We start from the raw sequence: 41620 nt of genomic DNA, 5'->3' as shown, positions 1-41620 counted from the left end.
CTGAACAGCGTCAGCGCGAACTCGACGAACAGCGTCAGCGCGAACTCGATGAACAACGTCAACGCGAACTCGACGAACAGCGTCAGCGCGAACTCGACGAACAACGTCAACGCGAACTCACTGAACAGCGTCAGCGCGAACTCGACGAACAGCGTCAGCGCGAACTCGATGAACAGCATCAACGTGAACTCGACGAGCAAGCCAATAACCAAAATTTGTCTTCGGAAACTCCTGGTAACTTACCAGGTATTCCTAATACTCAAGATTCTTCCTTGCAAACTTCTAATGCAGATGCTGGAAGCCTTTTAGCAAGTTTAGTAGGAGAACCTCAACAGCTAGAAAGAGATAGACATAATCACCCAGCTAAAATCAAACCAAGCAACCAGCCATTTCCCAAAGGTCTCGAATATGTGAAGTATATCGAAAAGAAACCTGGTCAGCCTTTAGAACTCACGGTGATATTAACAATTTCAGAGAAGGGTGAACTTGAAAAGGTTGCGATTGAAGACGAAGCAATACCAGTAGATCAAAGAAGCTATTATCAAGATTTTATTACCAATCAAGTTTTTCAAAACTGGGAGTTTGAACCTGCATACGACAACGATCCAAACGATCCAAAGCCAAGTGACCTGATGGTACGTATCCAAATCCAGCCTCTTCCATGAGGGCTAAATTTTTTAATTTTAGCTAAAGCTATGTTATGCTTATAAAGTTGGAAATTTGCGGGCGTAGTTTAGTGGTAAAACTATAGCCTTCCAAGCTATTAATGCGGGTTCGATTCCCGCCGCCCGCTTGAAAAGCGATATAGTTGTTTGTAAGCGTATTGTAGTGTAAATCCCACTCCTAAACGTAGTTGTGCTAGCACAGCTTTAGCTAAGCACGAGGTCATTGCAAATTGCTCATCTAGAGACGCTTCATAGCGCGTCTCCCAAAGGGTTCGTCAACATAAAACCTTCATTTTAAATCTAATAAACCTTCTTCTTTGAGTTTAGGATTAAAACGAATTTGCATTTGTAAACCACGTGCTGCTAATTCTGCTAAAACTTCTGCTTCTACACGCCGCGCTACATTTTTAATAATTTTCATTTGTGCTAATTCATCATTAGTAGGGTTTTGATAGCTTGTTTGTTCTGCCGCCGTCATCATTGCTTTCACATCAATGGGGTTAGTCCATTTTTGTTTATCATCTCCATTTCCCAATGGCACGACGCCATTTTCATGAATCCAAGCTTTTTCAATACTTTCTAAAATCTTACGGCTGGGAAGTTCAATAGTTTGAACCTTTACCCAATAACATTGTTGTGGCTGACGTACCAAATGCTGCTTCAGACTAAGATAAACATCACGTGAGTAACCAACAAATTGCAGTACCTGTTCTTGGTTGAAAATAGCATACACCCCTATTTTCCCTTGCAATTGTTCAGATAATTCACCTTGATTGTCAATGTAAGCAATATACTCCAAGTCTATCAAAGCAGGAATATTAGTTTCCGTAGTCATAAATAAAATTGAAATTGACTAATTGTTTTAATGCTTATATAAATCTCTGAATCTTGTTATTAAAAATACCTGTTAAACACAAAGCCGCACTAAACTTTTTTACTTCTTCTTGCTTGGCGTCCTTGATATCTAACCTGTGGTAAGCCGCTACCCTGTGCGAACAACTTCGTCGAATGCGTCTAAGGCGTTTCGTTTCTCATATAGTTTTGATATCTTCATCCAGAATTAGTACAACCAATTTTCCGATAAATTGCACAAAGGCGACTGGGGCTAAAAATCTTAGCACTAAACATAAAATTCGGTGGTACATTGATAATAGCGTATTCATCAGATTCATAATATTTTTCCAATATAGCTGGCATCCCTTTAGGAGTTGCCAAGCTATAAGGAACTGGTTGAAAAAGTAATTCAGTAAATTCTACTTTTTCGCACTGCAAATGTTGACAAATCTGCTTGACAAAAGTCTCACTCTTCAATAACTGAAATAAAGTTTCTTGAGCTTGCGGTTCAAGAGTGAAATTACCATCAAAGTTTTGAACGATTTTTAAGGGCATTTTGTGTGAAGGTGATTGTATAGCGATCGCAAATTAGTTATAAAAATCAGCCTATGAGATTATGGGACTTCTGTCAGCCCTATGCATAGGCGCAAAAGATTAAGAATCATAAAGTTTGTTGAATGAACCAAAAGAAAAAGGCGAAAGAAACTCTTCTTTCACCTTTTAAACTTTTATCTTGAGGTTTTACTCATCATCAAAATCGTCGTCGTCGTCTTCCTCAAAATCGTCTTCTTCTTCCTCGTCCACAATTTCATCGGCGATTAATTCATCATCATCATCTAGAATTGACCTTTCTATGCGTCTGTTGCCAAATCCAGATTCTGCCAGGGAAGGAGAATCTAAATTATAGGCCCGGGCTGTGCGGTCATCTAGTACCATATCCAACGGGTCATCGACTTCATCCAAAACGCTGCTACTTTCAAGCGCCGCATAATCATCGATTGCACCCGGTTCTTCATAGGTATTGTAACCAGTACCCGCCGGAATTAATCGCCCGATAATCACGTTTTCTTTTAAACCCCGCAGCCAGTCGGATTTACCTTCAATCGCGGCTTCGGTTAGTACCCGTGTTGTTTCTTGGAAGGATGCAGCAGAAATAAAGCTGTCAGTGTTCAACGATGCTTTGGTGATACCCAACAGTACTGGGGTATACTGTGCCCTAGCACCGCCAGTAATTGCCATTGCTTCGTTGACTTGCTCAACTTGGCGCAATTCTACCAATTCGCCGGGGAGCATGGTGGTGTCTCCACCATCATCAATCCGTACTTTGTTGGTCATCTGGCGCACAATTACTTCAATGTGCTTATCGGCAATATCAATACCTTGGGATTGATATACCATCTGTACTTCATTTACCAAAAATGTTTGCACCTTTTGTAAGGCGTGGCTAGCACAAGCATAAACGCCGTCTTCTGAACCCAAGCTGAAGAAGATTTCCAGGATCTCGTGGGGGTTGGATGGGCCATCAGTTAATGGCTGTCCAGCTAAGATATGTGCCCCATCTGGGATAATCAAATTTTGTCCTGGCCCCAATGGGTAATCGGTGACTACACCATTTGATTCTACAACTTTGATGGCGATCGCTTCATCACCATCACCATAAACAACTTTGACTTCTCCTGCGCGTCGTGCTAAAATGCAAGCCTCTTTTGGCTTCCGAGCTTCTAGAAGTTCCTCAATCCGTGGTAAACCTTGGATGATGTCTCCAGTTTTTGCCCGTTCAAATACCAACAGCACCAAGTTATCACCGCGCTGTACCAAATCACCATCTTCTACCTGCAACACAGCACCAGGGCTAACTCGGTAGGGACGACCGACACGAATAGTAATTGAGTAGTTTTTAGTACTTAGTGCTGATTCATCAGTAGTTGTAGCGGCAGTATTTTTTACAAAATCTACTACTTGCCCAGATTCTTCAGCAAAGATGCCAGCAGCAACTTCTGCACCTTCTACAAGCAAATCGCCAACCTTGACTTTCGGCTGGGTGCTAGTGTTGGTTACTATCATGTCAGTTTGCCGTAATACCAAACAGCGGCGTACAGTTTCTGTGCCTTTTTGCACACCCCGCACAATCCCACCTTCTTTACACAAGATTTGGGTACGTGCAACCACAGATCCAGGTGCAATAGTTAGTCCATCTTGGACTTCTAGACTTGTCTGGGTACTACCTTGAGTAGCATCAGCGGCAATGTCTCGACGCACCACCAAGGATTCCAAAATCACCAACTGCAAGCGCTGCACTTCTGGATCTTGCTCATCCTCCACCAATTCAATATCTGCTGCTAGGGGAGAGGCATTGTGGTCTTGTTCGCCTTCTTGTTCAATTTCCAGTACTAGCTGGGTTCGTAGCAACTCCACACCTTCAACGGACTTGACGCGTTCTGAATCTTTGTAAGGTAGTCGTTGCACTGCCCGCAACTGAATCGAACGTCCTGTCTGTTGACTCACCGATGTGGTTGATGGCACATCTGGATTATTCGGTACAGGGAATTCCACTACCGGACGACTCAACAATGCTGGGCCTTCTGGAGACTCGACATACTGGATGTAGCGTAATTCTGTAGCAACGCTGCCTTGGAATTCTTCACCAGGTTGGACAAAGGTGTTATCTCGCCCGCTCACTGCTTCTGGATCATCCACCATCAGCAGTTCGCCTGGTTTAATTACCACTTCTCGCAGAATGTCGTTTTTCTGGGTAACTTCTACTACACCACTGGTTTGACAGAAGATATCTTTGACTACCTCTGTACCAGCTTCGACAAACTGACCGTCTTCCACCAATAGCAAAGAAATATCTTTATTGACTTCGTGGGTTTCTTCGGGAATCCACAGCAGTGTACCTCCCTCTACCACTTCGTAACCCAGCTTGGCTTTGCCTTTCTTCTGGACTTCTACACCCGCGAATTTCAGGAAACCACCTGTGGTTGTGCGATAGCGATCGTCAATCAATTCAGCAACTACTTGACCATTTTGCACTTTTGTGCCTGGTGTAGCCCGGAGGTTGAATACTTGGTTATTGCCAGTAGAGACTAAGTAGTTGTTACGACCTTGGGAACTTTGGACTGTGACTGTTGCTTGGTCTAAAACCACAGAGGCTGTGATAATTTCAATCTCTCTAGTACTCTTGCCGGGAGTAGCTTCGGGTAAGCGCACCACACCACCGTGCAAAGTAGTCAATTTGGTTTCTGCTAAAACGCCATTAGAGGCGATCGCATCACCATTCTTCACCACTAATTCTGCACCTGGCGGTAAGTTATAAACTTCCCCAGACAAAATCCAAATCAAGCCACCTCTAGCAGCGGTGGTTGTGGTGTTACCTTGACGGTCGGTTTTTTGTTCTGGGACAACTTCGGCAAATTGAACTTCCCCTGCCAAGTCTGAGGCGACATCTTTGACCGCTTTCTCCGTATTAGTACGGGTTGTGCGTCCACCTAGGGCAACTTCTGCCAGCAACTGACCAATTTTTACTTGTTGTCCATCAACTATATATAGTGTTGAAGCTTGGGTGACATGAATTTCTTGGTTAGCTGGGGTCTCAGAGCCTTCTTTTTTTGGCTCTAAAATTAAGATGCCATTGGCTTCAACATACAAAGCATCTTCACCATGACGGGTACGATAGGGTCTTGTCCGCAACTTGCGAGGAATTTTGATTGTACCGTCAGTTTTCGAGCGTACTTGTTGCGCTACTTCCCCAGTAAACACACCGCCTGTGTGGAATGTCCGCATGGTTAGCTGGGTTCCAGGTTCACCAATACTTTGAGCGGCAATAATCCCCACAGCTTCGCCTAAGTCTACCATTTTCGCATGAGCTAGACTCCAGCCATAGCAGTGTTGGCACACAGAACGCGCCGCCTCACAAGTTAGAGGCGATCGCACCACAACTTCCGCAACCCCAGCTTTTTGAATTTTGATCGCCAAGTCATCGGAAACTGGGGTATTGCGGGGTGCGATTACTTCTTTTGTAGTTGGATGTATTACATCTTCGCCAATTACGCGTCCCATCAAGCGGGTTGCCAGAGGGATCAAAGTTTTTGCACCCTCCGTCATCGGACGTATGGGAATTCCCCTGGTGGTACCGCAGTCAAATTCCCGAATGATCACATCCTGGGATACGTCTACTAGACGGCGGGTGAGATAACCAGAGTCGGCGGTACGTAAGGCTGTGTCTACCAATCCTTTTCTCGCGCCGTAAGACGAGATAATATACTCTGTGACGGTGAGACCTTCCCGGAAGTTGGTTTTAATTGGTAAGTCGATAATTTCTCCTTGGGGATCTGCCATCAGTCCCCGCATCCCTACCAATTGCCGCACCTGGGAGATGTTACCCCGTGCCCCAGAAAACGCCATCATGTATACGGAGTTGAGGGGGTTGGTTTTCTTAAAGTGGACAACTACTTCATCTTTGAGGGCTTCACTAGTACCATTCCAAGTGTCGATTACTTTTTGGAAGCGTTCAACTTCGGTGATTTCTCCCCGTTGGTAACGGGCTTCAGTCGCGCGAATTTCTTCTTCAGCCGCTTCGAGGAGCGATCGCTTACTAGGTGGCACCATTAAGTCATCTACACTAATGGAAACCCCTGCTTTAGTAGCGTAGCGAAAACCCAAATCTTTTAACTTGTCCGCCATCACAGCGGTTCGCGCTGTCCCATAATGCGTAAAGGCCCAAGAAATCAAATTTCTTAATTGACCTTTATCAACCACGCGATTGCGGAAAATCATTTTTTCGTTAGTCATTAGTCATTAGTCCTGAGTCTTGGGGGATTGGGTACTGGGTACTGGGTACTGGGTACTGGGTATTTTTCCAGTCCCCAATCACCAGTCCCTAGTCCCTAACTAGCAAGTGCTTCTTGAATGGCTTTGTTGTAAATCACGCGACCTGGTGTTGTACGTACATACTGAGAAACTACATTTCCCTCACTGTCTTCTCTGACTCGACGGAACTTGTACAACAATGTCCGGCTACCATCGGTGTTGTCTGTAACTTCCAAAGGTTCCAAATCTGGTTGGTCTGATTCTACTTCACCGTCAAATCGCACATAGATGTAAGCGTGCAAGTCTATTTGCTCTTGCTGAAAAGCCATAATTACATCATCTAGCGAAGCAAAATATCGCCCTGCCCCTTTTGTTGCACCGGGATTTTCTGCTGTTAAATAGTATGCTCCCAGCACCATGTCTTGGCTAGGCGTGATAATCGGCTTCCCTGTGGCTGGTGACAAAATATTGTTAGAAGCCAACATCAACAACCGCGCCTCAGCTTGACTTTCTAAGGACAATGGAACGTGTACCGCCATTTGGTCGCCGTCAAAGTCAGCGTTAAAAGCTGGACATACCAGAGGATGCAGTTGAATTGCCCTTCCTTCCACCAAAATCGGCTCAAAAGACTGAATCCCCAAACGGTGCAGTGTCGGTGCGCGGTTGAGTAATACTGGGTGTCCTTCGATTACCTCTTCTAAGACATCCCAAACACTGGGATCAGACCGAGATATCAGCTTTTTCGCAGCTTTGATGTTATTTACCATCCCCGTGCGAATCAGGCGATTAATTACAAACGGTTGAAACAGCTCAATTGCCATTTCCCTTGGCAAACCACACTGGTGAATCTTCAACTTCGGCCCCACCACAATTACAGAACGACCGGAGTAGTCAACCCGTTTACCCAGCAAGTTCTGCCGAAAACGCCCTTGCTTACCTTCAATAATGTCTGATAAAGATTTCAACGGACGGTTATTTGCCCCAACAACGGTGCGTCCCCGCCGACCGTTATCAATCAAAGCGTCTACTGCTTCTTGCAACATCCGCTTCTCGTTCCGCACAATAATCTCTGGTGCTAAAATTTCTTGCAGCCGTGCCAAACGATTATTGCGATTAATCACCCGCCGATACAAATCATTTAAGTCACTGGTGGCGAACCGTCCACCATCTAGCTGCACCATTGGCCGCAAGTCTGGTGGAATCACGGGGATCACAGTCATTACCATCCACTCTGGCTTAGAACCAGTGGCGATAAAGTTGTCAATCACCCGCAGGCGCTTAATTAATTTCGCCCGCTTTTGTCCTTTAGCGTTACCAATTTCCTCTCGTAAGGTTTCAGCTTCTTGCTCTAAATTGATATCAGCCAACAAGCGCAACAGTGCCTCAGCACCAATACCTACCTCTACACCTTGCAACTGAGAATCTTCGCTATAAATTTGGTCTTCAATTTCCAGCCATTGATCTTCACTCAATAGCTGTTTATAGCTTAAGGTTTCAGCATTACCTGGACTGAGGACAACATAAGAGTTGAAATAGACAATCTGCTCAACATCCCGCAAAGGCATATCCAGCAGGATAGAAATATAGCTGGGAATCCCTTTGAGATACCAAACGTGAGCCACTGGTGCAGCGAGCTTAATATACCCCATCCGGTGGCGTCGTACCCGCGACTCGGTGACTTCTACCCCACAACGCTCACAGACAATTCCACGGTGACGTACTCTCTTGTACTTACCACAGTGGCATTCCCAATCTTTCGCAGGGCCAAAAATCCGTTCACAGAACAAGCCATCCATTTCTGGCTTGAGTGTCCGGTAATTAATCGTCTCTGGCTTGGTGACTTCACCTACCACCTGACCATTGGGTAAAGTGCGCTCACCCCATTGCCGAATGCGTTCTGGTGATGCCAAGCCGATTTTTACGTAGTCAAACTGATTAGTTTGGGCGGGTCTCATTTTTCTAATTCGTAATTCGTAATTCGTGAGGGAGTCGGAGTCTTGGCGGTTCCCGTCGAGTCCGTTAGCGCTAGCGTCAAGCCTGCGGCATAGCTTCGCTTAGAGCGACGTTCGCGTCAGCGTCTCCCCTTGGGAGAAGGAGCGTCACTCCCGAACCCGAAGGGTAATTCGTAATTAACAATTTTTAATTCGTAATTCGTAATCAATTCTTCAATTACGAATTACGAATTATCAATTACGAATTACTCGTCTTCTTCCAACGATTCGCGGGAGAGAGATTCATAGGTTGGTCGAGGCGGTGTACGACGGGCTGATTGGTCTGCCATCAAATCGACTTCTACATCTAAAGAACTACCGTCTGCTTGGGTTTCTACTTTGTGTACGGCAATATCTAACCCCAATGATTGCAGTTCTCGCATCAGTACTTTAAAGGATTCTGGTGTCCCTGGTCGAGGAATTGCCTTACCTTTAACGATCGCATTGAGCGCTTCATTTCTACCCTGCATATCATCAGACTTGACTGTCAGCAATTCCTGCAAGGTGTAAGCGGCACCGAAGGCTTCTAGTGCCCACACTTCCATTTCCCCAAATCGCTGACCACCTTGCTGTGCTTTACCACCCAAGGGTTGCTGAGTCACTAGCGAGTACGGGCCTGTGGAACGGGCGTGAATCTTATCATCCACCAAATGCACTAGCTTCAGCATGTAGGCTACACCCACAGTTACTGGTCGGTCAAAGGGTTCGCCAGTCCGACCGTCATAAACTATGATTTTGCCGGGATCATCCGGGTTATATACCCAAGTTTTGCTGGTTTCATCCCGTGCTTCTTGCAATTTGCCATGCACAATCCTCCGGGATGACTCTTCACCATACATTTCGTCAAAGGGAGTAATCTTAAACCGCACTCCCAAATTATGACCAGCCCAACCCAACAAACACTCAAATACCTGTCCGACGTTCATCCGGCTGGGTACGCCCAAGGGGTTGAGGACGATATCTACTGGTGAACCATCGGGTAAATATGGCATGTCTTCCGCTGGTAAGATGCGGGAAATAATTCCCTTATTACCGTGGCGTCCCGCCATTTTATCCCCAACTTGGATTTTCCGTTTCTGGGCGACATACACCCGAACTACCATATTGGCCCCTGGTGGCAGTTCATCGCCTTGTTCACGGGTAAACAGACGGACATCAACAACGCGTCCCTTCTCGCCGTTGGGTACGCGCAGTGAGTTATCCCGTACATCCCGCGCCTTTTCACCGAAAATCGCCCGCAAGAGCTTTTCTTCTGGAGGTTGGTCGGATTCCCCTTTGGGGGTCACTTTTCCTACCAAAATATCCCCAGCCTCTACCCAAGCCCCAATGCGAATGATCCCCTGTTCATCTAATTGGCGCAGAGCGTCTTCCCCGACGTTGGGAATTTCTCTGGTGATTTCTTCTGGCCCCAGTTTTGTTTGTCTAGCCTCAATCTCATATTTCTCAATGTGAATTGAGGTGTAAATATCATCTTGTACTAGCCGCTCTGAAATCAAAATCGCGTCTTCGTAGTTGTATCCTTCCCAAGGCATGTAGGCAACAACAATATTTTGTCCTAGTGCCAGTTCCCCACCTTCGGTGGAGGAGCCATCAGCTAGCACTTGTCCTGCTACAACGCGCTCACCAATGCGGACGAGGGGTTTTTGATTTAAACAAGTGTCCTGGTTGGAACGTTGATACTTGGAGAGGTAATACTTAATTTCGGAAGTATTGGGTTTAGGGCGCACACGAATTTCTGTAGCATCCACGTAGGTGACATCGCCATCGGTGCGGGAGACAATTACCATCCCAGAGTCTCTAGCACCTTGCGCTTCCAAACCTGTGCCTACTAAAGGACGCTCTGGTTTGAGCAAAGGTACAGCTTGCCGTTGCATGTTCGACCCCATCAACGCCCGGTTGGCGTCATCATGTTCCAAGAAGGGAATCATGCTAGTAGCTACGGACACAATCTGTACAGGTGACACAGCTACGTAGTCTACTTGCTCAGGTGTTGTTGTAGCCCAATCTTGGCGATAGCGTACTGGTACTTGCGGCCCCTTGATGTAGCCGTTTTCATCTAAGGGAATATCCCCGGTGGCAGTCCGCAAATCGTCTTCTTCGTCGGCTGTCATGTAAACTGGGGTGATATCAAACCGCACCCGACCATTTTCTACAGGCCTAAATGGTGTTTCCAAGAAGCCGTACTGATTTACCCGTGCATGGGTTGCCAAAGAACCAATCAAACCCGCGTTGGGGCCTTCTGGCGTCTCAATCGGGCAAATACGTCCGTAGTGGGAGGGGTGAATATCCCGGACAGCAAACCCAGCACGTTCGCGGGTTAAACCACCAGGGCCAAGGGCGCTGAGACGGCGTTTGTGTGTCAGTTCTGCTAAGGGATTGGTTTGATCCATGAACTGACTTAATTGGCTTGAGCCAAAGAATTCTTTAATTGCCGCTACCAATGGTTTGGGGTTGACTAAGGAAGCAGGAGTTAATACCTCGGCATCGGATACAGTCATCCTTTCCCGAATAATCCGCTCTAAACGGTTTAAGCCTACCCTGACTTGGTTTTGCAGCAATTCGCCCACACTTCTGACTCGGCGATTACCCAAGTGGTCAATGTCATCAATATTACCAATATCATACTCAAGATTGATTAGGTAATCCACGGCTGCCAGGATATCACTGGAAGTCAGCACGCGCATCGTGTCAGGAACGGAAAGCCGGAGTTTTTTATTAAGTTTGTATCTTCCGACACGACCTAAATCGTAACGTTTCGGATCAAAGAAGCGGGAATCTAAGAGTTGCTGACCACCTAAAACTGTAGGTGGTTCGCCAGGACGTAACTTGCGATACAACTCCATCAGGGCTTCTTCTTCGGAAAACTGCCCTTCTTTCTCAATGGTTTTTTGAAAATATTCTGGGTGGCGGAGGGCGTCAAAGATTTCGTTATCTGATAATCCTAAAGCCTTTAATAGTACTTGCGCTGAGAGTTTCCGGGTTTTGTCGATGCGTACCCATACTAAATCGTTACGGTCTGTTTCAAACTTCAGCCATGCTCCCCGGTTAGGAATTAAGCTCGCAGAATAAGTCCGTCGCCCATTTTTATCGATTTCTGATTTGTAATATACACCTGGCGATCGCACAATCTGATTGACAATTACCCGCTCAGCCCCGTTAATAATGAACGTACCGCGATCGGTCATCAAAGGCAGATCACCAATGAATACCTCCTGCTCTTTAATTTCCCCGGTTTCCTTATTAATTAGACGTGTGGGAACATACATTTGTACGGCATAGGTGCTATCCCGCCGCTTGGCTTCTTCGACGCTGTACTTTGGCTCTTTGAGTTTGTAGTTTTGACCCAAAAAGTGTAGCTCTAGCTTGCCAGTGTAATCTGTGATTGGACTAAAGGAGTTAAGTTCCTCTATCAGCCCTTCTTCCAAAAACCAGCGGAAGCTTGAACGCTGGATTTCAATCAAGTCGGGCAACAAAAAGGCGGGTTCCAAATATTTGTCGTCGTCGTAATTCATGCCTCTACCTTTCTCAACCTGGTTTTACTTTCCCTTGGACACTGCTGTCTAACGGTTCCCGATCCTAGCTAGTGTCCGTCATCGCTGTTTGGGAACTGCTCCTGACATCGCCTGCTGTTTACAGGTATGGGCAAACGCAGCAATTAAAGCCGGAATTGGCAATTCTGACAAGGGGGTAATTCCCCTAATGCTCGTACAGAAATGCGAAAATCCAGCTGTAAGTTTGATTCCAAAATATGTAGATAGTCGAGATTTTCCTGAATTTGATATGGTTTCCTCAACTTCCCCTCCGAAAAAGCGCGTTAGTTAACCTACGCATCTATGATGATTTCGTGTATAATATTAATACACCCCATTTCTACTACTCTCAGTGATATTTTCAAGCTGAGGTAACGCTTCATGTGTGTTTGGATTTGCATCGGAATGGCTTTACTTGGCTGGACTATACTCACAAGGCAATTTTGTTTAAAGATTTTCTATAGGTTAAATACACAGAGGGCGATGTTGTGCAAAAGTTTAGCTCAACCTGAGTTGACACGGTTAATCGTGTATTGAGAGCATCCACTTGTAGAGGTGTGAGGATGGACAAGTCGATGAGAGTGTGAAGCTCAAGCCAAGAAGCTCTAGGTTCCTTCCTTTACCATTATGGCGCAACATAAATGTTTTGGAGGGATTAATCTTAGCATATTTTTGTCCTCCTAGAGTTTTATTTTTTTCACAACGGGATCATCAAGAGGAGAGCGCACCTGATTTATATCGACAAACCAAACAATTTACAGGCGTTTTGGGTGGTTTGATCAGCGATCGCCTCTACTGTTTCCTGGCGTAATTTGGCGACTTGTTCCGCTACATAACGGACATAGGCCGGTTCATTACGTCGTTCGCCCCGTTTGGGAACTGGAGCTAAAAAAGGGCAATCTGTTTCGATCAATAGGCGATCGCTGCTCACCATTGCCGCTGAGGCTTGAATAGCTTTGGCATTCTTGAATGTCACTGTGCCGCTAAAGCTGATGTAGAAACCTAAATCCAGAAACCATTGAGTTTCTTCTGGCGTTCCACCCCAGCAATGCATGACACCCCGTATTCTTTCTCCTTGAATATTTTGCCATTTTTGTAACACTTCTCTGACCTCAATAGCAGCATCACGACAGTGAATAATTACTGGTAAATTGAGTTCAGAGGCGATCGCTAATTGGGCTTCAAACACCATGTGCTGCTGCTCATAGTTGTCTGCTTTGTAAAAATCTAGCCCCATTTCCCCAATTGCCACCACTTGAGAATCTGAGCCAGCCAAAAAAGTAATTTTTTCGGCTGTTCCAGCATTCCATTTTTGGGCATCTAGAGGATGCAATCCTACAGCAAAACTGAGTTCAGGAAACTCATGTGCTATGGCTTGGATACTAGAAAACTCTGAAGGTTCAACACAGGAATGTACTAAACGTACAACACCTGCCTCTTGCCATCGCGATCGCACTGCGGCTAAATCTGACTGAAACAGATCAAAGTTGAGGTGGACGTGGGTGTCTATTAGGTGCATTTTTTAGCTGTTTGTCCTTACTTACGTAAATTAATGACAAAGGACAAATGACTAATGACTACTGTGCCTTTTGTGTCAATGGTTTTAGCTTGCGAGCTAATCTTGATTTTTTCCTGGCTCCATTGTTTGGGTGAAGAACACCTCGTTTGACAGCTTTATCTATTTTGCTGTAAGTCTCAGATAATCGAGACAGAGCTTCTTGCTCTAATTCTGGAGTCGGATTAGCTGCATAAACATCAGCAGCACTCAGGTATTTTTTCATCAGCGTCTTTACTGCTGATTTGTAAGCTTTGTTACGCAGTCGATTGCGTTCTGCAATTTGGGCGCGCTTAAGAGCAGACTTTGTATTCGCCACAGTCAGTTCCAAAAAAACTAATAATATTATGTACACACACTACTAGACTTACTAATATAGCATTCATACTTGCTAATGTAAGAGTTTCCTCAAAAAATCTCGAAATGGGGATAGGGTGTAATGGGGGCTGAAAGGAAGCAGAAAGAGAAATTAAGCCGTTAAGCATTAATTTGCACGTTGAGAACGCAGGGTGCAGAGGGTTTTAGGCTTTTATTCACAAGACTTCTTGCATAAATACTTTAATGTTGTTGAATAATACTGTGAAAAGCTCACGCAGAGGCAAGGCAGCGCGGTCTTGGGGTCTCCCCCATGAGCGACTGCCGCGCAGAGGCGCAGAGAAGAGAACGCAAAGAGGGACTTTTGCAAGAGAATCACAATACAAATAGTACAATCTGTAAGCATGACAACTTAGCAAACACCAATTCCCCACATCACCAATAAAGGAAATGCGTTAAAATTAGGTACTTCAATGAATAGTGACCTTATAAAGGTAGAGACTCGACATATCGTGTCTGTACAGGTGCTAGCTACTAAAGTAAAAAAATAAGCATAAATTATACTCAGAACTATACACTATTGAAATTTGGGGAAGTGGATGTGCAAAAACATCATCTCCACTGCTGCAAGAAATCAGGTGTAGGGTCAAGGGTAGCGGGAAGTGGGCATACTCGCTCCCTGCCGAGAAGCTCAACAGGCGAATCGGACTGAGCATTTAAGTTGCCTTCTCAAGCAAACCAGTGCTGCCGGTCTTGGGAGTATCAAAAAAATCCAGGTTAAGCTAGAGAAGAGAATTAGAGTGCAGCTCTTGACTCAAGTGGGTTAAGAGCAAGACTAAATTTTCAAGCGAGAATATTCTAACATTTTGGCATTGTGCTTACTCCATGCTGCGAATCATTACTCAGCAGGCAGACGTCAGAGCAGAACTACAACGGATCTGCGATCGCACCCATGACGAACAGGTGCTTCACAAAGAAGCAACGGTGCGAGAAGTGTTGCAAGCAGTAAAACGCCAAGGCGATAAAGCTGTATTGCATTATACTGCCGAATTTGACCACCAAACCCTCAAGCCTGAAGAACTACGCGTTACAGGCTCAGAACTAGATGCAGCCTATCAACAGGTGTCGAAGGAGCTGCTGGCGGCAATTCGGTTAGCTAGCCGCCAAATTGAAGCGTTTCATCGTCAGCGTGTCCCCAAAAGCTGGGTACACTTTGGCGATGATGAAATTGTGTTAGGCAAACGCTATACCCCCGTTGATCGAGCAGGGTTGTACGTGCCTGGTGGCCGCGCCGCCTATCCTAGTACGGTGCTGATGAATGCAGTACCGGCAGGGGTAGCTGGTGTACCTCGTGTAGTCATGGTAACGCCACCCGGAGTGGGAGGAGCGATTAACCCAGCAGTTTTGGTGGCTGCCCAAGAAGCAGGGGTGCAAGAAATTTACCGGATTGGAGGCGCACAAGCAATCGCCGCTTTAGCCTATGGCACAGAAACCATCCCCAAGGTGGATGTAATTACTGGCCCTGGTAATATTTATGTCACCTTAGCGAAAAAACTTGTCTACGGCACTGTTGGTATTGATTCTTTGGCCGGGCCAAGTGAGGTGCTGATCATCGCCGACGAAAGTGCCAATCCGGTGCATGTCGCCGCTGATTTGCTAGCTCAAGCCGAACATGATCCAATGGCAGCAGCAATTTTGCTAACGACAGATACTAGTTTGGCAAAAAATGTGCAAGTAGCTGTGGAAAGACAACTAGTAGACCACCCACGGCGACTAGATACAGAAAAAGCGATCGCTCACTATGGCTTAATTGTCGTTGTGGAATCTCTAGAAGCAGCAGCAGAACTCTCGAATGAATTCGCCCCTGAACACCTAGAGTTAGAAATCAAGGATCCTTGGGCACTAATTCCCCAGATTCGCCACGCTGGAGCCATCTTTTTAGGTTACTCAACACCAGAGGCTGTAGGAGACTATCTCGCAGGGCCTAACCATACCTTGCCCACTTCCGGCGCAGCTCGCTATGCTTCAGCATTGGGAGTAGAAACTTTCCTTAAACACTCTAGTATAATTCAATACTCTCAAACTGCATTAGAAAAAGTGGCTAGTGCAATTGACGTGCTAGCAACAGCTGAAGGCTTACCTTCCCATGCCGATTCAGTCCGACGCCGAATTCAGCAAGAAGAGTAATTTGAATGCTTAATTTTTTCTTACGCTGTTGCGAAAATTCATTGGGTGGCTTCAAACTAAAAGTCTGGATGGCTTACGTCTCAAGGGAGGAGCCACTTGTGTGAACTATCTAATCACACTAGTTGCCAAAATTCAGTGAACAGTTATCAAGATGGAACGAGTCACTTGATATCCTTTGATAACTGATAACTGATTTTTGCTTGAAAAAACAGTAGTTGCTACAACTCATCACGAGTCAAGCACTGCTTAAAAAAAAACTCCATACGGCGTAGCCTCGCAATATACAAACTTAATTAAGTTACTACTGATAAATTGGTTGGTGTAGCTACCAATAATCTATATTAAGTACTTAATGGTAAGGGGTCTACTCTTTAGGAGACGAGAGCGGTGCTAAAAAATATCTTGGTAGCTCTGGACGGTACGGAAATTGGAGAACGAGTAACTCAAACTTTGAGTGATTTAGTATTGTCACCAGATAGCAAAATTGTTTTCTGTCATGTGTTTCCTCACCCAGAGTCAGAGATGGAGCTACCCGTTGATCGTCCTCACCCAGAGTCACCAACGCTTTCTTATTTCCAAATTGAAAAACAACTGCAATCTTATCAAGAAGAGTTATCAGTTGAGAGTGAATTAGAGCTAGTCACTGGTGATCCGGCTGACGAGATTATTCGCCTTGCCAATATCTACAAGGCTGATTTAATTGTCATTGGCAGTCGTGGTTTGACAGGAATAAAGCGAATTGTTCAAGGTTCTGTTAGTAGTCAAGTGGTAGAAGAGGCCAATTGTTCTGTTTTGGTGGTAAAGCCGAATTAGAATTAGGTAAAACAACGCCATGACCTTTGCTATGAGCGATTCATCGCTCACTACGAACCATAATTTTATTATTACGTTTAATTAATTTCAGCGGTTTGACTTGTCAAAAACTGACGCAAGCTCAACAAACTTAAAGTTTGTCCTAAATTCAGGGGCAGAATTGATACTCCTTCTAAACGAGACTGTACCCAACCATCTCCCCAATACCATTCGTGAAATCCATCAATACCGCCGCTAAGCAGTAAGCGCAGACAATTAGGTTTGACAACATCGACTCGATGATGAATCGCAACTGGCCCAGTCCAGGTTGTAAACTGGAATCCTGAATGTAGTTCTTCTGGCATTCCTGAAGCAAAGCGTTGTCCTAAGAGCCATTTTTCCAGCTGCTGAGGATGCAGCAGACTGTCATGAATTGTAGTTGCTGATGCTGCGATTTCTATCCGGAGTTGGCTTTGTTGAAAAGTACCTAGCATTTTTTGAGAGACTCTGAGTGAGTTAAAGATACTACGAAATATGTTTGAGAAAAACAATCAAATTTGGTAGAAAGCGGTATGACAACCACAACTGTTTTGGCATATCTTTTAATCGCTTGCTACTTGGTGATGGAGCGTTTGTTAAGGAAGGGTGAGCAAGCGCTTAGTCTTCAACCGGGTTTATCTGACCAAGGTAGTTCCCGCTTAATGTGGGTTAGCGGTTTATTCACTCTCTCTATTGTATTACTTGCGCCTGTCTTCAACATTTATCAAATTGGGTACTGGCATCAAATTTATATCGGTTATGTTGGACTGCTGTTGATGTTTATTGGATTGACGATACGCTATTGGGCAGCCAAAACGCTTGGTGAGTTTTACACTCGTACACTACGAATTCTTGATGGTCATCAAATCGTTAATCAAGGGATTTATCGTGTCGTTCGACACCCTGGCTATCTGGGTACATTCCTCATGGATATCGGTGCAGGACTAGCTGTAACCAATTGGATTATACTTTTGGTGATTGCGGTGACAGGTATTGTATCGCGTGCTTATCGCATTCGCAAGGAAGAACAGATGCTAGAAACTGCATTTGGAGAGCAATACAAGACGTACTCAGATAAAACTTGGGGCTTTGTTCCGTTAATCTATTGATTTTTGTAGTTACAGCTAGCATTGCGATCGCCAACCAAGGAGGTAGCAGATTGTGACTCAAGCTTTACGAAAACTAGTTAAATTTGATGAGTTTGTTGCTAAATATCCAGATAACACAGGTAAACATTACGAGTTGCACGATGGAGTAGTAATTGAAATGCCCCAACCGTCGGGTGATCATGAACAGGTAGTTGGGTTTTTAGCCTTTGAGCTGACTAGAGAATGTATACGTTTGAGCCTTCCATACTTCATACCCAAAACAGCATTAGTTAAGCCACCTGAAAATGAATCAGCTTACTCGCCAGATGTGCTGTTATTGAATCACCCCAATCTAATAAATGAATTTCTGTGGAAGAAAGAGTCTACTGTTAGCCTTGCAGGATCTATCCCACTAGTAATTGAGGTGGTAAGTACGGCAGTTGCTACAACGGGGGGAACCCCCGCAACGCACTGCCTCACCAACTGGAGAGATGACTATTTTACAAAACTAGGTCAATACGAATCTATTGGTATTCCAGAATACTGGATTGTGGATTATGCTGCTTTGGGAGGACGACGGTTTATTGGTAACCCAAAACAGCCTACAGTATCAATTTATTCACTAGTTGAGGGCGAATACCAAACTAACCAGTTTCGCGGCAGCGATCGCATCTTATCACCCACTTTCCCAGAATTGAATTTAACCACTGAACAAATTTTTCAAGCTGGAGGGTAAATTTGTTCAATAGTCCCCTAAGTGTAGAGAGAAAGCTGAGCGCCTGATTGAGCAATTCACACTTACTGATAGTTGTCGTGTTTTAGATCTAGGTTGCGGTGAGGGAGAATTTTTAATTCGTATTGCAGAACGGTTTTATCTATGTCGTAGCAGTGAGGATGAGCGGGATGATTTTGAGAGTAGACACGCCCATCAGCGCTATCTTGCCGCCATGCAAAAGAATGACGAAATAGCGCTCAAACGGGTACGCGACTGGCAGCGTGGCTATTTAAAATGGGGATACAAGACTATGGGTTTTGGTTTCTTTTTGCTTCAGAAAACTAACCAAGTAATTTAATCAAGTAAAGAATACAACATAGTAATGCTAATGAATGACTGATCACCAATAACTGACAAACGAGAACTTAGAATAGAAAAAGTGACGTTGTTAAGAAATGTAAGGTTTTTCATGGCAGATCAGTTAATTCGTGCCACGGCAGCCGAAGGTGGGATTCGTGCAGTAGGCGTAATCACCACGCGTTTAACAGAAGAAGCACGACAGCGCCACAAGCTTTCCTATGTGGCGACAGCAGCTCTGGGTCGAACTATGGCAGCGGGCTTATTGATGGCTTCTAGCATGAAGCGGATTGGATCTAGAGTTAACGTCCGTGTGAAGGGCGATGGGCCTTTAAGTGGTATATTGGTAGATGCCGGGTTAGATGGCACTGTCCGCGGCTATGTAGGAAACCCTTCTGTGGAACTACCTCCCAATCCTAAAGGTAAGTTAGATGTTGGTGGTGCAGTGGGTAGCGGCTACCTTTACGTAGTACGAGATATTGGTTACGGCTATCCTTACTCTAGTACAGTTGAACTAGTTTCAGGAGAGATTGGCGATGATGTGGCTCATTATCTGGTGAATTCTGAACAAACACCTTCAGCTGTGGTTTTAGGGGTGTTTGTCGGAGCAAACGGAGTAACTGCTGCGGGGGGATTACTAGTACAGGTATTACCTAAAGCTGCTAGGGATGACGCCTTAGTGGCAACTTTAGACTCAAGGGTGGCAGCTCTATCAGGTTTTACACCTTTGTTGCAAACAGGGAAAACTTTGAATGAAATCTTCCAAGATCTGTTGGGAGATATGGGGTTAAATATCTTTCCTGAAAGTCAAATCCTACGCTTCCACTGTGGTTGTTCCTTTGACCGCGTATTGGGGGCACTGAAAATTTTAGGAGAGACCGAACTACAGGACATGATTGCTAAAGACGATGGTGCTGAAGCAACTTGTGACTTTTGTGGCAGGGTATACCAAGCAAGCAGCGAACAGCTAGCGCAGCTAATCGTTGATTTACAAACAGAATCTCAAGTTTCGGGATAAGTATAAAAGAACACTAAACATTGACATCTTTAATGGTATCTGTGGACAGAGAGCATAAAAAAGTAGCTTTTTAATGATGAGAAAGTTACTATGTCAACAATGGAATTATCAATTTAAAACAGATCGCTGTTCAATTATTTTGGTGTGAGAGATGACAGAGCGGGATATTCCAGACAGTTGGCCCACGGCCAGAGCTAAAGAGTCAGATAAAAAATCCAGATTATCCCGAAAGCAAAAATTCGGTGAAACAAAAGCATTTGGTGTCTCAGCTACTGGTTCTACATCGAAATCAGTGAAGCAGCCAAAAGAATACAATTCTCAAGGATTACCAACAGATAGCGATGTGGAACCGACTTTTCCACCAAGTAAAAAAACTGGAAAATTGCCGCGCTGGCTGAAAAGCTGGGTATTGTGGTCGGTATTGCTAACTTTAGTTCCTGGTAGCATAGCATTTCTGGCAATGGCAATGCTGTTGAAACTGCCATCGGCACCAAATTGCCCATCGATTTTTTGGCCCTTGGCTAGTGCTTCGGTACGGCTACACTGCGCTCAATTGGCAGCTTCTAAGCAAAAAGTGAACGACTTGTTACAAGCGATCGCTTTAGTTAAACAACTGCCGGATACTCACCCGATGCGCCAAGAAATTGATCGGTTTATTGAAGAATGGTCGCGGGATATTTTGCGGCTAGCCGATCAAAGTTTCCAAGCCGGAAATATAGAAGAAGCGATCGCTACAGCTCGCAAACTTCCCGAAGACCTAGCAGCTTATAAATTAGTAGATGAGCAAATTGCCAAATGGCAATCTATATGGTCGAAAGCAGAAGGCATCTACAATAAAGCAGAAGCAGAAGTGCGAGAAAGACGCTGGCAATCGGCGTTTATGCTGTCGTCTAAATTATTGCGTGTAGATAATAAATATTGGGCAAGTGCGAAGTACGACCAACTAAACCGCATTATTACCTCAGCGCGAGAAGATGGCGAGAAGTTAGCCAAGGCTGAAGGTTTAGCTAACAGCAAAGTCGTAGATAAGTTACTGCAAGCCATCAAACTAGCTGAATCCATTGGACAAGATAGCTACCTTTACGAAAAATCTCAAGAGTTAATTCCTGCCTTTGGCCGGAAAATGCTGGAATTGGCCCAGTCCAAGATGGATAGCAAAAATGCGGATGATGCCTTAGAAATTGTTAGACAGATTCCCTCAAGTGCTAAACTCCAAACAGAAATCGAAGACTTTATCGCCTTGGGTGAAGCCCAAAGGAATGCATGGCTAGGTAATGTTCCTGGCTTGGAGGCAGCGATCGCTCAGGCTCAGCAAATTGATCCGACTAGGGCAAATTATGATCAAGCACAGCAACTAATCGCGCGTTGGCAGTTAGAAATCGAAGATGTCGCCCGCTTAGAAAGAGCTAGAACCTTTGCTAGTCAAGGAACAGTTAATGATTTAACAGCTGCGATCGCCGAAGCCGAACTCATCCCTTCCAATAACCCCCGCGCCTCAGAAGCTAAACAAGAAGTGGGACGCTGGCGTAGCCAAGTTGAGACCATCGAAGACCAACCCTTTTTAGAACGTGCTGAACAAATAGCAGTATTTGAAGATGTTAACTCTCTGCAAGCGGCGATCATTGAGGCAAGCCAAATTCGCAGGGGTCGGGCATTATATCCAGAAGCAAGGAAAAAAATTCGCAATTGGTCAGCAAAGATTCAGCGGATTCAAGACCAACCCTTGTTAGATCAGGCGCGAGATTTGGCTCAAAGCGGAAATCTGCAAGCAGCCATTAGTGCAGCTCAACAAATTGCCTCGTCAGGAAGAGCGCTTTCTGGTGAAGCACAAGCGGCTATAGATGAGTGGGAAGGGCAAATTCGTGCTAAACAAAACTGGCAAAGGGCGCAAGAAGTAGCAGCAGCAGGGACGACAGAAGCCTTAGTTGAGGCTATCCGGCTAGCTAATCGGGTGTCAGACAGTAGCATCTTGCGGATGGATGCCAATCTCGCTATTGACCAATGGAGTCAACAATTGCTTGACATGGCACGCTCTCAAGGTCAGGCTGATATTAATAAAGGTATTGAAATTGCCAAGTTGATTCCTCGCGGGAGTTCTGCTTACAGTGCAGCGCAAGAGCAAATTAAGACCTGGCAACAATTTCTCAATCCTGAACCGCAGCAGCAGTTTGAGCCGTCAGGGGTTACTAATGGACAGTAATTTGTTATCTCCCTTGAAGTTGTATAATCCTTTGCTTGAGAAAGACGCGGAGACGCGGGGATGGGGGGATGGGGGGATGGGGGGATGCTATGTGAATGAATATTAGCTTATCTAACTGGATGTACAGGTGGAGACATTAATTATTCACGACCAATAATTTTGAATTTTGAATTTTTAAGGCTGTCTCTGTGGTCTTATCTGTTAATTAGTTGGTCTTAAATTCGTGACACTGTCTGTGTCATCTTTTTCAAAGATAATATTTGTATTCACTGCTTGAGCCAAGAATTCTAGTTCTGATGTGGGGAAAAATTGTTTTCCCGTTCTAGGTAGTCAGCGTTTTCCGATTCTACTTTAGCGCTTCAATCTGTCTAACTACTGTTAGTGCTGAGTAACTAACTCCTGCTGTACCTTCGCCGGGGTGGGTGGAATCTCCCACTAACCACAAATGATTGATGGGTGTACGATTAGCGAAACCAAAGGGGCCAAAAGTAGGTATTCTTTGACCGATACCGCCAACTATACCGCGATCGCGTGCTGTGTAATGGGCAAAGCTGCGGGGTGTGGCGGCTTCTTGATAAATGATGGTTTCTGGTTTGAGATAAAAATATTGGGCAAGTCGAGCGATCGCCTCTTCTGTATACTTTTGTTTTAAGGCTTGATAGTTGTGGATTTGCCACCACTGTGTCGGTTCGACGAATGATGAAGCGATAATTGTGGCTTTGCCATCCGGGGCGCGACCGTCTCCAGGATGACTGACGGAAACAAATAGGGAATTATTTTCGCCAATCGGGCCGTTGGCGTCGTACATAAATTGCAGGTGGGGAGGACACGCGTAAGGAATAGCACTGGCGTCTACTCCTAAATACACTACAAACGCCCCTGATGCTGGTGGTAGTTTTGCTACCCGCTGTTTGTAGCCGGATGGGGCTTTTTCTCCCAATAATTGCACCAGGTTTTGTACGGTAACGTTGGCGACTATATGGTCGGCGGTTTCTGTCCAAACTTCGCCAGTTTTCTGATTTTTAATGACGACAGCGGTAGCTTTGCCGTTCTCTACTTTGATTTGTTCGACGCTGTGACGCATCAATAGTTTACCACCGTCTCTTTCTAAGGCTTCTACTAGGCGATCGCTCAGTACCTGCATACTACCCTGGAGGTGAAATAATCCTTGGGGTAGTTGGGATACACTCAATGCGGTGGCGGCGTAGAGTAAGGCTGTTTCTTCGGCATTGACTTGAGAATACAATTTTAGTTGTAAGTCTAGAAATGTTCTCAGTCGGCGATCGTTTCCTAACCCAAATAATCTTAAAGCATCTCCGACTGTAAATAAGGTGAAGGGTAAGGTAGTTAATGTGCTGGGGCGTACTGCCTGAGTTAGCTGCCACAAATCCCACAAGTTTCGGGGTGGTAATACTGGGTTGCGTCCTTGAAATTCCCAACTGGCGTTAAATAAGTTTGCCATTAATTGCCAAAAAGGTTCGCTTCCAGGAAATTGCTGTTGTCGTTCTGTTTGCCATTTCTGTTGGTCGCGCCAAACGTTGATTGGTGTACTTTCCCCAGGTAAATAGACTGCACAAGCGGGGTCGCAAGGTGTGGCTGGTGGTAAATCTATTTCTAGTTCTGAGAAAATGCGGTGGTGAATACCTCCCGGTTCTAACCCTGCTACTTGAGTTGCCCCAACATCAAAGATAAATCCCTGGCGTTTAAATGTGGAAGCACAACCTCCTGGTGCGATCGCTTGGTCTAAGATTAAGACGCTGTAACCTCTGCGGGCTAATAGTGCCCCGGCTGTGAGTCCACCAATTCCTGCACCAATAACAATGACGCGGGATTTACTTTTGTCAATAGAGGTGTTAGGCATTGATACTTATATTTACAATTTTTAATATTTCTATTCATAATTTTATATCGTTGTGAGTGATTTTTAGGCATTGGACTTGTTGCATAAATCTTTTTTTTTCACGCAGAGACGCGGAGACGCAGAGAAGAATGAGAATTTCTTATCTATTGTCCCATTTCCCGTTGGCTGAGCGAAGTCGAAGCCATCCCCCATTGATCTAAGTTTGCTACCAATTACTCATTAGGGATAATAGAGGCTTTGCTTGATTGGCGAAGTCAAATTCTTCTGTGAAGCAAGTTATGGCGTTTTGGGAGTAGAAGCTGTAATTATCTAATATTGTTTTTAGAGCTGATTGAATTTCTATGGAATCGGTAGGATCGTTGATGACGACTCCTATCTGATATTTTTGCACAAGTGCAGATAATGATTCTAGGTTGTTTACTAGTACTGGTTTGCCATGTTTTAAGTAAAAGGATAGTTTTCCTGATGCTTTGGCAATTTGAGCGTAGTTATCGTTGATTTGTTTGTAAAATGCTAAACCAATGGTGGCTGAAGCAAATACTTTATCTATTTCTTCGTATGGTAGAGGGTTGAGGGAAAGAAAAAGATTGGTTGAGTTAATTTCTTGTAATAACTGTATATATGGGTTTTGAATATCTGTTTTGTGGCTTGAATGAAAAATTAAAGCACATCCATTGTCAATAGATTTAAAAGCATAAGCTAGTTCTTCGGAATACACATCGTTGCATATCATGCCTGCTTGAAGAACTAGAGATGGAAACTTTTCTTTACTTAAATTAAGCATCTTCCTAATGTAATTATTTTCATCATGGATATTTAAATAGTTGTTGTCAAGTGAACTTGTGGAATTTGCTAGATAAAAAACATTTGGATGCTGGAAGTTGTTGTAACTACAAAGGCTTTTAAATCTCTCTTCATCTTGAATGATGACGGTTTCTGCTTTTTGATATGCTATGCACTCAAGATATTTGACAACTTTGGATAACTGCCCAAAATATGATAATGAAGTAATTTCTAAGGAAAGATATGCAAATTTTTTCCTAAATATCCAAAAATTAATCAAAGATAAGATTGAGCCGTTTGTGTCAACACCTATACTAATATTTTGATGAGGAGAGACAAATTGATAATTTTTTAAGGTATATAAAAAAGCTTGAAAAACAAATAAAATTAGCTCTATCAAAGGTATTATACTAATAAATTTTTTGATTTTAAAATTTAGAAAATTGTAAAAACTATTAATTAGCGGTATGTCATAGCCTTTCAAAAAGTATACAACAGCTATTTTTTCATTTGGGGGATTGAAAATTGGATAATTGGTTTTAGTAGCATAAATAATTACTCTGTCTTCTTGTTCGCTGAGTGATTTGGCTAAGTTAATCACTGTTGGCGCAATGCTGATATATCCTTCGTAAAAAAATATGCAGTAAGTTTTATTCATTATATTATCTCAGTTATTATTTACAGTTACAAAGTAAACTCCCCAAGTATCAAATCCTGGTTCTTGGTTGGTTATCCACTCTCGATATGCGATCGCTTCCATTTGAAATTGCTTTAAAATTAATTCTATTTCTGGTTTAAATAGATAACGCATTCGATGGGTTTCTTGTAGTTCTTCAACAGCTTTGCTGTTTTTATCTTTGATTAAAACTTGATAATTAACATCTACTAAATTCTCGTTAGGGTAGATTACAGGTTCAGCAATTCTGGTAATTTTGACTTCTTCATCCTCTAATCTTTTAATACGCACAGTTGGACGATCGCTCAATACAGCGGGGCCATACCAACAATCAAAAATGAAAATTCCACCGAGCTTAAGATGAGCTTTGGCTGTGGCAAAAGTCTTCTCAAGTGCCTCGTTTGTGGTTTGATAACTAACTACATGAAATAGGGAAATTACCGCGTCAAATTGCTGGTTAACACGGAACTCTTGAATATCCCCTTGAGAGAATTTCAGCTTTGCAGCGATATCAGGCGAAAGTTGTGTCAAACGCGATCGCGATCGTTCTAACATCTGGGCACTTATATCCACACCATGAATTTGATAACCTTCTTGTGCTAATAGTGCAGCATGGATACCTGTGCCGCATCCTAACTCTAAGATAGAAACTGTGTTAGGTGCATGAGTTAGTAGTAATTGATGAATAAATTGACTTTCTTTTGCATAATCTTTGTCAAGATATAGTAAGTCATAATAACATGCATAATTGTCAAATATGCTCATATAATTTACTCTCTTAATTTAAAATACATTCCATGATAGAAAGGCACTGAATTTTCTGGATAAAAGGGAATCATACAGCTACCTAATCTATCTTGCCAAATATCAATTAATTCATAGCCAATTTCATTAAAGCTCTCAATAAAATCGCTTCTATTAAACACATACTGAGGATAGAAAACCTTACCGCCATTCTGCAAAGTAACAAATTGTTTACCATCATATATGGGTAAACGATTAACTAGAATGTGTACTGGTTTAACAAGTAACTTTTCTATCTGTTGAGAAAAATGGTTGACGTACTGCACAGAACCTGATGCAAGTAAGATATTTTTATTATTCGCTTCTGCAAAAGATGTGGTAAAAAATAAATCTTTTTGCTGACGTTTTTCAGCTATTTTTTTACCTACTTTAATGATTTCTGATAAATCACAAATAGTCCATGTGATTTCTTGACAATTGAGGTGTTTCTTATAAGCGTAGAAATGAATACCTACATTTCCACCCAAGTCGAAAATATGATTTACAAGATTTGTAGTAAAGATAGAATTTAACCAAAATAAAACAGGATAATCATAAGAATTGATTAGGTGTTGGCTCTGTTCCCAATTTTCCGACTCCAACATTTCTTGATATTCTTGAGCCAGGTCATTATTGTCATAACCAATGGTCTTAGTTTTAGGTGCTGATTGAATAGCTTGCTCAAATGTGTTAAAAACTCCTCGAAAACAACCGTAGCATTCTCCTGCAAATCGGCGTTCATATTTTGATTCTTGAAAAGACTGATACGTCTTTTTGACAAAAGGCAACGATTTGATAATTCTCTTCATTTAATTACCTCTGCAACGACTTGTGTGACTCGACAGATTTGCTCATCTGTTAGTGCCATTCCACTAGGAATGTAGAAACCACGACGAGCAATTCTTTCGGCAACAGGACAGCACACTCTAGCAAATAAGCCCATTTTCTGGAATACAGGTTGTTCATGCATGGGCCAAAAAAAGGGACGAGTCCCGATTTGATATTGAGCTAAACGCTGCATTGCTTCTTGGGCATCAAAAGGAACTTCATCTTTTAAAACTAGACCATAGACCCAATAAATATTGTCAGCATAGTCTAATCGCGGTAGCGGTAGTTGTAGTCCGGGGATGTCTGACAATAGCTCTGTGTAGCGTTGCCCGATACGTCGTTTACGAGCGACAAATTCGTCTAATCGCTCTAGTTGAGCCACCCCAAGAGCTGCTTGCAAGTTGGACATCCGTAGATTCCAGCCCAATTCTTCGTGTACGAAACGTTTATGAGGTTGGAAGCATAAATTGCGTAATGAACGACAATGTTCTGCTATTTGCTCATCATCGGTGAGTACTATCCCTCCCTCGCCAGTTGTGATATGTTTGTTGGGGTAGAAACTGAAGGTACTAATAGTACCAAAGCTACCGCATGGGCGGTCTTTATAAGTTTGACCGTGCATCTCTGCGGCATCTTCAATGATATGCAACCCATATTTATCAGCTAAGGCTAGAACAGGTTCCATATCCACTGGTAATCCGTAGATATGGACAACCATAATTGCTTTGGTTCTGGGTGTAATTTTCTCCTCAATTTGGTTGATATCCATATTCCAGGTGTGGCGATCGCATTCCACTACTACTGGTACAGCACCGCTACGAACAATGGCAGCAGCACAAGAAATAATCGTGAATGTCGGTAAAATAACTTCATCCCCTGATGTAATTCCTAGTGCTACAACCGCAGCATCAAGGGCAGCAGAACCATTACTAACAGCTATGCCATATTTACGTCCCATTCGAGCGGCAAACTGTTCTTCAAGTTTTTTAACAAATAATCCTTCAGAAGAAATCCATCCGCTATCGATGCACTCAAGTAAGTATTTTTTTTCATTACCATCTAGTAGTGGTTGGTTAACTGGAATTGAGTTCATGGCTTACCTACCTCACAACTATCTTGGCTTGTGCTGCGGTAATCCCAGTAAACCGAGTTTTGTCTTGTTCCCCGACATAAGGGCCTTGCTTAACTTCAACCATTTGAACCTCTTCTAGTACCTCGAAACCATGACCACCGGTAACTAAAAGTATGATATCGCCAGACTCTAAGATGCGGCTTTCTAAATATTGTTGCTGATTGTTGTAAAAATCAACACGCAACTTGCCTTTTTTAATCACTAAAACTTCTTGGGTGTATTGCACTTCACGACGCACAGCATTATGCACATGGGGTGGGATGACTTTGCCTACGGGATGATGCATATATGCCAACTGCTGAGACAGTTCGTTTGGCGTGAAAAAGTGAATACCCGACTCGTTAAAATGCCGAGACACGATTATAGCTAAGAGTTGATGCTCATAGGTAATATGTTCAATCATTTCTATGGTAATTTGGTTACAGTAATCTAATCTATCTAGATAGCATTTTGGGCAAAGTGCTGCTCTAGAAATCAAAGAGCTTGTCTAGTAAAAGTGTTAATTTGCTATTTATACGATGATATTCTACTAATAGTTTTAAACTTCCTATTCAATCTTCTCTCTAAAGGACTAAAAGCTTTGTGTGTTGAATCTTGACTGAAAAATTATTATCCAGTTTGAATGCACCCAATATTTTCACCAAAGGAGATCAAGTTGCCAGTCACTGCATTTGGTGCTGACTCTACTTGTAACTTTTGCATAATTTCTTAATATCTTTGGTTATTCAGATATGAGAAATAAGCGCTTTGGCAAGCTATCTAAAATTCATAAATTGGATATATGGTATACAAATTTTAGACGGTAGTTATGTGTATTTTAACCGAATTAAGCATTAACAACATTTCAGTGACCCTCAAGAATTTAAAGATTCAATAAAGTAAAAGTAAAAAATAGAGTTAAAAACTCTAGATATATTGATAGAGTAAAGTTTTCACAACAAAGTATGGACGTGAATAAAGTTAAAAGTTTTGTTACGTTAATCTATAACCAATCCTCCGTCTAAAAACAAACATAGTATGATATTTATGTATATATAGTTATGTTTATTTATGTCCATATAGTTGTTAATTAATGATTAGGGTGGATAGGAACGGCTGATAAAGAGATATTTGGTTGATGCATACTAACTGGTTATACTCACCTGTACAAATGCGCGTTATTAATTTCTGTCTAACGTAGTTAACATAACTGGTGTAGAATTCTCAGCCATTTTTATGCTAATTGCTTAAAATTAGGCGATCGCACTGCTAGTTTGAAGTCATAGATAAGATAAAAGAGTAACGATCTCTCACTTACTACTACCAATGACCACAACTTTATTACAGTTACCTCGTCTGAATGCTCCAAAGCTACATCAATTGCCCAATGGTTTAACCATAGTAGCAGAGCAGGTGCCAGTTGCAGCCGTTAATTTAAGTTTGTGGCTCAAAGTTGGTTCAGCAGTGGAATCGGATGCCATTAACGGTATGGCTCACTTTTTAGAGCATATGATTTTTAAGGGAACCGAAAGATTGGCTAGTGGTGAGTTTGAGCGTCGTATTGAAGAACGGGGTGCTGTCACTAACGCAGCTACCAGCCAAGATTATACTCATTACTACATAACTACTGCTCCCAAGGATTTTGCTGAGCTTGTGCCACTGCAAATAGACGTAGTGTGTAACGCTAGTATTCCTGATGATGCTTTTGAACGCGAACGATTAGTAGTTTTAGAAGAGATTAGACGTTCAGAAGATAATAAGCGCCGTCGCACGTTTCGGCGGGCAATGGAAACAGCGTTTGAGGTGCTACCTTATCACCGTCCAGTATTAGGGCCGGAATCGGTAATTTCTCAGCTGAAACCTCAGCAAATGCGCGATTTTCACAATAATTGGTATCAACCCCAGTCAATGACTGCTGTTGCTGTGGGTAATTTGCCCACAGAAGAATTAATCGAAATTGTTACAAAAGGATTTACACAAGCTAATCACACTCACCACTCACTACTCCCTACTCCCCACTCCCCTATTCATCCCGAATCTGCGTTTACAGAAGTTGTACATCGGGAGTTTATTGATGCGAGTCTCCAACAAGCACGCTTAGTAATGGTTTGGCGGGTTCCGGGATTAACTCAGCTAGATCAGACTTATGCATTGGATATTTTAGCAGGAATTTTAGGACATGGAAGGACATCAAGACTTGTCAGAGATTTGCGGGAAGAACGGGAATTAGTTTCCTCCATTTCTGTGAGCAATATGAGCAATCAACTGCAAGGGACATTTTACATTTCAGCTAAATGTGCAGTCGAAAATTTACCAGTTGTCGAAGATGCGATCGCTCAACATATCCGTACCTTACAAACAGAGTTGGTAACAGAATCGGAAATTGCCCGCGTACAGCGACGAGTAGCTAACAGATTTATTTTTGGCAACGAAACCCCAAGCGATCGCGCTGGATTATACGGTTATTATCAATCATTGATAGGAGATTTAGAACCAGCACTTAACTATCCAAGTTACATTCAAGCCTTACAAGTCAGCGATTTACTTTTAGCCGCCAATCAATACCTTTGTCCAGAGGCATATGGTGTAGTTGTCATTAAACCGTTTTAGAGGTTATTTCTTTGGAAGAAAAGTTGATAATAATGCTATCAAAGCTCTTATATTCAGCTTTTTTTTCTTGATTATTTGCCAAAAATGATAACGTGCTGCTTTTGTCTGTCCAGCTTGCAATAAGCTCATTCCTAAAGCATAAGTAGATTCCAACAATCTCCGCCGAAAATATGGTTGTAACTCCTCTAACTGAGCATCTTCCATAAATCGCTCATAGCAAAATATATGATTTTGCGCTTTGCGAATACCAATCTGTGGATTGCTGTTTAATGTATCAGTTTGCTCATGTTGGCGATATCGAGTCAGTTTTTCTGGATAATAATAAGCCCCAAGACCAGAACGAGAACAGAGATAGTTAATGTACAAATCGTAGCAACCGCCTACCTGAACTGGTATTAAATCCCAATCCACGACTTCCTTGCGAATAACGGCAGCGTTAGCGCTTGCTATAGACATATTTACTATTCCAAGTTCATAAAAAGGTTGGTAAATTCCTTCTTTCAAATCAAACCGTTTCCATGTTTTGGAACACTCTTGTGTGAGAAAAACATCTATCTTAGCGTTAGCATCAATTACATAATGATCGCAAAAAGCCAATGCTAAATTTGGGTTAGCCTCTAGAAGAGGAACGAGTTTTTGTAAAAAGGTTTTTTCCCATATGTCATCATCATGTAAACAAGCAATGTATTTTCCCCGTGCCATTTTAAACCCATTAATAATATTAGTTACCATACCGAGATTATGAGAATTTCGTACAAATCGAATTCGAGGATCTCGGAAATAATCAACTATTGATTGAGGGCTAATATCGCTACAGTTATCACAAATAATAATGTCAAGATTTTGATAAGTTTGTTTAACTGCGCTATCTATTGCTTCTTTTAGATATTTTGGTCGGTTATATGTTGGGATAATAATACTCACTAAAGATTGTGAAAGTTCATTCATAAAACTACAATTAAAATGCAAAATTATTTATTTTACATATGTAATTTTCCCTTAGATAAAAATAATTGTCTATATATATGCAACTTTGTTGAAATAACCAGTTGAGATACTAAAATAGAGACTAATACAGAACAAAATTACTCAGCATGACGTGGACTGAAATTGATGCTCATATCAGCCAAGTGACTGGCGAAAAATTTCACACTCAGCAGAGGCGATCAGTTGGTGGTGGGTGTATCAACCAGGGTTATGCTGTATCTGATAGCAAGCTGAGTTACTTCGTCAAACTTAACCAAGTCTCTCAAGTGGCAATGTTTGAGGCTGAGGCACTGGGCTTAGCAGAAATGCTCACAACAGCTAGTATTCGCGTCCCAAAACCGATTTGTTGGGGTACAACTGATAATTCTAGTTACATTGTGTTGGAATGGCTGGAAATGGCAGGAGGTAATACCCAATCCTGGGAAGAGATGGGGCATAAGTTAGCGATGATGCATAAAGCTAGCAATAGTCAAGACTTTGGTTGGAAAATTAATAATACTATTGGTTCCACGCCCCAAATCAACACCCAGACAGCAGATTGGGCAGAGTTTTATGCTCAACATCGCTTGGGTTATCAATTTCAATTAGCAAGACGGCGGGGAGGAAGTTTCCCCCAGCAAGATGAGTTACTTGCAGCTATTCCAGAGTTATTAGCTGATCACCAAGTTCAACCTTCGTTGGTACATGGCGATTTGTGGGGTGGTAATGCTGGGTGTACAGTGTCGGGGGAACCAGTGATTTTTGATCCAGCTACATATTTTGGCGATCGCGAAGTCGATATCGCCATGACAGAATTGTTTGGTGGTTTTCCAGCAGCTTTTTACAAAGGTTATAACGAAGTCTTTCCTTTAAATGCAGGCTATGAGCAGAGAAAAACGCTTTATAACCTGTATCACATTTTGAATCACTTCAATTTATTTGGTGGTGGTTATGCTTCCCAGGCGAACCGGATGATTAACCAGGTTTTGCGCGATCGTCCTTAGTTATTGGTCATTAGTCATTGTATTCACAAAGGACTAATGTCTCATGACGGTCTCAACCAAAGATTTTTTGCAGCATTGCATAAATTTTATTTTTCTCCTTGATAACTTTACAGTTGCGTCAATCGAAGTTTAACTTTCGAGTCATAAATCAATAGCAAAAGTAGTAACTTTTGCTATTGAAATGACAATGCAACAAACAATAAACATCATCAATTAAACACAAGGAGAATTCCTATGTCTAAACAACAAAACGCTAAAGTATCCCGCACTCTGATTGAAGACCTGAAAGTAGATGCTGATATCACAACTGAACTGTCTGAAAAAGACCTAAAAGTTATCGTTGGTGGATTGAGACCAGTAGCATCTACTTGTCATCAAAGCGGTGGTTATGATTGTGACTAATTTAAATTTTTTCAAGGTCATAATTGATTAGTAATCTGATAAAGAAAGTTTGCTTTACTCAGCAAACTTTTTCTTAATTGAGGGAAAGATGCATCTCTTGCAGAAGAGAACAAGGAGAGTTGGCGAAATTTGTATTTCCCAACTTCTCTAACTTTCCTGCATCCATCACTGATTTCTCCAATAAAAACGATGATTCTTATACTGACTGGCGCAGAAGATTTACATGCTGACTGGCTAGAGAAAAAACTGCGAGAAAGAAACGCTGACTTTATTAGATTCGACCCAGCAGACTTCCCAACAAAAACCAAAATTTCACTTTCATATTTACCAGATAATCAAATTCAATATATTTTACACATTGGCGAAACTTCAATTGATCTATCCTCTATCAAAACAGTATGGTATCGTCGTCCACAACGTCCTCATCCCCATACCGAAGGTTTAGATAAATCTGCCCATCAATTTTTAATAGAAGAATGTGAAAGTTTTGTCCAAGATGTATGGAATTTTTTAGATTGTTTATGGTTGCCGGCCCAACCCATAACACTGCAACGGGCAAAATCCAAAGCTTTACAGCTGAAAATTGCAGCAGAAATTGGCTTTGATTTGCCACCAACACTCATGACTAATAATCCTCAAGATTTTATAGATTTTTATAATCAAAATAATGGACAAGTTATTAGTAAATTAGCTGGCCCCTCACTACTGAGAAATCTCCGGGATGATTTTACACGCTTCACTGAATTTGTTTCCAAACGCGATGTAATTTATGCTCAATCAGTACAGCGATGCCCAGCTATTTTTCAAGCTTATGTTCCAAAACAAGTTGAATTAAGAATTACAGTAGTAGGGCATCAAGTACTAGCCGCAGAAATTCATTCTCAAAAAAGTAATCATACTCGTTACGATTGGCGGCATTATGATTACCATAAAACTCCATACTATCCTCATGAATTGCCACAAGCTGTGAGTCAATTATGTATACAGCTAGTGCAAAAACTAGGACTATGCTACGGCACTATTGATATGATCGTCACTCCCGATGGACAGTATATTTTCTTGGAAATCAATCCTAATGGGCAGTACCTCTGGATTGAACAAGCAACTGGACTACCAATTAGCGATGCGATCTGTGACTTACTGATATCAGGGAACAGGGAACAGGGAACAGGTTAAATACACAACGCTGTTAGTTGTAATTTTCTGAGGTTGATTATGAGAGAAGAATTGCAAAAGGGGTTGAGTGATGTTCTTGAGTATTTAATGTCAGTTACTCAAGAAAAAATCCAACCAAAAACCGCGAAAACTCGATTTTTAGATCTGCAAAAGCGATATCCCACAATCCAAATGGATTTACTTTGGGAACAAGAAACATATGATCTTTCCATTCATTATGATGTTCTTTTACAAATGAATGGTGAAGGTACAGTATCTCTGAGTTTTTGTTCTGAGCATAGTTTACCTTGGCCGTTACGTGGTGTTCGTCGTACTAGAGAGATTGATTTAGTACGAGTTAACAATACTGTGCTGACTGTAGGAGATGCGATCGCTCACCTTGATTTTATCTGGAATGAGATACCAATTATCAATCATTTGGTTGAGGTATGTTTAATTCGTGAAGCCCTAGAAAAGGAACCAATTGAAATTTCTGATACTGAATTACAACAGGCGATGAATAGCTTTCGTAAAGCTCATAAACTATACAAAGCTGAAGATACATATAATTGGATTGAGCAAAACTGCATCACTCACGAAAAACTAGAGCAAATTGTTCAAGATTACGCTATAGTCAATAAATTACGTGAGCGAATTACAGCTAATCATGTAGAAGACTACTTTAAAAAACACCATACAGACTTTGAGACTGCATACATTGCTCAGATTGATTTTGATGATGAAAATATTACACAGGATTTTTATCAGCAAATTTGTAGCGGCAAAATTAATTTTTATGATGTAGCAGAACAACGCTTTTTAATATCAAGTCAAAACTCATCGGTAAATTATTTCTTCAAGATACAGCGCGCGCAAGCATCCCCTCACCTAAAAAATATTATGTTTGCTGCTAAACCTGGCGATATATTAGAACCAGTAAAAACAGAAAAAGGTTATGCAATCATTCGTGTGCTATCGATAAATCCCGCATGTTTTGATGAAGCAACACAAACAACTATTAAACAAATTATCTTTAAACAATGGTTAGCTCAGCTCCAAAATGCAGCTACAATTGAATGGTTTTGGGGATAGGTAATATTTGAAAGCGATCGCTACATCAATATTTTCACTATCGCTGTAATATAAATGTAGTGGCAAGGCTAAATTCGTGTATTAGATTTGTGGTTAAGAAGGCGAAGACAGCGCAACTATAAATCTTTTTGTTGCAACATATAAGCTTTGACACGCCAGTAGTGGATTGTTTCAGCTAATTTGGTGTATTAAATTTAACTAGTTCCGTGGGTTTAAGTCCTCCGGTTCTATAATCGGCAAGTTTTGTGTTGGCGTCTGTCTTATACCAATTCACGTTTAATGTGAATTAAGTTGGGAAAAATTGGTCTTGCTGATGTCATAAATCTTTGCCCTCACCCTAAATCCCTCTCCCAGTTTGGGAGAGGGACTTTGAAATTGCTCCTCTTCTCCCACACTTGGGAGAAGAGGTTGGGAGATGAGGGCTATTGTTGCATTCATCAACGGTATTCTAATTTACATCAGACGTGAATTACGAATTATTTAACTTACGGGAAGGCTGCGACTACATCTAATCAAAATCAGTACACTTAGAGTTTTAATATAAAAAAATACTTAATATACTGATGAAAGCAAGTTTCTGTATGGGCAGCAAATTGAGGGTAATTGCTAGCCCAGAAATTCTGCTGATCATCCAAAAAAGACTGAATTCATCTCTTCTTCGGTATCCACGCTCTTTTTTGTCCCATGTAGAGTGATCAACAACACATAATAAATGTGATTAATAACACATACCGTGAAATTGCTCAAACAGTATCATTTTGTACAAATGTTCTTGTGGAGTATCTTCAACTAAAGACAATTTGTTGAATAAGGCAATGCGCTTTAATAAAGTTCAAGCAGCTATGTGAAAACAGTAATTATATTTTGATAAGAAATAATGATTTATTCGTGTTAACTTATCCCAGCACATTTACAAATTATTTATTTCTAAATAACACTGCTAAGCGCTGCTTGTCAACCATCTAAAAATAGATGCATTCATTGAGTTTTTATTTTACTATTTGTCGCTAGACAGATTAATTAATGTACCTTAAAACTAAATTGATTAATAGTGATTCTTATTGACTGTGAGAGAGTTCTACAGGTCGTATACCAGTCAATACATAAGCTAAGCAAATAGTTGCGGGTAATTAACTAAGACTTTGTTTTGTGACATTTACTAAATAAAAATTGAATATCTAATTGTTTTGTAGAGCTTTTATTTCCTGATTAACACAAACTTAGGTAAGTCAATGGCAACTTTAACTAACATCCAAATTCTTTCAAGCAGCATTGGTTCTCAACCAAATAATCTGACCAAAGTCAATAGCACCTTGTTTTTTACCGCCAATAACAATACTGATGGAGTTGATCTTTGGAAGAGTAATGGAACTACAGCAGGGACTGTTGTAGTTAAAAATATTTTGCCAGGTAGTTCTGATGGTTTCCCAAATAGTTACTACCCGTTTAGCTTGACCAATGCAGATGGTACGCTGTTTTTCGTTACTGATGATGGTATCAAAGGCGGTGAGTTGTGGAAGAGCAATGGCACCGCAGCTGGCACTGTTCTAATTAAGGATATAAGATCAGGCAGCCTCGGTTCTGACCCATCCGACCTCACCAATATCAACAGCAAGCTATTTTTTATTGCTAATAATGGCACTAACGGATTAGAACTGTGGAAGAGTGATGGCACTGCATCTGGCACTGTCTTAGTTAAAGATATCAGACCAGGTAGTAATGGTTCTTCGACAACAAACCTGACTGATGTCAATGGCACTTTGTTTTTTATCGCTGATGACGGCACCAAAGGAGCAGAACTGTGGAAAAGCGATGGCACGAAAGCTGGTACTGTCTCAGTTAAGGATATTTATCCTGGCAGTAATAGTTCTTTACCCAGCAAGCTTACTAATGTCAATGGCACTTTGTTTTTCGCTGCCAATGATGGCACTTACGGATTAGAAATTTGGAAAAGCGATGGTACCGCAGCTGGCACTGTCTTGCTCAAAGATATTAATCCTGGCAACGATGATTCCTTCCAATATGACCTGACTGATGTTGATGGGACTTTATTTTTTAGTGCTTATAATCCCAGTCATGGAAAGGAGTTATGGAAAAGTGACGGCACCGCAGCTGGTACTGTTTTGCTCAAGGATATCAGACCAGGTAGCGGTAGTTCCTTTATCGGTAATTTAACCAATGTTGATGGGGTGTTGTTTTTCACGGCTTATGATAATGCTCATGGCATAGAACTGTGGAAAAGTGATGGCACCGCAGCTGGTACTGTTCTGGTAAAAGATATTAATCCTGGTATAGCGACTTCTTTCGCAACAGGTTTAACCAATGTCAATGGCACTCTATTTTTTGTAGCTGATGATGGTACTCATGGGTTGGAGTTATGGCAGAGTGATGGCACAGCGGCGGGTACTGTTTTGGTCAAAGATATTAATTCTGGTAGTTCTGATTCTGCGCCAGACAACCTGACTCTCGTCGATGACACTCTATTTTTTACTGCTGATGATGGCACTGGCACACAACTGTGGACTTTGAAGAACTCAGATATGATCGCCGCAGCATCCAGTAACGACATCATCACTGGTAAGGGCGGTCAAAAAACGTTTGTGATTTCTGCTGGCGATCGCAAAACTATCAGTGATTTTGGCGGTTTTGGTGAGGGGTCAAACCCATCTGCGGCGGTAATTGCTGAAGTGGATACACTAAAATTTCAAGGAGCTGACTTAATAGCACGTAATCTCTTGCTGACTCAAAATGGTGACAATCTAGAAATCTCATTTGAAAACGTCGCAAATACTCAAGTTACTCTCCAAAACTTTAAGTTAGAGAACCTGGAAAATCGGGGAGCATCTAGTACAATATCAGCGTTTGGTAATATTTTGTTTAATAAACAAACTAGCATCACTAACAGTATTGATGTCTTTGATGCTGAGGCTACTCTCACTAGCATTTTTCGGCAGAACTTGGTGACATTCCTCAATGATTTGAACAATAACACCACAGGTTTCAATAATTCTGCTGATGTCATCAATGGACAAGGAGGTGACGACACTATTGATGGTAAAAGTGGTAATGACTTGCTGCGGGGTGGTGCAGGTGATGATATCCTCATTGGTGGAGCTGGGAATGATGTACTGACAGGTGGAACTGGGAATGACCAGTTTCTGTATCAAGTTTTTAGTGATAAAGGAACAAGTGGCGACATCATTACTGACTTCAATACCAGTCAAGATCAGCTGGTGTTAACTAACTTGTTAGATAGTTTGGGAAGCGACAATAATCCAATTGCTGATGGTTATTTGCGATTCGTCTCTAGTGGTATCAATACTCAAGTTCAGATTGACCAAGATGGTGTGCAGACGACACAAGGATTTAGCTTGTTGGTTACTTTGAACAATGTCTCTGTTGACTCTTTGGTTGTTGGCAGTAATATCTTAGTTTAGCTTGAGAAAGGGAGTAGGGTTATACCAATTCGTAATTCGTAATGACGCTCGAGGACTCGCTACCGCTTCGCTAACGTAATTCGTAGTTCGTAATTAAGAAACTCTTATTTAGTATGGGTTTCGGAGTTTGAATAGACTTCTTGCAAAAATACTTGAACCGTCAGAGACTCAAGTCTCTGCCTAATAGCAAAAGTCCGTTGAAACGGACTAAAAATACTGTTATTAGTCGGTTGAAACCGACTTGAGTTATCAGCCAGAAAATAAATTTTCTGGCGAGTATCCGACTTTTGCAAGAGGTCTAATGTGTAGCCGAATTTTAGAGAATTGGTATTAAAAACTTTTTTCATGTTTAGTTAAGCTAACTCTCCGAACTTAGGACTCCACCAACCTTTAGCTGTCCTAAAATAAGCTACATCTTTATGTTTATTGTCCTGACGGGACTCTTGAGCAGAACACCGTAGCATTGTTTTACTTTGTCCTTCTTTGATATAGCTGTACTCCTCCAAAGGTTTTTTACACACTGGGCAAGGATGCTCTGTTACCTTGGCTGGTAACTTTTGAGGCTTTCCATCCTGAACAGCTTTCGCTCGTGGTGGTTCCCAAGTCTTATTCAGTTCGCTCCAGAACAGCACAACATTTTCACAGCCACTAACACATTTGAGAAAGTATTTCTTTTTGAGTTTCTTGCTGGGAATTTTGACCAGATAATTCTTGCATCCAGGGCAGCGAGTTTTAGAAGTCTCAAAGTTGCGATCGCCCACAGCAGAAACCCCAGTTGTAGGCGATGAACTGCTAACTACAGTTTTTGCTTTTACCAAAGCTGGTGTAAAATAATTCTGGTTCCAATCTGTGAGATATTGCTGCCAGCCCTTTTTTCCAAGGGCGATCGCATCTAAAGCATTTTCCATCTGAGCGGTGAATTCTGCTTCTAGCAAATCCGGTAATGCCTTAACTAAAAAAGCATCAACTTCCAAACCTAAAGCTGTCGGTTGCAGTTGTCCTTTGCTTTGCTGTACATAATCTCGTTTCTTGAGAGTAGAAATGGTTGGTGCATAAGTACTTGGTCGCCCGATTCCTTTGCGCTCCATTAGCTGTACCAGTTTTGGCTCACTGTACCGGGGCGGTGGCTGTGTTTGTTTCTGCTCAAAGGCTGCATTCTCCAAAGTTAGTGCCTGCCCTTGTTGCAAAGTAGGCAGTACTGCATCTTTGCTCAAATTGTTCCAGTAACGGGCATAACCTAAAAATTCCACTACTTGCCCTCTAGCTTGCCACAATAAAGAACCGGACTGAGTAATTACCTGAGTTTTACGCAGTTGGGCGCTGCGGCATTGGGAAGCAACAGCCCGTTTCCAAATTAAAACGTACAGGTTAAACTCATCCTGTGGCAGTTGGGGGCGCAACTCGACACTTGGACGAAATACATCTGTTGGTCGAATCGCTTCGTGTGCTTCTTGAGCCGTTTTGCTACTGCGATGCTTAGCTGCCTGCTGTGGTACATTTTGCGGATCATTTTGTTCTAACCACTGACGAGCGCTCTGACAAAACTCTGGTGAGAGCATGACTGAATCTGTTCTCATGTAGGTAATTAACCCTGCCTCATACAGCTTTTGGGCTATAAGCATAGTCTGCTCTGGAGCCAGTTTTAACTTGGAACCGGCCGCTTGCTGTAGGGTTGAAGTGATAAAAGGTGGCGGTGGTTTTTGATTAACCACTTTACCCTCAACTTGAACAACTCGATGTGCTTCGCGTCGTGCCTCTTCTACTAAATTTGTAGCTTCTGCTTGTGAAAGCACACGTATAGATTCTGGTGCAGGTGTGCTTTTGTCAGATGCATCATCTGTCAGTTCTGTTTGCTGTTCTTGAGCTTGTGAGCTAGCGTTCACCACCCCTTTGTAGTAAGCGCGAAACCCAAGGGCGTAATCTACCCATACACTCCAGTAATCTTGGGGTACAAAAGTTTGAATTTCTCTCTCTCGCTGACAAATCAGGTGTAGCGTTGCACTTTGGACTCGCCCTACGCTTTTTGCACCATTATTCAGTGCCCAAACCAACGGACTTCCTTTGTAACCCACCAGCTTATCCAGACAATCTCGGCATAGTCCTGCTCCCACCAGATTTAAATCTAATTTCCTGGGTAGGGCGATCGCTGCTTTGACTGCTGATTCTGTAATCTCAGTATAGACTACTCGTTTGGCGTCTCTCAAACCCAGAGCTTCCTTGATATGCCAAGCTATCGTCTCCCCTTCTCGGTCTGGGTCGGTCGCTAATACTACTTCATTGACTAGCTTCATCGCAGCTTTTAGCTGCCCAATCGTTTCTTTGGCTCTCTGGTCACGCGCTACATAATTGCATCGTACCTCGCTGCCATCTATAGTAAAGCCTAGAGAATCTTCTCCCGAATCGCTCAACTGTCGAATATGACCACAACTGGCACGCACAATCCACTCACTGCCGAGAATTTGACTGAGCTTTTTGACTTTTCCTGGAGATTCGACTACTAGAAGACGTTTTGACATGAAAGCTGCTCTTGATTGTCGGTAATTAATCGGCTACTAGTTCTTAATCTTTTATCTTAGTAATTTTGTACTCTAATCAGCCAGATCTCAGCTAGAGAATTATTGCAGTGTTCTTAAAACAATACTCCGGACAATTTTAAGTAGAGCCAATCGACAAGAAAGCTATCGATCCATTAGGGTGCTAATTAGAAGAAACAAGCACCGGAACGATAGCTGTATGGAAATTATACAAAGCCTGGTGGAAAATGCGCCGAGACGCGAATCTACGATATGTGTTTGAGGGTGAACAAAAAGCACGGGG

General features: G+C 42.3%; 29 protein-coding genes, 1 tRNA gene and 1 pseudogene. 14 read left to right on the top strand and 17 right to left on the bottom strand.

Annotation, left to right across the window (positions count from 1 at the left end; all coding sequences use genetic code 11):
- Positions 1 to 665 (top strand): annotated as a pseudogene (locus AC5JMF_RS02300) (hypothetical protein); the annotation flags it as partial.
- A 57-nt stretch (positions 666 to 722) separates the two neighbouring features.
- Positions 723 to 793: transfer RNA gene (locus AC5JMF_RS02295), tRNA-Gly, on the top strand.
- Between the two features lie 161 nt (positions 794 to 954).
- On the opposite strand, the gene AC5JMF_RS02290 is transcribed toward AC5JMF_RS02295, so the two are convergent.
- The 7 genes from AC5JMF_RS02290 to rpsT form a co-directional block, all read right to left on the bottom strand.
- Complete coding sequence (locus tag AC5JMF_RS02290) at positions 955 to 1500, bottom strand: GIY-YIG nuclease family protein (protein WP_495794108.1); 546 nt, start codon at positions 1498 to 1500, stop codon at positions 955 to 957.
- Between the two features lie 215 nt (positions 1501 to 1715).
- Complete coding sequence (locus AC5JMF_RS02285) at positions 1716 to 2054, bottom strand: hypothetical protein (protein WP_495794107.1); 339 nt, start codon at positions 2052 to 2054, stop codon at positions 1716 to 1718.
- A 186-nt stretch (positions 2055 to 2240) separates the two neighbouring features.
- Complete coding sequence (locus tag AC5JMF_RS02280; protein WP_495794106.1) at positions 2241 to 6290, bottom strand: DNA-directed RNA polymerase subunit beta''; 4050 nt, start codon at positions 6288 to 6290, stop codon at positions 2241 to 2243.
- Positions 6291 to 6385: 95 nt separating this feature from the next.
- Positions 6386 to 8263, bottom strand: a complete 1878-nt coding sequence (locus AC5JMF_RS02275) for a DNA-directed RNA polymerase subunit gamma (RefSeq protein ID WP_495794105.1) — start codon at positions 8261 to 8263, stop codon at positions 6386 to 6388.
- Positions 8264 to 8505: 242 nt separating this feature from the next.
- Entirely contained in the window at positions 8506 to 11811 is a 3306-nt protein-coding gene (gene rpoB, locus AC5JMF_RS02270; RefSeq protein WP_495794104.1) for a DNA-directed RNA polymerase subunit beta, read from the bottom strand.
- A 751-nt stretch (positions 11812 to 12562) separates the two neighbouring features.
- On the bottom strand, positions 12563 to 13348 hold the full coding sequence (locus tag AC5JMF_RS02265) for a TatD family hydrolase (protein WP_495794103.1): 786 nt from the start codon (positions 13346 to 13348) through the stop codon (positions 12563 to 12565).
- 58 nt (positions 13349 to 13406) lie between these two features.
- A complete protein-coding gene (gene rpsT / locus AC5JMF_RS02260; protein ID WP_495794102.1) occupies positions 13407 to 13703 on the bottom strand; it encodes a 30S ribosomal protein S20 in 297 nt (98 codons plus the stop codon).
- An 881-nt stretch (positions 13704 to 14584) separates the two neighbouring features.
- Between rpsT and hisD the strand changes: the two genes are divergently transcribed.
- Entirely contained in the window at positions 14585 to 15886 is a 1302-nt protein-coding gene (gene hisD / locus AC5JMF_RS02255; RefSeq protein ID WP_495794101.1) for a histidinol dehydrogenase, read from the top strand.
- 387 nt (positions 15887 to 16273) lie between these two features.
- Positions 16274 to 16699, top strand: coding sequence for a universal stress protein (locus tag AC5JMF_RS02250; RefSeq protein ID WP_495794100.1), 426 nt, complete (start codon positions 16274 to 16276; stop codon positions 16697 to 16699).
- 77 nt (positions 16700 to 16776) lie between these two features.
- Here the strand turns inward: AC5JMF_RS02250 and AC5JMF_RS02245 are convergent, their stop codons facing one another.
- Positions 16777 to 17172, bottom strand: coding sequence for a hypothetical protein (locus tag AC5JMF_RS02245; RefSeq protein ID WP_495794099.1), 396 nt, complete (start codon positions 17170 to 17172; stop codon positions 16777 to 16779).
- A gap of 78 nt (positions 17173 to 17250) precedes the next feature.
- Between AC5JMF_RS02245 and AC5JMF_RS02240 the strand changes: the two genes are divergently transcribed.
- The 4 genes from AC5JMF_RS02240 (at position 17251) to AC5JMF_RS02225 (ending at position 22095) form a co-directional block, all read left to right on the top strand.
- Positions 17251 to 17826 (top strand): methyltransferase family protein, encoded by a 576-nt coding sequence (locus AC5JMF_RS02240; RefSeq protein WP_495794098.1) that lies wholly within the window; start codon positions 17251 to 17253, stop codon positions 17824 to 17826.
- Between the two features lie 52 nt (positions 17827 to 17878).
- Positions 17879 to 18541, top strand: a complete 663-nt coding sequence (locus tag AC5JMF_RS02235; RefSeq protein WP_495794097.1) for a Uma2 family endonuclease — start codon at positions 17879 to 17881, stop codon at positions 18539 to 18541.
- Between the two features lie 448 nt (positions 18542 to 18989).
- Positions 18990 to 19895 (top strand): Hsp33 family molecular chaperone HslO, encoded by a 906-nt coding sequence (gene hslO, locus AC5JMF_RS02230; RefSeq protein WP_495794096.1) that lies wholly within the window; start codon positions 18990 to 18992, stop codon positions 19893 to 19895.
- 151 nt (positions 19896 to 20046) lie between these two features.
- A complete protein-coding gene (locus AC5JMF_RS02225; protein WP_495794095.1) occupies positions 20047 to 22095 on the top strand; it encodes a coiled-coil domain-containing protein in 2049 nt (682 codons plus the stop codon).
- A gap of 346 nt (positions 22096 to 22441) precedes the next feature.
- Here the strand turns inward: AC5JMF_RS02225 and crtD are convergent, their stop codons facing one another.
- From crtD to AC5JMF_RS02195, 6 genes are all read right to left on the bottom strand, one after another.
- Positions 22442 to 23956 carry a C-3',4' desaturase CrtD gene (crtD, locus tag AC5JMF_RS02220; RefSeq protein WP_495794094.1) on the bottom strand — a complete coding sequence of 505 codons (1515 nt, stop codon included), beginning with the start codon at positions 23954 to 23956 and terminating at the stop codon, positions 22442 to 22444.
- A 205-nt stretch (positions 23957 to 24161) separates the two neighbouring features.
- Positions 24162 to 25397, bottom strand: coding sequence for a glycosyltransferase (locus tag AC5JMF_RS02215; protein WP_495794093.1), 1236 nt, complete (start codon positions 25395 to 25397; stop codon positions 24162 to 24164).
- 9 nt (positions 25398 to 25406) lie between these two features.
- Complete coding sequence (locus tag AC5JMF_RS02210; protein WP_495794092.1) at positions 25407 to 26180, bottom strand: class I SAM-dependent DNA methyltransferase; 774 nt, start codon at positions 26178 to 26180, stop codon at positions 25407 to 25409.
- Positions 26181 to 26185: 5 nt separating this feature from the next.
- Positions 26186 to 27007, bottom strand: a complete 822-nt coding sequence (locus AC5JMF_RS02205; RefSeq protein WP_495794091.1) for a TIGR04325 family methyltransferase — start codon at positions 27005 to 27007, stop codon at positions 26186 to 26188.
- Complete coding sequence (locus AC5JMF_RS02200; RefSeq protein ID WP_495794090.1) at positions 27004 to 28119, bottom strand: DegT/DnrJ/EryC1/StrS family aminotransferase; 1116 nt, start codon at positions 28117 to 28119, stop codon at positions 27004 to 27006. The genes AC5JMF_RS02205 and AC5JMF_RS02200 overlap by 4 nt, the downstream gene beginning before the upstream one ends.
- 7 nt (positions 28120 to 28126) lie before the next feature.
- Positions 28127 to 28636 (bottom strand): cupin domain-containing protein, encoded by a 510-nt coding sequence (locus tag AC5JMF_RS02195; protein WP_495794089.1) that lies wholly within the window; start codon positions 28634 to 28636, stop codon positions 28127 to 28129.
- Between the two features lie 827 nt (positions 28637 to 29463).
- On the opposite strand from AC5JMF_RS02195, the gene AC5JMF_RS02190 reads away from it, so the two are divergent.
- Complete coding sequence (locus AC5JMF_RS02190; protein ID WP_495794088.1) at positions 29464 to 30747, top strand: M16 family metallopeptidase; 1284 nt, start codon at positions 29464 to 29466, stop codon at positions 30745 to 30747.
- Positions 30748 to 30750: 3 nt separating this feature from the next.
- On the opposite strand, the gene AC5JMF_RS02185 is transcribed toward AC5JMF_RS02190, so the two are convergent.
- Complete coding sequence (locus AC5JMF_RS02185; RefSeq protein WP_495794087.1) at positions 30751 to 31695, bottom strand: glycosyltransferase family 2 protein; 945 nt, start codon at positions 31693 to 31695, stop codon at positions 30751 to 30753.
- A gap of 146 nt (positions 31696 to 31841) precedes the next feature.
- Between AC5JMF_RS02185 and AC5JMF_RS02180 the strand changes: the two genes are divergently transcribed.
- From AC5JMF_RS02180 to AC5JMF_RS02160, 5 genes are all read left to right on the top strand, one after another.
- Positions 31842 to 32717, top strand: a complete 876-nt coding sequence (locus AC5JMF_RS02180) for a fructosamine kinase family protein (protein WP_495794086.1) — start codon at positions 31842 to 31844, stop codon at positions 32715 to 32717.
- 234 nt (positions 32718 to 32951) lie between these two features.
- Complete coding sequence (locus tag AC5JMF_RS02175) at positions 32952 to 33119, top strand: hypothetical protein (protein WP_495794085.1); 168 nt, start codon at positions 32952 to 32954, stop codon at positions 33117 to 33119.
- A gap of 189 nt (positions 33120 to 33308) precedes the next feature.
- Positions 33309 to 34295 (top strand): MvdC/MvdD family ATP grasp protein, encoded by a 987-nt coding sequence (locus AC5JMF_RS02170; protein ID WP_495794084.1) that lies wholly within the window; start codon positions 33309 to 33311, stop codon positions 34293 to 34295.
- A gap of 39 nt (positions 34296 to 34334) precedes the next feature.
- Entirely contained in the window at positions 34335 to 35366 is a 1032-nt protein-coding gene (locus AC5JMF_RS02165; RefSeq protein WP_495794083.1) for a TIGR04500 family putative peptide maturation system protein, read from the top strand.
- 1232 nt (positions 35367 to 36598) lie between these two features.
- Positions 36599 to 38803 carry an ELWxxDGT repeat protein gene (locus tag AC5JMF_RS02160; protein WP_495794082.1) on the top strand — a complete coding sequence of 735 codons (2205 nt, stop codon included), beginning with the start codon at positions 36599 to 36601 and terminating at the stop codon, positions 38801 to 38803.
- Between the two features lie 104 nt (positions 38804 to 38907).
- Here the strand turns inward: AC5JMF_RS02160 and AC5JMF_RS02155 are convergent, their stop codons facing one another.
- Both AC5JMF_RS02155 and topA read right to left on the bottom strand, forming a co-directional pair.
- A complete protein-coding gene (locus AC5JMF_RS02155; protein WP_495794081.1) occupies positions 38908 to 39096 on the bottom strand; it encodes a hypothetical protein in 189 nt (62 codons plus the stop codon).
- A gap of 60 nt (positions 39097 to 39156) precedes the next feature.
- Positions 39157 to 41319 carry a type I DNA topoisomerase gene (gene topA / locus AC5JMF_RS02150; RefSeq protein WP_495794080.1) on the bottom strand — a complete coding sequence of 721 codons (2163 nt, stop codon included), beginning with the start codon at positions 41317 to 41319 and terminating at the stop codon, positions 39157 to 39159.
- Positions 41320 to 41620 lie beyond the last annotated feature (301 nt).

The sequence above is a fragment of the Desmonostoc vinosum genome (assembly GCF_059505385.1).
This window is presented reverse-complemented; position numbering and strand designations above follow the sequence as displayed.

Coding starts and splice junctions, on each gene's coding strand:
- AC5JMF_RS02170 (WP_495794084.1), top strand. CDS start 33,309: ATGATTCTTATACTGACTGGCGCAGAAGATTTACATGCTGACTGGCTA.
- AC5JMF_RS02175 (WP_495794085.1), top strand. CDS start 32,952: ATGTCTAAACAACAAAACGCTAAAGTATCCCGCACTCTGATTGAAGAC.
- rpoB (WP_495794104.1), bottom strand. CDS start 11,811: ATGAATTACGACGACGACAAATATTTGGAACCCGCCTTTTTGTTGCCC.
- AC5JMF_RS02205 (WP_495794091.1), bottom strand. CDS start 27,007: ATGAAGAGAATTATCAAATCGTTGCCTTTTGTCAAAAAGACGTATCAG.
- topA (WP_495794080.1), bottom strand. CDS start 41,319: ATGTCAAAACGTCTTCTAGTAGTCGAATCTCCAGGAAAAGTCAAAAAG.
- AC5JMF_RS02280 (WP_495794106.1), bottom strand. CDS start 6,290: ATGACTAACGAAAAAATGATTTTCCGCAATCGCGTGGTTGATAAAGGT.
- AC5JMF_RS02190 (WP_495794088.1), top strand. CDS start 29,464: ATGACCACAACTTTATTACAGTTACCTCGTCTGAATGCTCCAAAGCTA.
- crtD (WP_495794094.1), bottom strand. CDS start 23,956: ATGCCTAACACCTCTATTGACAAAAGTAAATCCCGCGTCATTGTTATT.
- AC5JMF_RS02240 (WP_495794098.1), top strand. CDS start 17,251: ATGACAACCACAACTGTTTTGGCATATCTTTTAATCGCTTGCTACTTG.
- AC5JMF_RS02180 (WP_495794086.1), top strand. CDS start 31,842: ATGACGTGGACTGAAATTGATGCTCATATCAGCCAAGTGACTGGCGAA.
- AC5JMF_RS02200 (WP_495794090.1), bottom strand. CDS start 28,119: ATGAACTCAATTCCAGTTAACCAACCACTACTAGATGGTAATGAAAAA.
- AC5JMF_RS02290 (WP_495794108.1), bottom strand. CDS start 1,500: ATGACTACGGAAACTAATATTCCTGCTTTGATAGACTTGGAGTATATT.
- AC5JMF_RS02215 (WP_495794093.1), bottom strand. CDS start 25,397: ATGAATAAAACTTACTGCATATTTTTTTACGAAGGATATATCAGCATT.
- AC5JMF_RS02285 (WP_495794107.1), bottom strand. CDS start 2,054: ATGCCCTTAAAAATCGTTCAAAACTTTGATGGTAATTTCACTCTTGAA.
- AC5JMF_RS02210 (WP_495794092.1), bottom strand. CDS start 26,180: ATGAGCATATTTGACAATTATGCATGTTATTATGACTTACTATATCTT.
- AC5JMF_RS02275 (WP_495794105.1), bottom strand. CDS start 8,263: ATGAGACCCGCCCAAACTAATCAGTTTGACTACGTAAAAATCGGCTTG.
- hisD (WP_495794101.1), top strand. CDS start 14,585: ATGCTGCGAATCATTACTCAGCAGGCAGACGTCAGAGCAGAACTACAA.
- hslO (WP_495794096.1), top strand. CDS start 18,990: ATGGCAGATCAGTTAATTCGTGCCACGGCAGCCGAAGGTGGGATTCGT.
- AC5JMF_RS02225 (WP_495794095.1), top strand. CDS start 20,047: ATGACAGAGCGGGATATTCCAGACAGTTGGCCCACGGCCAGAGCTAAA.
- AC5JMF_RS02185 (WP_495794087.1), bottom strand. CDS start 31,695: ATGAATGAACTTTCACAATCTTTAGTGAGTATTATTATCCCAACATAT.
- AC5JMF_RS02265 (WP_495794103.1), bottom strand. CDS start 13,348: ATGCACCTAATAGACACCCACGTCCACCTCAACTTTGATCTGTTTCAG.
- AC5JMF_RS02165 (WP_495794083.1), top strand. CDS start 34,335: ATGAGAGAAGAATTGCAAAAGGGGTTGAGTGATGTTCTTGAGTATTTA.
- AC5JMF_RS02245 (WP_495794099.1), bottom strand. CDS start 17,172: ATGCTAGGTACTTTTCAACAAAGCCAACTCCGGATAGAAATCGCAGCA.
- AC5JMF_RS02160 (WP_495794082.1), top strand. CDS start 36,599: ATGGCAACTTTAACTAACATCCAAATTCTTTCAAGCAGCATTGGTTCT.